This window comes from Arthrobacter sp. NPDC089319 (genome assembly GCF_040684925.1).
Lineage (GTDB): Bacteria > Actinomycetota > Actinomycetes > Actinomycetales > Micrococcaceae > Crystallibacter.
The window spans coordinates 1-56767 of the sequence record NZ_JBFBGZ010000009.1; the positions used below are offsets into that span (position 1 = coordinate 1).

At 66.9% G+C, this 56767-nt stretch carries 49 protein-coding genes, 1 tRNA gene and 1 riboswitch (1 of these 51 cut by a window edge); of the genes, 12 read left to right on the forward strand and 38 right to left on the reverse strand.

Features of this window, described 5'->3' with window-relative positions:
- Positions 1–190: 190 nt before the first annotated feature.
- The 10 genes from AB0N75_RS13750 to AB0N75_RS13795 form a co-directional block, all read right to left on the reverse strand.
- Positions 191–263, reverse strand: a tRNA-Asn gene (locus AB0N75_RS13750).
- Between the two features lie 144 nt (positions 264–407).
- Entirely contained in the window at positions 408–2519 is a 2112-nt protein-coding gene (gene dnaG, locus AB0N75_RS13755; protein ID WP_364650793.1) for a DNA primase, read from the reverse strand.
- A gap of 107 nt (positions 2520–2626) precedes the next feature.
- Positions 2627–3922: a deoxyguanosinetriphosphate triphosphohydrolase gene (locus AB0N75_RS13760; protein ID WP_364650796.1), complete on the reverse strand. Its 1296-nt coding sequence runs from the start codon at positions 3920–3922 to the stop codon at positions 2627–2629.
- Positions 3915–5096, reverse strand: a complete 1182-nt coding sequence (gene dusB / locus AB0N75_RS13765) for a tRNA dihydrouridine synthase DusB (protein ID WP_364650799.1) — start codon at positions 5094–5096, stop codon at positions 3915–3917. Before dusB ends, AB0N75_RS13760 begins: the two co-directional genes overlap by 8 nt.
- Positions 5097–5245: 149 nt before the next feature.
- Positions 5246–6643, reverse strand: coding sequence for an FAD-linked oxidase C-terminal domain-containing protein (locus AB0N75_RS13770; protein ID WP_364650802.1), 1398 nt, complete (start codon positions 6641–6643; stop codon positions 5246–5248).
- Positions 6644–6737: 94 nt separating this feature from the next.
- Entirely contained in the window at positions 6738–7958 is a 1221-nt protein-coding gene (locus tag AB0N75_RS13775) for an alpha-hydroxy acid oxidase (RefSeq protein ID WP_364650805.1), read from the reverse strand.
- 91 nt (positions 7959–8049) lie between these two features.
- The gene (locus tag AB0N75_RS13780; protein ID WP_364650808.1) at positions 8050–8790 is read right to left on the reverse strand and encodes an IclR family transcriptional regulator; all 741 of its coding nucleotides are present in this window, start codon (positions 8788–8790) and stop codon (positions 8050–8052) included.
- A 22-nt stretch (positions 8791–8812) separates the two neighbouring features.
- A complete protein-coding gene (locus AB0N75_RS13785) occupies positions 8813–9580 on the reverse strand; it encodes an amino acid ABC transporter ATP-binding protein (RefSeq protein ID WP_364650810.1) in 768 nt (255 codons plus the stop codon).
- Positions 9577–10497 (reverse strand): amino acid ABC transporter permease, encoded by a 921-nt coding sequence (locus AB0N75_RS13790; RefSeq protein ID WP_364651268.1) that lies wholly within the window; start codon positions 10495–10497, stop codon positions 9577–9579. Before AB0N75_RS13790 ends, AB0N75_RS13785 begins: the two co-directional genes overlap by 4 nt.
- A gap of 49 nt (positions 10498–10546) precedes the next feature.
- Positions 10547–11491, reverse strand: a complete 945-nt coding sequence (locus AB0N75_RS13795) for an ABC transporter substrate-binding protein (protein WP_364650813.1) — start codon at positions 11489–11491, stop codon at positions 10547–10549.
- Between the two features lie 309 nt (positions 11492–11800).
- Between AB0N75_RS13795 and AB0N75_RS13800 the strand changes: the two genes are divergently transcribed.
- The 3 genes from AB0N75_RS13800 to AB0N75_RS13810 are packed head-to-tail and all read left to right on the forward strand — an operon-like array spanning position 11801 to position 14404.
- A complete protein-coding gene (locus tag AB0N75_RS13800; protein ID WP_364650816.1) occupies positions 11801–12883 on the forward strand; it encodes a histidinol-phosphate transaminase in 1083 nt (360 codons plus the stop codon).
- Between the two features lie 10 nt (positions 12884–12893).
- A complete protein-coding gene (locus AB0N75_RS13805; protein ID WP_364650819.1) occupies positions 12894–13922 on the forward strand; it encodes an aromatic ring-hydroxylating dioxygenase subunit alpha in 1029 nt (342 codons plus the stop codon).
- Positions 13919–14404, forward strand: coding sequence for a hypothetical protein (locus AB0N75_RS13810; protein ID WP_364650822.1), 486 nt, complete (start codon positions 13919–13921; stop codon positions 14402–14404). The genes AB0N75_RS13805 and AB0N75_RS13810 overlap by 4 nt, the downstream gene beginning before the upstream one ends.
- 50 nt (positions 14405–14454) lie before the next feature.
- Here the strand turns inward: AB0N75_RS13810 and AB0N75_RS13815 are convergent, their stop codons facing one another.
- The 5 genes from AB0N75_RS13815 to AB0N75_RS13835 all read right to left on the reverse strand — a co-directional run bounded on the left by AB0N75_RS13815 (position 14455) and on the right by AB0N75_RS13835 (position 19723).
- Complete coding sequence (locus AB0N75_RS13815; protein ID WP_364650824.1) at positions 14455–15123, reverse strand: HAD family hydrolase; 669 nt, start codon at positions 15121–15123, stop codon at positions 14455–14457.
- A gap of 22 nt (positions 15124–15145) precedes the next feature.
- Positions 15146–16054 carry a GNAT family N-acetyltransferase gene (locus tag AB0N75_RS13820; protein WP_364650826.1) on the reverse strand — a complete coding sequence of 303 codons (909 nt, stop codon included), beginning with the start codon at positions 16052–16054 and terminating at the stop codon, positions 15146–15148.
- Positions 16055–16132: 78 nt separating this feature from the next.
- On the reverse strand, positions 16133–17521 hold the full coding sequence (locus AB0N75_RS13825) for a glycine--tRNA ligase (RefSeq protein WP_364650829.1): 1389 nt from the start codon (positions 17519–17521) through the stop codon (positions 16133–16135).
- Positions 17522–17694: 173 nt separating this feature from the next.
- Entirely contained in the window at positions 17695–18663 is a 969-nt protein-coding gene (locus tag AB0N75_RS13830; RefSeq protein WP_364650832.1) for a DMT family transporter, read from the reverse strand.
- A gap of 25 nt (positions 18664–18688) precedes the next feature.
- Complete coding sequence (locus AB0N75_RS13835; RefSeq protein ID WP_364650835.1) at positions 18689–19723, reverse strand: DMT family transporter; 1035 nt, start codon at positions 19721–19723, stop codon at positions 18689–18691.
- A 42-nt stretch (positions 19724–19765) separates the two neighbouring features.
- Between AB0N75_RS13835 and AB0N75_RS13840 the strand changes: the two genes are divergently transcribed.
- The gene (locus tag AB0N75_RS13840; protein ID WP_364650838.1) at positions 19766–19993 is read left to right on the forward strand and encodes an RNA-binding S4 domain-containing protein; all 228 of its coding nucleotides are present in this window, start codon (positions 19766–19768) and stop codon (positions 19991–19993) included.
- 492 nt (positions 19994–20485) lie between these two features.
- Here the strand turns inward: AB0N75_RS13840 and AB0N75_RS13845 are convergent, their stop codons facing one another.
- Both AB0N75_RS13845 and AB0N75_RS13850 read right to left on the reverse strand, forming a co-directional pair.
- Positions 20486–21136, reverse strand: coding sequence for a dienelactone hydrolase family protein (locus tag AB0N75_RS13845; protein WP_364650841.1), 651 nt, complete (start codon positions 21134–21136; stop codon positions 20486–20488).
- Positions 21137–21226: 90 nt separating this feature from the next.
- Complete coding sequence (locus AB0N75_RS13850) at positions 21227–22288, reverse strand: alpha/beta hydrolase (RefSeq protein ID WP_364650844.1); 1062 nt, start codon at positions 22286–22288, stop codon at positions 21227–21229.
- 153 nt (positions 22289–22441) lie between these two features.
- Here AB0N75_RS13850 and AB0N75_RS13855 point away from each other — a divergent pair, with 153 nt between their 5' ends.
- Positions 22442–23284 (forward strand): SGNH/GDSL hydrolase family protein, encoded by an 843-nt coding sequence (locus AB0N75_RS13855; protein WP_364650847.1) that lies wholly within the window; start codon positions 22442–22444, stop codon positions 23282–23284.
- A gap of 10 nt (positions 23285–23294) precedes the next feature.
- Positions 23295–24458, forward strand: a complete 1164-nt coding sequence (locus AB0N75_RS13860; RefSeq protein ID WP_364650850.1) for a winged helix DNA-binding domain-containing protein — start codon at positions 23295–23297, stop codon at positions 24456–24458.
- A gap of 10 nt (positions 24459–24468) precedes the next feature.
- On the opposite strand, the gene AB0N75_RS13865 is transcribed toward AB0N75_RS13860, so the two are convergent.
- The 6 genes from AB0N75_RS13865 to AB0N75_RS13890 form a co-directional block, all read right to left on the reverse strand.
- Positions 24469–27552 carry a glycoside hydrolase family 38 C-terminal domain-containing protein gene (locus tag AB0N75_RS13865; RefSeq protein ID WP_364650853.1) on the reverse strand — a complete coding sequence of 1028 codons (3084 nt, stop codon included), beginning with the start codon at positions 27550–27552 and terminating at the stop codon, positions 24469–24471.
- 31 nt (positions 27553–27583) lie between these two features.
- Positions 27584–28438: a carbohydrate ABC transporter permease gene (locus AB0N75_RS13870; RefSeq protein WP_364650856.1), complete on the reverse strand. Its 855-nt coding sequence runs from the start codon at positions 28436–28438 to the stop codon at positions 27584–27586.
- Positions 28439–28442: 4 nt separating this feature from the next.
- On the reverse strand, positions 28443–29297 hold the full coding sequence (locus AB0N75_RS13875; protein WP_364651271.1) for a sugar ABC transporter permease: 855 nt from the start codon (positions 29295–29297) through the stop codon (positions 28443–28445).
- Positions 29298–29389: 92 nt separating this feature from the next.
- Complete coding sequence (locus AB0N75_RS13880) at positions 29390–30757, reverse strand: extracellular solute-binding protein (protein ID WP_364650859.1); 1368 nt, start codon at positions 30755–30757, stop codon at positions 29390–29392.
- A 130-nt stretch (positions 30758–30887) separates the two neighbouring features.
- Complete coding sequence (locus tag AB0N75_RS13885; RefSeq protein WP_364651274.1) at positions 30888–31958, reverse strand: homoserine O-acetyltransferase; 1071 nt, start codon at positions 31956–31958, stop codon at positions 30888–30890.
- An 80-nt stretch (positions 31959–32038) separates the two neighbouring features.
- Positions 32039–33364 (reverse strand): bifunctional o-acetylhomoserine/o-acetylserine sulfhydrylase, encoded by a 1326-nt coding sequence (locus tag AB0N75_RS13890; protein WP_364650862.1) that lies wholly within the window; start codon positions 33362–33364, stop codon positions 32039–32041.
- A gap of 67 nt (positions 33365–33431) precedes the next feature.
- A riboswitch (SAM riboswitch) is annotated at positions 33432–33546 on the reverse strand.
- Positions 33547–33745: 199 nt separating this feature from the next.
- On the opposite strand from AB0N75_RS13890, the gene AB0N75_RS13895 reads away from it, so the two are divergent.
- Positions 33746–34387 (forward strand): VOC family protein, encoded by a 642-nt coding sequence (locus AB0N75_RS13895; RefSeq protein WP_364650865.1) that lies wholly within the window; start codon positions 33746–33748, stop codon positions 34385–34387.
- 159 nt (positions 34388–34546) lie between these two features.
- On the opposite strand, the gene AB0N75_RS13900 is transcribed toward AB0N75_RS13895, so the two are convergent.
- From AB0N75_RS13900 to AB0N75_RS13930, 7 genes are all read right to left on the reverse strand, one after another.
- Positions 34547–35326 carry a CPBP family intramembrane glutamic endopeptidase gene (locus tag AB0N75_RS13900; RefSeq protein ID WP_364650868.1) on the reverse strand — a complete coding sequence of 260 codons (780 nt, stop codon included), beginning with the start codon at positions 35324–35326 and terminating at the stop codon, positions 34547–34549.
- 109 nt (positions 35327–35435) lie between these two features.
- Positions 35436–36392: a PDR/VanB family oxidoreductase gene (locus AB0N75_RS13905; protein WP_364650871.1), complete on the reverse strand. Its 957-nt coding sequence runs from the start codon at positions 36390–36392 to the stop codon at positions 35436–35438.
- 20 nt (positions 36393–36412) lie between these two features.
- The gene (locus AB0N75_RS13910; protein WP_364650874.1) at positions 36413–37210 is read right to left on the reverse strand and encodes an amino acid ABC transporter ATP-binding protein; all 798 of its coding nucleotides are present in this window, start codon (positions 37208–37210) and stop codon (positions 36413–36415) included.
- Entirely contained in the window at positions 37207–38145 is a 939-nt protein-coding gene (locus AB0N75_RS13915; RefSeq protein WP_364650877.1) for an amino acid ABC transporter permease, read from the reverse strand. The genes AB0N75_RS13910 and AB0N75_RS13915 overlap by 4 nt, the downstream gene beginning before the upstream one ends.
- A gap of 19 nt (positions 38146–38164) precedes the next feature.
- Positions 38165–39112: an ABC transporter substrate-binding protein gene (locus AB0N75_RS13920; protein WP_364650880.1), complete on the reverse strand. Its 948-nt coding sequence runs from the start codon at positions 39110–39112 to the stop codon at positions 38165–38167.
- A gap of 148 nt (positions 39113–39260) precedes the next feature.
- Positions 39261–39710: a hypothetical protein gene (locus AB0N75_RS13925; protein ID WP_364650883.1), complete on the reverse strand. Its 450-nt coding sequence runs from the start codon at positions 39708–39710 to the stop codon at positions 39261–39263.
- A gap of 8 nt (positions 39711–39718) precedes the next feature.
- Complete coding sequence (locus AB0N75_RS13930; protein ID WP_364650886.1) at positions 39719–40780, reverse strand: aromatic ring-hydroxylating dioxygenase subunit alpha; 1062 nt, start codon at positions 40778–40780, stop codon at positions 39719–39721.
- A 177-nt stretch (positions 40781–40957) separates the two neighbouring features.
- Between AB0N75_RS13930 and AB0N75_RS13935 the strand changes: the two genes are divergently transcribed.
- A complete protein-coding gene (locus tag AB0N75_RS13935) occupies positions 40958–41614 on the forward strand; it encodes a GntR family transcriptional regulator (protein WP_364650889.1) in 657 nt (218 codons plus the stop codon).
- Positions 41615–41639: 25 nt separating this feature from the next.
- Here the strand turns inward: AB0N75_RS13935 and hutI are convergent, their stop codons facing one another.
- The 5 genes from hutI to AB0N75_RS13960 all read right to left on the reverse strand — a co-directional run bounded on the left by hutI (position 41640) and on the right by AB0N75_RS13960 (position 48062).
- Entirely contained in the window at positions 41640–42869 is a 1230-nt protein-coding gene (hutI, locus tag AB0N75_RS13940; RefSeq protein WP_364650892.1) for an imidazolonepropionase, read from the reverse strand.
- A complete protein-coding gene (locus AB0N75_RS13945; protein ID WP_364650894.1) occupies positions 42866–44257 on the reverse strand; it encodes a formimidoylglutamate deiminase in 1392 nt (463 codons plus the stop codon). Before AB0N75_RS13945 ends, hutI begins: the two co-directional genes overlap by 4 nt.
- Positions 44254–45453, reverse strand: coding sequence for an allantoate amidohydrolase (locus AB0N75_RS13950; protein ID WP_364650897.1), 1200 nt, complete (start codon positions 45451–45453; stop codon positions 44254–44256). The genes AB0N75_RS13945 and AB0N75_RS13950 overlap by 4 nt, the downstream gene beginning before the upstream one ends.
- Before the next feature lie 182 nt (positions 45454–45635).
- Positions 45636–47333 carry a urocanate hydratase gene (gene hutU / locus AB0N75_RS13955; protein ID WP_364650900.1) on the reverse strand — a complete coding sequence of 566 codons (1698 nt, stop codon included), beginning with the start codon at positions 47331–47333 and terminating at the stop codon, positions 45636–45638.
- 60 nt (positions 47334–47393) lie between these two features.
- Positions 47394–48062: a helix-turn-helix domain-containing protein gene (locus AB0N75_RS13960; protein ID WP_364650903.1), complete on the reverse strand. Its 669-nt coding sequence runs from the start codon at positions 48060–48062 to the stop codon at positions 47394–47396.
- A 181-nt stretch (positions 48063–48243) separates the two neighbouring features.
- Here AB0N75_RS13960 and AB0N75_RS13965 point away from each other — a divergent pair, with 181 nt between their 5' ends.
- The 3 genes from AB0N75_RS13965 (at position 48244) to AB0N75_RS13975 (ending at position 52041) form a co-directional block, all read left to right on the forward strand.
- Entirely contained in the window at positions 48244–49269 is a 1026-nt protein-coding gene (locus AB0N75_RS13965; RefSeq protein ID WP_364650906.1) for an ABC transporter substrate-binding protein, read from the forward strand.
- 46 nt (positions 49270–49315) lie between these two features.
- A complete protein-coding gene (hutH, locus tag AB0N75_RS13970) occupies positions 49316–50896 on the forward strand; it encodes a histidine ammonia-lyase (RefSeq protein ID WP_364650909.1) in 1581 nt (526 codons plus the stop codon).
- 107 nt (positions 50897–51003) lie between these two features.
- A complete protein-coding gene (locus tag AB0N75_RS13975; protein ID WP_364650912.1) occupies positions 51004–52041 on the forward strand; it encodes a sialate O-acetylesterase in 1038 nt (345 codons plus the stop codon).
- 15 nt (positions 52042–52056) lie between these two features.
- On the opposite strand, the gene AB0N75_RS13980 is transcribed toward AB0N75_RS13975, so the two are convergent.
- From AB0N75_RS13980 to tdh, 3 genes are read right to left on the reverse strand one after another with little or no spacing between them, the layout of a single operon-like run.
- Positions 52057–53148, reverse strand: coding sequence for an FAD-dependent oxidoreductase (locus AB0N75_RS13980; RefSeq protein WP_364650915.1), 1092 nt, complete (start codon positions 53146–53148; stop codon positions 52057–52059).
- Complete coding sequence (locus AB0N75_RS13985; protein ID WP_364650918.1) at positions 53145–54362, reverse strand: glycine C-acetyltransferase; 1218 nt, start codon at positions 54360–54362, stop codon at positions 53145–53147. The genes AB0N75_RS13980 and AB0N75_RS13985 overlap by 4 nt, the downstream gene beginning before the upstream one ends.
- Positions 54363–54373: 11 nt before the next feature.
- The gene (gene tdh / locus AB0N75_RS13990; RefSeq protein ID WP_364650921.1) at positions 54374–55420 is read right to left on the reverse strand and encodes an L-threonine 3-dehydrogenase; all 1047 of its coding nucleotides are present in this window, start codon (positions 55418–55420) and stop codon (positions 54374–54376) included.
- Positions 55421–55609: 189 nt separating this feature from the next.
- Between tdh and AB0N75_RS13995 the strand changes: the two genes are divergently transcribed.
- A protein-coding gene (locus AB0N75_RS13995) for a cytochrome P450 (RefSeq protein ID WP_364650924.1) crosses the window boundary here: on the forward strand, positions 55610–56767 show its 5' portion. Its footprint extends 48 nt past the window's final position; the window shows 1158 of its 1206 coding nt (coding positions 1–1158); its start codon is at positions 55610–55612; the stop codon falls past the right edge of the window.

Sequence of the window (56767 nt, forward strand, 5' to 3'; positions counted from 1 at the left end):
ACATGGCTAGACTTTTACAACCACCACCGGGCACACAGTGCCATCGGAGGCCGCCCACCCATCAGCCGGTGTAAACAACCTGCTGTCTAAGTACAACTAGGACGCGGTGAAGATTCCCCCGCCGCGCCAGTCAGGGCCCGAAGACAACGAATCCCCGCCTTCGGTTGAAGGCGGGGATTCGTTGTATCCGCTCCCCCGACTGGACTCGAACCAGTAACCCTTCGATTAACAGTCGAATGCTCTGCCAATTGAGCTACGGGGGAAAGCAGTCATCCGCGTGCCATCCGCGGTTTGACTTCAAACAGCATACTCAATGCAGTCCGGAACTTGCCAATCGAGGGCCCGCCGGGAAGCCGGCTTGTGGCGCCTAACACGGCTGGCTCGACTGCCGGCCTTCCGCCTCGTTTCTATTCCGAGCGGAGGGCGCGGCGCTGCATCTCCAATTCCATGAGTTCACGGTTGATCCGCTGGAAGTCCTCGGGGTCTGCTGATGGATCCATCCGCTGCAATTGGCCCAGCTTTTCGGCCTTCAGGTGGGTGATCTGCAGGTCCTGCAGCCGATTGAGGATCCCCCGGCAATACAGCCGCAGCCCGTCGTCGTTCTGTGCCGGCAGCGGCGTCACCGCCAATTCGGAGACGAAGCTGCGCAGTTCCTGCGGCACCTCTTGGCGGATGGTCTCCACCCACTGCGACGGAGTGGCACCGGACACGCCTGCCGCCCGCACGGCACCGTGAACTGCCACGTGCATCGGCGCCAGGAAGCGGGCCTGCATGAATTGTTCCCACTGGTTCGCATCGAGGAGGCCGGGTTGTTGGATCGCCACTTCCAGGGCTTGATGCTCCAGCCGGACGACGGGGTCCCGCAGGTCAGGTCTCGGGTAGGCCGGCCCAGGTGCAGCAGGCTGGCCGGATTCCGGCCCGTAGGACGGATCACCGTCGTAATAACCGCCGTCTCCATAGGAGTGTTGCCCAGCCTGGCCGTACGGTGTCCCGGCACGGCCGTTGGGCTGCTGCCGGGAAGGAGCTCCCGAGCCCCAGCCGCCCTCCCGGTCTGACGGACGGTTGCTGCCCTGCCGGTCCCGTCCCGGAGATTGCTGCACGCTGCGGTTCGATTCCTGACCGCGGCCGTGTTGGTCCCGCTCGCGGCCCGTCTTCCCGGCGGCCCCGGACTGTCCACGTTTGACGGCACCGGCCACCGCTCGGGCGACGTCATCTACGTCCATGCCCAGCCAGCCGGCAAGCTCACGCGAGTAGCCCGGCCGCATCGCCGGGTCCTTGATCTCGGCGACCACCGGCGCTGCGGCCCGCAGCGCCGAAACCCGTCCTTCGACGGTATCCAAGTTGAACTTCTTCAGCGTGGCCTTGATGGCGAACTCGAACAACGGGCGGCGGGAACTGATCAGTTCGCGCACCGCGCCTTCGCCGTGGCTGAGGCGCAGGTCGCACGGGTCCGCGCCGTTGGGCTCCACCGCGACATAGGTCTGGGCTACAAAGCGCTGGTCTTCCTCGAAGGCCCGCAGCGCGGCCTTCTGGCCGGCCTCGTCACCGTCGAAGGTGAAGATCACTTCGCCGCCGGTTCCATCATCGGAGAGCAGGCGCCGGGCGATCTTGATGTGGTCAGTTCCGAAGGAGGTACCGCACGTCGCCACGGCCGTTTGGATTCCGGAGAGGTGGCAAGCCATCACGTCCGTGTACCCCTCCACGACCACCAGCTGGCGACTGCGGGCGATGTCCCGCTTGGCCAGGTCAATCCCGTAGAGAACCTGCGACTTCTTGTAGAGCGCCGTCTCCGGAGTGTTCAGGTACTTCGGTCCCTGATCGTCCTCGTACAGCTTGCGGGCGCCGAAGCCAATGGTCGCACCGGTCAGATCGCGGATGGGCCAGATGAGCCGGCCGCGGAAACGGTCGTAGATCCGGCTGTTCCTGCCATCGGATCCATCCCCGCCGGAGAACAAGCCGGTCAGGCGCAGTTCGTCCTGGGTGAAGCCGCGGCCGGTCAGGTGCTTGAGCAGGCCGTCCCAGCCCTGCGGGGCGTAGCCCACGGCAAAATGCTCCGCGGCTGCCTGGTCGAAGCCGCGCCCGGAGAGGAACTCCCGCGCCGCGGCGGCGCCCGGGGTCTGCAGCTGCTCGCGGAAGAACTCAGCGGCGACTTTATGCGCATCCAGCAGGCGCTGCCGCTTGCCGACGTCCTCCCGGCGCGGGCCGGTACCCCCGTCTTCGTACCGCAGCGTGTAGTTGATCCGGTGTGCGAGCTTCTCCACCGTCTCGGAGAACGTGGTGTGGTCCATCTTCTGCAGGAACGAAATGACGTCCCCGCCTTCGCCGCAGCCGAAGCAATGGTAGGTCCCCACCTGCGGACGGACATGGAACGACGGCGAGCGCTCGTCGTGGAAGGGGCACAGGCCCTTGAAGGAGCCGATGCCTGCCGACTTCAGCGTGACGTAGCCGTCGACGACTTCCTTGATGTCGGTGCGCTGGCGGACTTCATCGATGTCTTCACGTTTTATCAGTCCGGCCATAGTCCTATGTTATGCAGCAGCGCCAAATCGGCGGCTCCTCCCCCGCAGGCTGGTGACGGCGGAGCGAGGGCGGGCGCCTGTGGAGGAGGGCTCGGGAGCGCGCGGCATCAGAGCAGCGTGCGGTGGGCCCCCATCAGGCGTTCGTGCAGCGCCAGTGCGGACACATCCGTGAGCGAAGCGATCTGGTCGATCACCACGCGCAGGCGGGCACCGTCGTCGTCGGCATCCCGCCAATCGGAGGCAAAGGTCTCCTCCAGATGCTTCTCCCCGGTGGCGTGGAGCTCGCTGACCAGGTCGTGCAGGATTTCCTGCTGGTGCTCGTAGACCGGTTGGCGCAGCTCCGTGGTCATCACGAACGTGGTGGCCAGCCCCTTCATCACGGCGATCTCGGTGGCGGTCCCCTGCGGCACCACCAGCTCAGCCTCGTAGCGGGTCAGCTGCTGCGGGCCGTAGATGGAGCGGGTGGCCTCCATCGCGCTGGAGCAGAAGCGGCCGATCAGCTGGCTGGTCATGTCCTTCAGCGCGGCCATCGCCTTGCGGCTGCCGTCCGCCTCGCGCACCCAGACACCGGATTGCTCCAACCGGGTGAGGGCGTCGTCCACTTCCTGGGCGTCGCTGGTGGGGAGATACCACTGCTGGGTGTAGCCGATCACCCTGCTGCGGGTGTCGGCGCTGTCCAGCCACTTGAGCTGGAGGCGCCCGGCCACAATGGCGTCTTCGACGTCGTGCACCGAGTAGGAGATGTCGTCGGCCAGGTCCATCACCTGGGCCTCCAGGCAGGAGCGGCGCTCGGCGGCTCCTTGGCGCAGCCAGTTGAAGACGGGAAGGTCGTCCTCGTAGGCGCCGAACTTACTGGTCCGTTTGCCGTGGATGATCGGCGCGTCGTCCGCAGACCACGGGTACTTGCAGGCGGCATCGAGGCTGGCCCGGGTCAGGTTCAGGCCGGCCGGAGAACCGTCCGGGCGCAGGATCTTCGGCTCCAGCCGGGTGAGCAGCCGAAGCGTCTGGGCGTTGCCTTCGAACCCTCCGATGGCATGCGCGGCGGCGTTGAGCGCGGCCTCCCCGTTGTGGCCGAACGGAGGATGGCCCAGATCGTGGGAGAGGCAGGCCGCGTCCACCACGTCAGGGTCGCAGCCCAGCGTCCGGCCCAGTTCGCGGCCCACCTGCGCCACCTCCAGGCTGTGGGTCAGCCGGGTCCGGACAAAATCGTCCGTGTCCGGGGACACCACTTGCGTCTTGGCGCCCAGCCGGCGCAGCGCCGACGAATGCAGCACCCGGGCACGGTCCCGTTCGAACTGCGTGCGGTAGGTACTCTTCGGTTCCTCCGCGTACCAGCGTTCCTGATCGAAGTCCGTGTATCCCGGCGTGGGTGGCGCCGGATGGCCGGTACGCGCCTCAGCCACCGGAGACGTCCAGTTCGGCTGCGGCAATCATCGCCTTGTGGTCCGCGTTCAGTTCCCGGCTGGTGAGCCAGCCGTCCGGCAGCGCCGGACGCTTCGGTGAACCGGCGCGGCCCCGCGGGCCCTCGGCATCTGCTCCAGGGTAGGGCGCATCGGCGTCCAGCTCGGCCAGCAGCTCGCGGAGCACCTCGAGTGTGGGCACCTGGGCCAGCGCGGCCCGCAGTTCGCCGCCCACCGAGTACCCCTTGAAGTACCAGGCCACATGCTTGCGGATATCCCGCAGCGCCTTTCCTTCGTCCTCGAAATAATCCACCAGCAGTTCGGCGTGCCGGTAAAAACTGTCCGCAACGTCCTTCAGCCCGGGGCGGAAACGCTTGTCCGTTCCCTCGAAGGCGGCCTGCAGGTCACCGAACAGCCAGGGGCGGCCCTGGCAGCCTCGGCCAACGACGACGCCGTCAACCCCGGTCTGCTGCACCATCCGCACCGCGTCCTCGGCGCTCCAGATATCGCCGTTGCCCAGCACCGGGACGTCCGGCAGCGCCGCGCGCAGTTCGGCAATGGCGTTCCAGTCCGCCTGGCCCGAATAGAACTGGCTGGCCGTGCGGCCGTGCAGGGCGACGGCGGCAACGCCGGCGTCGCGGGCGATCTTCCCGGCCTCGATAAAGGTGAGGTGGTCGTCGTCGATTCCCTTGCGCATCTTGATGGTCAGCGGGACGTTGCCCTTGCCGGCCTCGCGCGTAGCGGCCTGGACAATGGCGGTGAACAGCTCGGTTTTCCACGGGAGCGCGGAACCGCCGCCGCGGCGGGTGACTTTGGGCACCGGGCAGCCAAAGTTCAAATCGATGTGGTCGGCGCGGTCTTCCTGCACCAGCAGCCGGACGGCGGCACCCACCGTCTTGGGGTCCACGCCGTACAGCTGGACGGAGCGCACGTCCTCATCCTCGTCATGCGAGATGATCCGCATCGACTCGCGGTTGCGCTCCACGAGCGCCCGGGAAGTGACCATCTCCGCCACGTAGAGGCCGCCGCCGTACTCGCGGCAGAGCCGGCGGAACGCCTTGTTGGTGATGCCGGCCATCGGAGCCAAGACTACGGGGGTGTCAACGGTGATCGGCCCGAGTTTGAGCGGCGGAAGCTCAAGCTTGGTGGCCGATTCGGATGCAGCGGTAAGTGTCACCCGTCCATTGTCTCAAAACCGGGCAAATCCCGCGTTTGGCAAGAGTCCGGTTGTGCATATAACCGGGCCGGTGTGTGCTGAGTCTCTGCGCCCCGGCCGCGCTTCGGTGGTGCCGACGTCCGTGCTGCGTCCGTATCCAAGAGGCGGCTTCAGCTGTGGCCGGACGCGGACGGGGCCGCCAGCATGGGAACCGGTGCGAAGACCTTTCCGGGATTCAGCAGATTCCGCGGGTCGAAGACCGCCTTGATCTGCCGCTGCAGCTCCAGTTGCTCGGTGCCCAGCTCATCGCCCAGCCAGCGGCGCTTAAGGACCCCGATGCCATGCTCCCCGGAGAGCGTTCCGCCCAGCGTGAGCGCGTAGCTGAACAGCTCGTCGGCAGCGGCCCAAACCGCATCGGGCACGGTGTCGCCGCTGAAGACGAAGCTTGGATGTAGGTTCCCGTCTCCCGCATGACAGGTTGTGGGAATCATGACTTGGTACTTGGCTTCCAGCTCCGCGACCTTGGCAAAGACGGCCGTCATCGCATCCCGCGGAACCGCAACGTCCTCGACCAACAGGGTTCCCATTGCTTCGAGTGAGGGGAAGCCCTGCCGACGCACGTCCACCAGCAGGGCAGCCTCTTCCGGGTCTGTGGTGATCTCGGCTCGGCCGCCTTCCTGTCCGATAATGGCCGCCATCGCCGCCGCATCGGCCTCGGCCGCCGGGCCGTCGCACTGAATGAGGAAGTAGGAGTTTCCGCGCGATATCAGGTCCACCCCGGTGTAGCGGCTCACACATTCAAGCGTCCGGGCATCCAGGAGCTCCATCATTGCCGGCTGCAGGCCGGCAGCCGTGATCCGCGCGGCGGCAGCGGCGCCCTGGTCGACGGAGTCAAAGAAGGCCGCGATCGTCGCAACGGTCCCCGCGACGACTGGGCGCAGTTTGAGCGTGGCCTCCACGATCACCCCCAAGGTGCCTTCCGACCCGATCATCAGTGCGCACAGGTCGTAGCCCGTCACGCCCTTGACCGTACGGTGCCCCACGGAGATCAGCCGCCCGTCGGCGAGGACCACTTTCAGCGCCAACACGGCCTCCCGCGTCACGCCGTATTTGGCACAGAGCAGCCCGCCGGCGTTCATGGCGATGTTCCCGCCCACGGTGGAAATATCCTTGCTGGCCGGATCCGGCGGCCACCACATGCCCTGCTTAGCCAGTTCCCGGTTCAAGTCACCGTTGAGGATGCCGGGTTCGACGACGGCGAGCTGGTTGGCCGTCGACACCTCCAGGATCCGGTTCATGAAAGCGGTGGAGAGGACGATTTCGCCGGCGCCAGCAATGCCGCCGCCGGCCAGTCCGGTTCCGGCGCCGCGGGTGACCACCGGCACATCGTGTTGGTGCGTGATTCGGCATACCGTCTGCACGTCCTCTATGGAACGGGCCTGGACCAGCGCCAGCGGGCTCCCGTCCGCGACGTGCCCGGACCGGTCGGTGCGGCATGCCTCCAGCAGCCCCGGATCGGTCTGCACCTGCCCGGGAAGCGCAGCCGCAAGTTGTTCAACGACGTCCATCTGGTCCCTTTCACCGTCCGGTCCCGCCGTGGGATCGGCTCCATTGACAATGTGCTTTGTGAGGTTCGCGGCCGGTAGAAACCCGACCGGCGCGTTACGCGGTCGGCGGCAGCAAAATGCCGGGGCCGGCCTCGCGGAGCTCATCCACGCTGGTCATGCCCAGGAGCTGAAGAGTCCTTCGAAATTGGCTCAGGAGCAGTTCAGCAACATGTTCGACACCGTCCTGGCCGCCGGCTACGAGTCCCCAAAGGTACGGACGCCCCACGAAGCAGGCGTCTGCACCGAGAGCGAGGGCTGTGGCAATGTCCGAGCCGTGGCGGACGCCGGAATCTACCAGAACGCCGAAACCGTCCCCTACCGCGGCCCGGACGGACCGGACGAGGTCGACCGGCGCGACGCAGCGGTCGAGTTGCCTGCCGCCATGGTTGGACAGGTGAACGCCGTCGATGCCCAGAGCCTGCGCCCGCTTGGCGTCCACATCCCCTATCGGCCCCTTGATGACGAGCTTGCCAGGCCAGGCATCCCGCAGCCGTTCCAGATCGTCCCAGTTCACCGCCGGGTCAAATTGCCTGCTGATGTTCTCAATGGTGTAGCCACCGCCTGCACCGTCCGAGACGTTGGCGAATTCCAGTACCGGACTGGCCAGCATGCTTGCCCAATAGTTGGGCTTCCGGCCAATGTCCAGAATGCTGCCCAGCGTCAAGGCAGGCGGAATCGTCAATCCGTTGCGGGCGTCCCGTACCCGGTTGCCCGAGACCGCTGTGTCCACGGCGACTTCCAGAACGCGGTAGCCGCTCTGCTCGGCGCGCCGGACCAAATCCATGGTCAGGGCACGGTCCTTCCATACGTAGAGCTGGAACCACAAGTCCTCGGTGCTGACCCCGGGGCTGGAGGCCAGGTTCTCAAGGGACGTGCTGGCCATGGTGGAGAGCGTGTACGGGATGCCGGCGGCTGCGGCGGCCCGCGCGACGGCCGGCTCCCCGAGCGGACTGATCATCCTGGTGTAGCCGGTCGGAGCAAAGCCGAGCGGCGCAGCCGTCTTCCGGCCCAGGACCGTACCGGAGATGTCGGGCGACCTGACATCCGACAGCGCTTTGGGCAGATACCGGTACCGGCCGAAGGCCTCCACGTTGTTCCGCAGCGACTGTTCCTCGTCCGCGCCGCCGTCGACGTAGTCGAAGATCGACCGGGGCAGGCGCCGCTTCGCGGCCTGGCGCACATCCTCGATGGTCCGGCAGCGGCCGAGCCTGCGGTCAGTCCGGGTGCCGGAGGGCAGCTTCAGCGAAACCAGCTGCGCGGCTTCCGAAAGCTTCATGCCGGCGTCCCGGCGCTTCTTGGGCGGCGCCAACATTGGCCCGTGGTCTCAGAGATCTTCACGCCGTGCCCTTCTAGAATTGTAGACAGTTTCATCTGCTGGTCCGCTTGCCCAGCTGCGCCGTCGAACGCTCGGCAGCCTGGACAACCTGCGCGGCGGCTGCGTCCAGTTCCAGCGGGGATCCGAGCAGGTAGCTGACCCCGATGGCTCCGGGGGGACCTGCCGGGTTGAACACCGGCGCGGCAATGCACCGCACTCCGGCCGCCGTGTCGCCGTCGTCCACGCTGAAGCCCTGTTGACGCACCTTCGCCAGTTGCTCGGCAAACCCGTCGAGGAGCTGGCTGCCCGGGCCCGTGCCGACGTCTGCCGGCAGGTGGCCTGCGATCTCGTCTTCGGGCAGCCAAGCCAAGGAGGCTTTTCCGACGGCGGTGACATGCGCCGGCAGTCTGGCCCCGACCGAGCTGGCGAGTTTGATGCCCAGTCCCGGCGGGTCTTCCTTGACGAGGTACACGGCATCGGTGGCATCCAGGATGGCATAGTGCGAGGTGACGCCCAGGGCATGCGTGAGTTCCACCAATTGCGGGGTAACGATGTCGAGGGCGCTAACGGACCGCAAATGCGCCGCACCTATTTCGAAGGCCTTCAGCCCGATGGAGTAGGATGCGTGCTCGCTGACCACCAAGAACTCCCTGCTGACCAGCGCGCGCAGGATCGTATGCGCGGTACTCTTCGGGATGCCCAGCTGCTCGGCGATCGGTGTCAGGGCCATCGGCCTGTCCGCCTTGGACAATAGTTCCAGGATTTCCAACGCGCGCAGAACCGAGTTGCTCATTGTGCTTCTTCTAGTCCTTTCATCACAGGACCGCGCTCAGGAACGCCCTGGTGCGTTCCTCTTTCGGGTTTGCCAGAACCTCACGCGGATCGCCCTGCTCCACGACGCGGCCCTTGTCAATGAACACTATTCCGTCCCCGACCTCACGGGCAAAGCCCATCTCATGGGTGACGACCACCATGGTCATGCCCGACCTGGCCAGGTCCTTCATCACGTCGAGCACCTCTCCCACCAGCTCGGGGTCCAGCGCGGAGGTCGGCTCGTCAAAGAGCATCAGCTGAGGTTCCATGGCCAGCGCACGGGCGATGGCAACCCGCTGCTTCTGGCCGCCGGAGAGGGCATGCGGATAGACGTTGGCATGGTTCCCGAGCCCCACCCGCTCCAACAGGAGCCGGGCCTTGCCGATGGCCTCCTTCTTGCTCATTCCCTTGACTTGGACCGGGCCCTCGATGACGTTTTCGAGGGCGGTCATGTGGCCGAAGAGGTTGAAATGCTGGAACACCATGCCGATGTTGGCGCGTTCCGTACACACGTCCTTGTCCCGCATTTCGTAGAGCTTGTCCCCCTTTTGCCGGTAACCCACCAGCGAGCCGTTGACCGACAGCCGGCCACCGTCGATTTTCTCCAGGTGGTTAATGCAGCGCAGGAAGGTGGACTTTCCCGAACCGGACGGACCGATGATGCACAGGACCTCTCCCTGGGTCACCTCCAGGTCAATGCCCTTGAGGATCTGCAGTTCTCCGAACGACTTCGTCACCTGCTCGGCCTTGACCATGACGCTCTTGTTCATGCGGTCCTCCTCAATGCCAGGTTCTGCCGTAGTCTGCGCCAGAAACTGGGTCTGGTTCCCGGGACGCCCCGGTTGAGCCGGTCTTCCAAAAACTGCTGCAGGATACTGAACACCGTGGTCAGCGCGATGTACCAGATGGCGACGGTGAAGAGCAGTTCGATCACTTTGAAGTTCGCGGTGTAGATCTTGTTGGCCGAGTGCAGCAGCTCGCTATAGGAGATGGTGTACGCCAGGGACGTGAACTTCAGGCAGGCGATGAACTCATTGCCGAGCGGCGGAATGATCACCCTCAGCGCCTGCGGCAAGACGATCCGGCGCATGGTCTTGGCCCGTGACATCCCAATCGCCGAGGCGGCCTCGCGCTGGCCGTGATCCACCGAGAGGATCCCGCCCCGGACGATTTCGGAGATGTAGGCCCCTTCGTTGATTCCCAGGCCGAGCAGCGCCGCGACGAACGGCGTCATCAGCGTGTTCATCGGGATGGAAAACAGCCCCGGGATGGCGAAGGTTTCGAAGATGATAGACAGGTTGAACCATATGAGCAGCTGCACCAGCAGCGGCGTACCCCGGAACAACCAGACATATCCCCCGCCGACCGAACGCAGAACCGGGTTTGGCGACTGCCGCATGACCGCTGTCAATACGCCGAGCACCAGGCCCAGCGCCATGGACAGCAGCAGGAGCACCAGAGTGTTGCGCACCCCTTCGAGGATTCCGCCAACGGTCAGATACTTGATGACCACGCCGTAATCAATGTCCGCGGCGAGAAACGCCCGGCCAACCAGCGCCAGCAGCACCAGGATCAGCCCCGCCATCACCCATCTCCCGGGATGCCGCAGCGGAACCACGGTGAGCTGCTTCACCGAGGCCGGCGCGGACGGTGTATTCGGCCCCGCCTCAACCTTGTTATCGATCATCACCACGTGCTCCTGTTTTCTGCCTCGGTAGCCTGCGCTGGTCGCTTCACTAGCTGGGGTTCACACCCGAGCTGACCGGGTTTACCGTGGCCTCTTCGATCCCGATGCTGGCGAGATGCCACTTTTCGAGCACGGCCGTGTAGGAACCGTCGTCGATGATTGCCTGCCATGCCTTGGCCAGGGCGTCACGCAGTTCGGGATCCTTCTTACTGAAGACCATCCCGAAAAACCGTTTCTCGACCTGCAGTCCTTCCACAACCTCCAGTTCCCCTTCGGATTCGGCGGCGAAGTGGGCCGCGGTGGGATAGTTCTCCAGCATGGCGGCCGCCTTGCCCTGTTTTACCGCAAGCTGCTCGGCCGCATTGCCGTCGAAGGTGAGGACTTCGATCGCCTTCTTGCCGGCGTCGACGCAGACCTTTGATTGGGCCTCCAGGTATTGCGGCTGCACACCTCCGCGCACCGCCGCAATCGGCTTTCCACACAGGTCTTCAACCTTGGAGATGCCCGTGGGGTTGCCGGTCTGCACCACGAAGCCCTGCGAAGACTGCAGGTAGGAAACCATGTCGAAGCTTTCTTCACGCTCCGCCGTGTCATTGACGGCGCCAAAAATAATGTCGTATCGCTTGGTGGTCAGCGCCGGGAGCAACGTGTCGAAGCTGGCATTGTTCCAAGTGAAGGTCACACCCAACTGCTTTTCCAGCTCCTGGGAAAGCTCCACTTCGAAGCCGGCGAGCTTATTGCCTTCTTCGTAGTACTCAAAGGGCGGGTAATCGACAGAGGAACCGACTTGGATGGTCCCCGCCTGCTTGACGTCATCGGGCAGTTGATCGAAAAGAGGGGCACTGTTCGCGGTGTCAGCGGCGCTGTCGGCGGCAGCGGCGTCTTTGCCGCTCTCCGAGGACGATCCGCATCCGCTGAGTAGGAGTCCGGTGAGAAGCGGCGCGGTGAGCAGAACGGCCGCGCGGCGGATAGGGCGTGTGGCGGTGGAAGTCATGCGGGTCCTCCCGAGTAAGTGGCGAGTGGAACACGGAAAGTTCATATATCTGAACGCCATTCGGCATTAGGGAAATACTAGGAGTGAGACACGTCACTGTCAACGCCCAATTTTTATCCGCAGGAAAGGCATGCGAACCATTGACATCCCTCAAGCGCCTCATTAGCGTGTCCGCATATAAAGACGACAATCACATATAGAGAAATGTAGTGAACGACGTCATCCGAACCATACCTGGCGGGAAACTCTTTGATTCGGCGGAAGACACTCCGCCGCCACCCAAGTCCTCATAGCTGGAAGGCCCGCACCATGCCCATCGCTGAACGTCCATGGCTCGACCGGATTCAGGCCTACCGGCCGGGCAAGCACGCCACGAGCCCCGAGGGTTCGATGGCCTCCAACGAGTCTCCGCTGGGAGCCAGTCCTGCCGTCGCAGCCGCCATCGCCAGGACTGTCGACCAGGTGCACCACTATCCGGATCCGCTGGCGGACGAGCTCAGGGCCGAACTGGCCGGCTTGCACGGCGTCGACGCGGACCAGATCCTGATTGGCAATGGCTCGGATGAGCTGATTTTCCTCTTGGCGTCGGCATACCTGGCCCACGGAGGGCACGCGGTCTGCGCCGATCCGGCTTACCAGATCGACCGGATCAGCACCTACACCGTGAACGCGCGGCTCACCCAGGTACCGCTGCGCCACTGGGCGCACGACCTCGAGTCGATGGCAGATGTCGACGCCGATATCGCCTATGTCGTGAACCCGCACAACCCCACCGGCACCGTCCGGTCGCTGACGGATATCAGCCGGTTTGTGGCCCAGAGCCCGGCGCAACTAGTGGTGGTCGACGAGGCCTACATCGATTTCGCGGCGAACCCCGCCGAGCAGAGCGCATTGCCGCTGGTGGACGGGGGGCGGGTGGCAGTGCTGCGCACCTTTTCCAAGATTCACGGTCTCGCCGGTCTGCGGGTCGGCTATTTGGTGGCCGACCGCAGCATCATCGCAACGTTGCAGAAGATCCGGGCCCCGTTCTCGGTGGGCTCGCTGGGCCAGGCCGCTGCGCTGGCCGCCCTGCGGGATCCAGCGCACAAGCGGGCTGTCCGTGACCACACCCTGCGCCTGCGGACCGAACTAGTCCGGATCCTGGAGCAGGCCGGCTACACGGCCATTGCCTCGCAAGCCAATTTTGTGCTCGTCGAGACCCCGAACGAGGAGGATTTCGTGGCCCGCCTGTTCGACCACGGTGTGTCCGTCCGACCCGGAACGGCATTGGGCGTACCCGGAACCGTTCGAATCAGTGTGCCCTCGGAGCGAGGGCTGGAATTGCTCAAGCACGCTCTTGAGGCCGAAAAAACCAAAACTATGTCGAATGCCGCGGCCAGCGGCCTTGCCTAAAGGAGAATCCATGTTCGTCCGAAATGCCTGGTATGTGATCGCGCTGTCCGAGGAAGTCACGCGCGAACCGATGAAACGCACCGTCCTCGGTGAGGACGTGGTGCTTTACCGCAAGCTCGACGGCAGCATCGCCGCCTTGGACGACCGTTGCGCCCATCGCGCCTACCCGTTGTCCGAGGGCCGGCTGATCGGCGACAACATTCAGTGCGGATATCACGGATTCGAATACAACTGTGCGGGGGTCTGCGTCAGGGTTCCCGCCCAGGAGCGCATCCCCGAGCGGGCGGTCGTACAGGCGTTCCCCGTGGTCGAATCCCACCGATGGGTGTGGATCTGGATGGGCGATCCCGACAAGGGCGCCAACACGCCGGTGCCGGACACCCACTGGATGACCGATCCGGCCTGGGATCGGGTCACGCACCTGTTCCTCTTCCGCAGCAGCGCCGATCTGATCCACGACAATCTGCTGGACCTGACGCATGAGAGCTTCCTGCACCAGTCCACCATCGGGGACGAGGCAGTCTATGAGAACGGAATCACCGTCGAGGTAGACGGCAACGTGGTGAGCGTTGACCGGTGGATGCCGCAATGCCATCCGTCGCCGCTCTTCGAAAAGGCCACCGGCATGACGCTGGTAGACCGCTGGCACACCACTGAATTCCAACTGCCCAGCCTGCATGTCATCCACGCCGGCGTCGTGGAGCCGGGCGGCAGGCGCGAGGACGGGCACCTGCTTGAGGTCCTCAACGCCATCACCCCGGAAACGGAGAGCACCGCCTGGTACTTCTACGCCTTCTGCCGCAACTTCGCGGTCGGCGACGAGGGCATCAACGCCCTGCTCAAGGAGAGCCTCGGGGACGTTCTCCGCGAAGACGAGGAGGCCTTGGCTCTGCAGCAGAAGAAGATGGAACGACGCCCGGCCCATCTGCCGGATGTGCTAATTGCCCAGGACGCCGGCGTGGCCAAGGCCCGCAGGCTGATGTCCCGTATGTTAGCCGCCGAGGCCAAGGAACTGGCGAACACCGGGCAGCTGGCATGAGGCTGCTGCTGAGGTCCAATTCGCACCGTGATGTCGACGACGGCTGTCTCGAACTGGCCGCCTCACCGGACACGCCTCGACGCGAGCTGTGGCAATGGGATCTCCGGCTGCTCCCGGCGGATCGTCCTCAGACCAATAATCCGAAACCTGTTCGGCGGGTCAGCGCGGGCCTGACCCGCGGCGACGGATCCGTCTCCCGACTGGAAGTGTGCGCGGATCCGACCGCGGCCTTACCCTCGATCGAGGTGCTCCAACTGGACGGCCTGCAGCGGATCGGCCGCGGGACGCAGGAGGTGGTGGCTGTCGTCGTGGGCCGTGGCCTGACGCTGGCCGAGGGCCGCCACCGGCTCGGCGAGCTGGACGTGATGATCCTGGAGGGTGACGATCCGTACGACCTCTCGCTCGAACCGCAAGACGGCGCGGCCGCCTCCGTTGCCGTCGTGCGGCTGGAGGGCGTCGGCGCCATCGGCTGGGTTCCTTAAGAATCCACCTCCGAGCGCCTGATCGGAGCCGGCCTGCTGACGCCAAGAATTCAGGAGCGCAGCAGCCGGCCGAGGGCGCTTTCGGAAAAGTGCTCCAGCAGATCCTGAGGGTTTCGGTACACCTCGGCGGCGCCTGCCTGGGTCAGGACGTCCGCCGGGGTTCCGCCGCTCTCGAGGCCGATGCAGGGAATCCCCAGCTCTCCGGCGGCGTGGATATCCCAGACCGCGTCGCCAACAAAGACCGCATCTTCGGCCCGCAGCCCGGCCGAGTCCAACGCCGCCTGCAGGATGTCCGGCGCAGGCTTGCTGTTATCGGCATCCGCCGAGCTGGTGGCGGCGGTGATCGAGCCGTCGGCGTCGATCACCCGGCGCAGCACCGCCAGTTCGGTTTCCTCGGCAGAGGATGCCAGCACGACGGCGAGGCCCTCCGCTGCCGTGTGGTCCACCAATTCCCGGGCTCCGTCAAAGCGGCGCAGCGCCGGCCAGTAGGTGGAGAAGACGGCGCCGTGGGCCGCCTTGATCTGCTCGTCCCCGGACCGGTCGCGGCCGTCGTCGAGCAATTCCTCGATGAGCCGGCCTCCGCCCATCCCGACACAGCGGTGGATGGCAGCCATCGGAACGTCGAGACCTGCCTGCCGGAACGCTTGCCACCACGCCAGTACATGCACGTAGTTCGAGTCCACCAGGGTCCCGTCGACGTCGAACAGCACACCCTTCATGACGGCTCCTTTGGTTGGGCGGTCAGTCGCTGACGATGGAGGTTGCCGGGCCCAGCTGGCTGGCCAGGCCGGAGTCCAGCAGCGGCTGCAGCACGGCCAGCACGGCGGTCATCGAATCGTCCACCTCCAGCTGCACGGGATACTGGGCCACCAGCATCGCCAGCAGCGCACGCACCGCGGCCTCGGCTCCCTCGGCCGGCAGCGCGGTGTCGTAGCCCAGCAGCACGTCCGCCGGCGCGTCGGTGCGCTCATGCGTGTAGCTCACGGCGAAAGCCTGGATGGTGCCGCCCTCGGCCTTGGGCGAGCTGCGCAGCACCACCGCGCCGCCGGCCCCCGCGGACTCGCTGAGCAGCATTTGCTGCGCCCGTCCCACGGTCATGTCCGCCCGATCCCACACGTGGACCGAGTTGTAAAAGTCAGCCACCGCACGGGTCAGCTCCACCGACCCGGTGGCCGCCTCCTCCAACTGCGGGCCGGTCTCGCCCAGGGCCGGCAGCGGCAGCGCCCCGGGCGAAACCTGCACCACGCGGGAGCTCTGGATCTGGGTCAGGCCGGCGGCCCGGGCGAACGCGGCACCGGACGTCTCCGGCTCCACCTTGGCCCGCAGCTTCCGCACGCCCGACGGCGCCTGCTCGGCTTCGGCGCGGAGCCTCGCCAGCAGGTCGCTGGCGACGCCCGCGCCGCGGTGCCCGCGGGCAACTTCGACGTAGACCCAGAGACGGTCCGGGTGCAGGCTGGTCTCGTAGACCGCGCCCGCGGCGACCGCTATCCCCTGATCCTCCGCCACGATGCAGCGCGACCAGGGCTGGTCGGCGGACGGCCGGAGCATGGCCCGGAAATGGCCGGCCTGACCGGTCTCCGGATCGCCCCAGATTTCCAGCAGGGCCAGGTCATCGTCCTCGCGCCAGTCGCGGTAGGTCAGCTGGGCCATGGTTCTCCTTCAGCGGGTGCGTTCAGCGGGTGCGCTGCCCTGAAACGGGCGGTTCCTGAGACGGTACGGTCGTCTGGGTTAGGCGCCGATCAAACGGGCCGCCAGATAGCCTTCCACCTTGTCCAGCGAGACGCGCTCCTGGGACATCGAGTCGCGTTCACGGATGGTCACCGCCTGGTCCTCGAGGGTGTCGAAGTCCACGGTGATGCAGAACGGGGTGCCGATCTCGTCCTGGCGACGGTAACGGCGGCCGATGGCGCCTGCGTCGTCGAAGTCGATGTTCCAGTTCTTGCGCAACGCGGCACCGAGTTCCTTGGCCTTGGGCGAGAGGTCCTCGTTGCGGGACAGCGGCAGCACCGCTGCCTTGACCGGGGCCAGGCGCGGATCCAGCCGCAGCACCGTGCGCTTGTCCACACCGCCCTTGGCGTTCGGCGCCTCGTCCTCGGTGTAGGCGTCCACCAGGAACGCCATGAAGGACCGGGTCAGGCCCGCGGCCGGCTCGATCACGTACGGGGTGTAGCGCTCGTTGGTGGCCTGGTTGAAGTAGCTCAAGTCGGTGCCGGAGTGCTTGGTGTGCGTGGACAGGTCGAAGTCCGTCCGGTTGGCGACGCCTTCCAGCTCGCCCCATTCCGAGCCCTGGAAGCCGAAGCGGTATTCGACGTCGGTGGTGCCCTTCGAGTAGTGGCTCAGCTTTTCCAGCGGGTGCTCGAAGAGGCGCAGATTGTCCGGGTTAATGCCCAAGTCCACGTACCACTGCAGCCGGGCGTCGATCCAGTACTGATGCCATTCTTCGTCAGTACCCGGCTCCACGAAGAACTCCATCTCCATCTGCTCGAATTCGCGGGTGCGGAAGATGAAGTTGCCCGGCGTGATCTCGTTCCGGAAGCTTTTGCCTATCTGGCCGATGCCGAACGGCGGCTTCTTCCGGGAGGTGGTCAGCACGTTGTTGAAGTTCACGAAGATGCCCTGCGCGGTCTCGGGGCGCAGGTAGTGCATGCCTTCCTCGTGGGCCACCGGCCCCAGGAAGGTCTTGAGCAGGCCGGAGAATTCCTGCGGTTCGGTCCATTCGCCCTTAGTGCCGCAGTTGACGCAGGCGATGTCCTTAAGGCCGTTTTCCGGCGCCCGGCCCTTCTTCTCCTCGTATTCTTCCTCGAGGTGGTCGGCACGGTAGCGCTTGTGGCACTTGAGGCATTCCACCAGCGGGTCGGAAAAGACGTCCACGTGGCCCGAGGCTTCCCAGACCTGGCGCGGCAGGATCACCGAGGAATCCAGCCCGACCACATCATCGCGGCCGCGCACCATGGTCTGCCACCACTGGCGCTTGATGTTTTCCTTCAGCTCGACGCCGAGCGGCCCGTAGTCCCATGCGGAGCGGGATCCACCGTAAATCTCACCAGCCTGGAAAACGAAGCCGCGGCGCTTGGCCAGCGAGATGATCGAATCGAGGACTGATTTGGCTGCTGCCATGAGGTGGTTCTCCGTATCTCTCCAGGGCCGCTGGGTGCGGTCTGAGGCTTGTCATGGCACAGATCCGTCCGGCGGTTCCGGGTACGGATCGGCGCATAGCGAAGCTACAACGTTAGCCTACCGAAAACGCTGCCCCGAACCCGAATGAGGCAGCCCCGGCGGCGATGGTGCCCTCAGCGGTTCCTGAACGGATGCCGTTGCCACGGCAGGGTGCCGAGCACAGCGGCCAGCAGGGTGAGCAGCGTCCCCAGCACCGTCGCCGTCGTAATCACGGTGCCCGGCGCCGGCACCGCCAGATCCAGCAACAGCGAGCCGAGGATCTGGCCGGAAATCATGCCCAGGCCGGTCTGGAGCACGCCCAGCGCACGGACCAGCACCGCAGCCACCGCGATGAAAGCACAGCCGATGGGTCCGCCCAGGTAGTACCACCACTCGGCGGGCAGCGGATTGCCCACGCCGGCAACCGCCACTTTGATGCCCCAAGCCGCCCACAGCAGCGCACCGCCCACCACGAAGTTGATCAACGTGGCCGGCCACGGAGATCCATAGTGCATGGTCTGCACCCCGTTCAGGGCTTGCTGGAAGCTTTGCAGGAAGCCCGCGGCCAGCGGCAGCAATACCGGCAGCAGCCAGGCGCCGGCCGGGCCGCCGAGGGTGAGCTTGGGCGATACCGCCCAGGCCACCGCCAGCACGGTGAGCACCGCGCTGATGACGCGGATGCCGGTGACCGGGCTCCGTCCGCCCGGCCCCCAGCCCAGCCGGTCCACCAGCAAGCCCGAGACGGTCTGCCCGGTCACGGCTGCGACGGTGAACAGCGCGATGCCGATCAGCGCAACGGTTTCGGCCTGGCTCAGGACCAGGAAGGCGCCGCTGCAGCCTGCCAGCAGGTACCAGCGCGGGAACTTCCGGTCCCGCAGCGCCGGAACCACGCGGCGCAGTCCGCGGCGGGCCTTCGGCAGCAGCAGACAGAGCACTGCCAGCAGCACCAGACCGGTGCTGAAACTGACGACGGCTGCGGCCAGGCCGTCGTCGAGCCGCGCACCGAGGGCACCGTTGATCCTGCCCTGGATCGGCATGCAGATGCCTGCCGCGACCGCCAATGGCAGGCCAACGGCCAGCGGCAGACGATGGTGGAGGGGCACACCATCTACCTTAGGGCCGGCGCCCTCAGTTCCGGGGCGCCGCCCCCGTGCCGGAAGGCTCCGCCGCACGGTTCCGCAGCCCCGCCCTCCGGCCCTCCCGCAGGCCCGCCCTCCGGCGCGGCGCCGGCACGGTGGCCAGCAGCAGCGCGGCCATGGCCAGCAATGTGCCCAGCACGGTGGCGGGAGCCAGCAGGGTTCCGTGGACGGGGAACCACGCATCCAGGGCAAGCGATCCGAGCAGTTGTCCGGCGATCATCCCGATTCCGGCCAGCAGCACGCCCAGCGAGCGCACCAGGATGTTGGCAAAGATGACGAACATGCAGCCCATCGGACCGGCCAGGTAGTACCACCACTGAGACGGCAGCGGACTGCCGGCGCCCGCCACCGCGAACTTCACCAGCCACGCCATCCACAGCGCGAGACTGCCCGCGGCGAAATTGATCAGCGTCGCCGTCAGCGGGGTGCCGTAGTGCACGCTGGCCGTTCCGTTCATCGCCTGTTGGAAGCTGCGCAGGAAGCCGGCAGCCAGGGGCAGCAGCACCAGCAACAGCCAGAGGCCGCCGGCCTCGACCGAGAACTTCGGCGACGCCGCCCAGACAACTGCCACCAAGGTGAGCGCCGCACTGGCGATGCGCCGTGCGGTGATCGCCTTCCGTCCCGCCGGTCCCAGCCCCATCCGGTCCACCAGCAGGCCGCTGAGCGAGGTGCCGGCGACCGTGGCCACGATGAACAGGGCGATGCCGATCTGTGGGACGGTCAGGCCCTGGGACAACACCATGAAGGCGCCCAGGCACCCTGCCAGCAGGTACCAGCGCGGAAAGCGCCGTTCACGCAGGGCCGGGGCAATACGGCGGACTCCGGCACGGCCGCCCGGCAGCACCAGGGTCACCACCATCATCACCGCCAGACCCAAGCTGAAACTGACGACGGCGGCGGCCAGTCCGTCGTCGAGCTCCGCGCCGAGCGCACCGGTGATCCGACCCTGCACCGGGATGGCCAGGCCGGTGCCGACAGCCAGCGGCAGGCTCAGGATCAGCGGAAGCGGCGAGGTGCTGGACACACTGGACACCTTATGCCCGGCGGGGTCAGGCATGATGGAGGCATGGCTTCCGACGAAATGTATGACGTGCCGATCCGCGACGAAATGATCCGGCTGGGCCAGCTGCTCAAGCTGGCCAATCTGGCCGAGGACGGGATCCAAGCCAAGGAATTCGTCGAGAACGGGCTGGTGAAGGTGAACGGCGAGATCGAGACCCGCCGGGGACGCCAGCTGCACGCCGGGGACACGGTCAGCTGCAACGGCGAAACGGTGCGCGTCAGCCGCGGCTGACGCGCACCGTACATCGCGCTTTAGGTCTCTACTCGGCGCTGGCGCGCCTCCATCGACCCCCGGTCGACGGCGGCTCGGTGCTCGGCAGGTCTCTACTCGGCGCGGGCGCGCCCCCATCGACCCAGGACGAGGGACACCACGTCGCTGCAGAACGAGCCATGCATCGCGGAGATCCAGGCCACCTGCCGGGCCCGGTAAGGGCGTGGCTCCAGCAAAGGTCCGGAGGCTGGACGCCGGTCACCATCCCTTCGCTCCCACGTCTTAGCGGCGGCCCACAACGTTTCCCCTAGTCAGCGGCGTTTAAACGTTCTAAAACAAGGGAAGTTAGCCCGATACGTGGGAGCGAACCATGCGGATCGATCAGGCCGACCTGCCCAGCACATCGTCAACACCTCAGCGACAACGCGTCCCGGCGAGAGAACCACGTCCTCGTAAGCATGTCTGAGGGTAGGCAACCCGCTGAGCATGCCGGCATTGAGCCAGCGCTCGGTGCTACTGGGCGTTCAGCACCTTGTAGGTCAGAAATTCCTTCACGTGTGAGAGTTCCTGGGCGTTGATGCCGTGCCCGATGCCGGAATAGAGAACCTTGGTCAGGTCGACGTGCTCGTTCGCCCACTCATGGGTGAACTCGATCTTGTCGGCGGTGATGACCGGGTCCTCCTGGTCGCGGCCCCAGAAAACCGGCGGCTTGATGGCCTTGACGGCATCGTCGCGGAAGAAGTCGTTGCCTTCGGCGGGCACGGCGAATCCGGACAGTCCGACGACGGCGGCGATCTCCTCCGGCCGGTGGCGCAGCACCGACGTGGCCACTGCCATGCCCATCGAGAAGCCCAGCACCGAAACGCTGCTGTGCTGGCCCTTGACGCTGTCCAGCCAGGCCACCACGTCACCGACGGCCTGAGTCACCTTGTCCACGGAAAAGTCCGGTTCGTGCATCAGCGGGAACCAGGTGAAGCCCGGCCCCATCGCCACCGGCGCGCGGACGGCCGCGACGGTGAATTCCTCCGGGAGCCCGGGCACCAGGCCCATGAGGTCCTGCTCGTGGGATCCGTAGCCGTGGAAGAGCACCAGCAGCGGCGTGCCCGTCCGTTCCTGCTCAGGCTTGGACCAGGCAACCACGGGCTGATAAGTAGTTTCAGTCATGCCGTCCATGATCGCACAGAACGGTCATTACTTGAAAGTTTGAGTTTCTTCGGGTCAGTGGCTCTCTTCGTTCCCTCCGCGGTGCGCCGCCTACCCTGCGGTGCCGCTTCGCGCGATGTGCGCCGTCAATTCGGCAACGAACCGGTCGGGGTACTCCAGATGCGGCGAATGCCCGCAGTTCTCCAGCAGGACCTCGGTGAAGCGGCCGCCGTTGGCCGCATACTTTTCCAGCACCGCCCGGGTCTGCGAGACCATCGGCTGCAGCGGGGCTGTCTCCTCCCCCGGCCAGCCCGGGAGCACGCCGGCCTTGCCCAGGCAGTTCAGGTCGAAGAACGAAGCATCGGAGACGATGGCGTCGCTGTCGCCGTGGATCCACAGAATGTCCGGCTTCTCCGGCAGATCCACCAGGGCGCTGGTGTTGAAGACTCCCGGCGCCATCGTGTTGAGCACGCCCCGGCGTCCGGGGGCGAAGCCTGGCCAGTTCTGCGACGGAACGGAGTCCCCGGGGTAGTTGTCGGGACCGGTCTTGGTGCTGAGCATCGACTCGACCCAGACGTGCTCGTGCGGGGACTCGAAACCGGCATGCACGTAGGTGGAGCGGTAAACAGAGAGCGGTGAGGCGGGTGCGTCGTCGCTCGTGTCGGCCGCCTCCAGCCGCGCCACGAAGTCCGGGTTGGCACCACCGCCGCCGGTTCCGGCGTCGTCCTCGGTCAGCCGCCGCCCCTCCGGACCTGCCGTTCCGCCGAAGCCGTACGGCGAGACCGGCGCCTGGAGCGCCAGGCTCAGGACCGGGTGCTCCAGTGTGTACTGCATCGCCACTCCGCCGCCCATGCTCCAGCCGACCACGTGCGCGGGGGCCAATTGCAGGGTCTCGAGCAGCCCGTGGAGGTCATCGGCGAAGTCGCGCAGCCCGCGGCCGGCGTCCACCGGGGCGGTGTCGGTCTGGCCGAACCCCCGCAGGTCCGGCGCCAGCACGCGGTATTCCGGCGGCAGCGCCTGCATGGTCTCCTGCCAGAACAGCGACGAGGAGACATTCCCGTGCAGCAGGATGACCGGAACACCGTCCGGCCGGTCGCCGGCGCGCTCCAAAACATTCACGGTCAGCCGCTTGGTCGGCACCCGCCGCGCAGTGATTCCCGCCAGCAATTCCATCTCAGCTCCTCGAGATCGTGTCAGCCGGGATGGCCGCTCCAGCTCACACATTAGCCAAAGAATCCGCCGCAGGCCATGCTTTCCTGAAAGATGATTCAGGTATTGATTCGGCCAAATCTGTGCATCCGCAGCGGTTCTTGGGAGAATGTACCTGTGAGTAACTTGTCCCGTACCGAAGCACCGTCGGCAACTGCCGGCGCCGGCCACCCCTGGAGCCGCTTCGTAGCCATTGGCGATTCCTTCACCGAAGGAATCGGAGACCCCAACCCGGACAGCCCGGGCGGCTACCGCGGCTGGGCCGATCGGGTCGCCGAGGAGCTGGCCCGCGGCCATGAGGACTTTGCCTACGCCAACCTCGCCATCCGCGGCCGCCTGCTCCAGCAGATCATCGATGAACAGATCGAACCGGCCCTGGCGTTGAAGCCCGACCTCATCTCGCTCTGCGCCGGCGGCAATGACGTGCTCCGGCCCCGCGCCGACCCGGATGCCCTGGCCGAGAAAATGGACCAGGCCGTCGCCCGGCTGGCCGCCTCCGGTGCGACCATCGTGCTGTTCACCGCGCCCGACGTCGGCGACACGCCGCTGCTCGGCAGTGTCCGGGCCAGGGCGGCCATCTACAACGAGAACCTGCGCACGGTCGCCGCCCGCCACGACGCCATCGTCGCCGACATGTGGGCGCTGCGGCAGCTGAAGGCGCCGCAGATGTGGGCGCCGGACCGGCTGCATTTCTCTCCGCTTGGGCACCACACCATCGCCGCCATGGTTCTGGACGCACTCAACGTGGAGCATTCGCTGCAGCCGGAGGTCCTCAAACCGCTGCCTCCCAAGCGCTGGCGGACCGCCCGCACCGAGGACTTGGTCTGGGCCCGCCAGCATTTCGTGCCGTGGGTGCTGCGCAGGCTGCGGCACCAGTCCTCCGGCGACGGGATCCTGCCCAAGCGTCCGGCGGCCGACCCCTTCTTCGGCCCGGGCATGCCTCCCGGCACCGCTGCCTAACGGACCTGCCGTGCAGCAACCCGGTCCCCAGGACATCCGCCGCCACCGTCTGCGGGCGCAGCGGCTCTGGGACCATCCCGCGGACGACGCCGAGGCAGCCTTGCGCTGGCTCCTGGCCTTCCAGTCGCAGGAGTATGCCTACGCCCGCTGGTCGCTGGCGCAGCGGACCGGCGGCCAGGCCCGGGACTACGCCGCGGACGTCGATGCTGCGATCGCCGCCGGAACCATTCTGCGCACGCACATCCTGCGGCCCACCTGGCACTTCGTGCACCGCGGCGATCTGCGCTGGCTGATGCTGCTCTGCGCACCCCGGCTCAAGGCCGGCAACAAGGGCCGGGACCGGCAACTCGGGCTGGATACGGCGACGGTCGCGCGCAGCAACGACGTGCTGGCCGCGGCGGTGGCCGACGGCCGGCACCGCAGCCGGGACGAACTCGCGTCCAAACTCACCGAAGCGGGGTTGCTGGAGGACGACGGGGTAAAGCTGAACGGTGCCCCGCTGCGCGGCCAGCGGCTGGGACATCTGGTGTTCCACGCCGAGATGGACCGGATCCTGGTCAGCGGAACGCCGCGGTCCGCTGACTCCGGCGCCGTGCAGCAAACCTATGCGGCCTTCGACGAACGCGTGCCGCCGCTGAGTGCGGATTTTGGGCGGGACGCGGCACTGGCGCGGCTGACCGCGCGGTACTTCGCCAGCCGCGGCCCGGCCTCGGTGAAGGACTGCTCCGACTGGTCCAAGCTGCCGCAGGCCGACATCAGGCGCGGACTGGAAGCCGGAGGGCAGGAAGGACTGGAACTGGCCCAGGCCGATGGCGTGGATCTCTGGTTCTCCCCCGCGGCCGGGTCCAACGGCGGCACGGCCACGGCAGAGGACGAATCGCCCCGCGCCGACCTGATCCAGTGCTACGACGAATACGTGATGGGCTACAGCAAGACGCGCGGCTATCTGGGCGGGCCCGCGCCTGCGGCGCTGAGCAGCACGGTGCCGCAGCATGTCCTGCTGCTGGACGGGAAAATGGCCGGCAACTGGAAACACGTGCTCAAGCCCGGCTCCGCCGAGCTGCGGCTCAAGCCGCTGCGCGCGTTCAGCGCCGCGGAGCGGCAGTCCGTAGACGGTGCCGTGGAACGGTACGCGGCGTTCCTTCGCCGGCCCGTCACGCTGGAACTGGCCTGAACCGCCGTTCTCAGGTGCCGTTGGTGGTGCGGAAGCGGAGGGTCAGCAACTGGAACGGCCGCAGTTCGATGCCGACCGAGCGCTCCGCCGGCAGTTCCAGCCGGACATCCTCCACGTCGCGCTCCAACAGGTCCGTGGCCGAGACGCCCGCGAAGCCGAAGCCGGCGTTGATGGTGGCCCTCGCCCGCCCGCCAAAGGCCTCGTAGCAGCGCAGGATCAGGTCTCCGGAGCGGTCCTCCGCCAGTTTGACAGCCTCGACGACCACCGCCGGATGGTCCACCCGGAACAGCGGGGCCACCGGGCCGGGCCCCACCCCGTGGACAAAGCGCGGAGGCAGATTGAGCCGGTAGCCTGCCCGCACCGCGTCCGGAATGCCGGCGCCGATCACCAACGACGTCCGGAACGTGTGCTCGCCTTGGTCGGCCTGCGGATCAGGGAACAGCGGCGCCCGCAGCAGCGATTGCCGCACCACTGTGGCGGGCATGGCGGCCGGATCGGTCCGGCGGATGTCGTGCCCGTAGGTGCTGTCATTGGCGACGGCGACCCCGAAGCCGGGCTCGCCCACCTGCACCCAGCGGTGCGCGCAGGTTTCAAACCGCGCTGCGTCCCAGGACGTATTGCTGTGCGTGGGCCGGAAGACGTGGCCGAACTGGATTTCCGATGCCGCCCGGTCCGTGTGGAGGTCCAGCGGAAAGGCCAGCTTCAGCAGCTTCTGCCGCTCGTGCCAGTCGACGGTCGTCTCGACCTCCAGCGATCGGGAGTCGGCGGCCAACCAGACCGTCTGAACAACGCGGGAGGCGCCGAAGCTGCGGTTGACGCGGAGCCCGGCGCATCGGGGCCGGGCCGGCAGGACCGTCGCGGCGTCCCCAGTGCCGGAAAAGGCCTCGATGGCTTCGGCCGCGCGCAGCTCCTGGCCAACTAATTTGTAGTGCTCGTCCAGATCCCAGGCGTCCCATCTGGCCGGGGTGTCGCGGAAGAGCTGCAGCAGGTTGGCTTGCGTGCCGGCGGGAATGACCTCTCGTCCGGTGTCCAGGTCCACCAGCGAGGAGATCAGGCCCTCGGAATCGATCACGACCCGGAGCAGGTCATTGGCCAGCAGCCAGCCGTCGCCGCTGGGTTCAACGCCGACGCTTGACGCCTCGCCCGGGTCGGGTGGGTCCGCGGCCCTCGCGGCGCTCAACGCGGGCACGCCGTCCACCGGATACGGGCCGGCATTGGCCACGGCGCTGCCTGCTCCCCGGCCCAACAGTGCACGCAGCGAGCCGTCGATCATACCCGCCAGCTCCACCGCCAGCCGCGCGTAGTTGGCCTCAGCCTCGCGGTGCACCCAGGCGATCGAGGAGCCGGGCAGGATGTCGTGGAACTGCTGCAACAGCACGGTCTGCCACGCCTGTTCCAGCGCATCGTACGGGTAGGGCGCGGCACCTCGCACCGCCGCCGTCGCCGCCCAGAGCTCGGCCTCGCGCAGCAGATGCTCGCTGCGGCGGTTGCCCCGTTTGGTGCGCGCCTGCGAGGTGTAAGTGCCCCGGTGGTATTCCAGATACAGTTCACCCGACCACACCGGCGGCCGGTCGTATTCTTCCTCCGCGGCGCGGAAGAACCGTTCCGGGCTGGAGAGCCGTACCCGCGGCGAGCCTTCCAGGTCGGCGGTGCGGTGTGCGGCGGCGAGCATCTCGCGCGTCGGTCCGCCGCCGCCGTCGCCGTATCCGAAGGGAAGCAGCGAGGTGTTGGCAGATCCCTTCTCCGCGAAGCGCCGTTCGGCCCGGGCGAGCTCGGCCGCGGTCAGCTCCGCGTTGTAGGTATCCGCCGGCGGGAAGTGGGTGAAAATCCCGCTGCCATCGATTCCCTCCCAGCAGAAGGTGTGGTGCGGAAAGGTGTTGGTCTCGTTCCAGGAAAGTTTCTGGGTCAGGAACCAGCGGGATCCGGCGGCGCGGGCAATCTGCGGCATGGCGGCGGTGTAGCCGAAGGAGTCCGGGAGCCAGACCTCCTCCGGATCCACGTCGAACTCGGTCCGGAAGAACTTCTTCCCGGCGATGAACTGGCGGGCCAGCGCCTCCCCGCCGGGCATGTTTGTGTCTGCCTCGACCCACATCCCGCCGGCCGGGACAAAACGGCCGGCCCTGACCTGGTCCGCCACTCGTGCGAACAGGTCCGGATATCCCTCTTTAAGCCAGGCGTACTGCTGCGCGGAGGACGCGGCGAAGACGAACTCCGGGTCCGATTCCAGCAAGGACAGGACGTTCGCGAAGGTCCGGGCAATCTTGCGCTTGGTCTCGCGGACGGGCCAGAGCCAGGCGCTGTCGATGTGCGCGTGGCCGACCGCATGGATCCGGTGCGCGCTGCCGGCTGCCGGGGCGGCGAGCGCGGGCTCCAGCACGGCGCGGCCGGCAGCGGCGGTGCCGGCGATGTCCGCGGGATCCAGCGCGTTGAGTGCGTGCTCCAGCGTCCGCAGGATCTGGGCGCGGCGCGGCTGCCCCGGATCGAGCTGGAGCATGAGTTGCTCCAGCACCGTGAAGTCCTGCAGCAGTTCCCAGGCCGCGACGTCTCGCAGCGCAATGTCGGCCCGGCGGAAGGTGTAGCACGGGTTCCGTCCGATGGTGGCGGGGTCTCCCAACGGGGTGGGCTGGAAGCTGAAGTTCTCGAGCAGGTCCGGGTTGGCCGCCGCTTCCAGGTAAAGCTCGACGGCGGCGCCCGGCCGTGCGTCCAGCGGCACGTAGGCGTTGCGCGGTTCGATGGCCTTGATGATCCCGCCCAGCGGGGTGTAGACGAGCCCCTCCGCCTGGAAGCCCGGGATGCCGGGGGTGAACCCCGGGTCCAGCAGCAGCTCCGGCCGATGCCCGGCGTCCACTGTCCATTCCGCCGGGATCTGCCCGCTGAGCCGAAACCAGCTGGTGGACCAGGCCGGCCCCCAGGTGCTGCCCGCCGCGAACTCGGTGAAGCCGGCCGCCATCGCTTCCCGGAACGCGACCGGTTCGCCCGGTACCTGCCAGGCCGCCAGCCGTACCGGGACCGCCGCCAGGTAGACCGCCGGGTGCAGCCGTTCGAGAATGAACCGGCGGATCCGCGCCTCGACCTGGGCCGCGTCGTCGTGCATGGCACCGTCCTTTTCTGCCAGAGCGGCTGGATCAGCCCTTGACCGCGCCGGCCATCGCGAAGGAACCGCCGATCCCGCGTGAGACCAGAATGTAGAGCAGCACAACGGGGACCGAGTACAGGACCGAGTATGCCGCCAACTGCCCGTAGGCGATGGCACCATGTTGGCCGAAGAAGCTGAAAATGCTTACCGCCGCGGGCTGCTTGGCGGATGAGAGCAGCAAGATGAAGGGAACAAAGAAGTTCCCCCACGCCTGGATGAAGACAAAGATGAAGACCACCGCGAGTCCCGGACGCATCAGCGGCACCACGATCCTGGCCAACGCGTTCATCGCCGAGGCCCCGTCCACCCAGGCCGCCTCTTCCAGGCTGACCGGGACGGAATCCATGAAATTCTTGGTCATCCAGATGGCCATCGGCAGCGAAGACGCCGCCATGAACAGCGTGGTGGCCGCCAGCGAATCGAGGAAGTTCAGCTGCACGAACAGGCTGTAGACCGGGACCATGATCGCCGTGATGGGCAGGCACGTTCCGAACAACACGACGTACAGGAACGGCTTGTTGAAACGCATCTGGTACCTCGAGAGCGGATAAGCCGCCAATACCGCCGCCAGCACGGTGACCACCGCGGTCCCGCCGGACAACAGGAAGCTGTTAAGGAGCGGCACGAACGTCAATTCCGGAGTGAGCACCGCCGCGTAGTTGGCCGCGGACACCTCGGCCGGGAACTGTGTTTGATAGCTGGCCTCCGCATCCAGCGAGGCCAGGATCAGCCAGCTCAACGGCAGCAAGAAGCACGCCGCAATGGCCAGCAGGGAGACGTTCGCCAGCACCGCAACGCTACTGCGCCGGCCGGAAGCCACGGACAGCTGACCGGGACGGTTCATCAGCTCAGCCCTTCCTTTCGCGCAGCGCACGGATGTAGATGACGGAGAAGACCGCCCCGATCAACAGCATCACGACGGCGATGGCGGTGCCGTAGCCCACGTCGCTGTAGCGGAAGGCCTCTTCGTAGGCCATGAGCGGCAGCGTGGTGCTGGCTCCTGCCGGGCCGCCGGCCGTCATCACATAGATCAGCGTGAAAACCGAAAGCGTCTGCAGGGTGATGAGCATCAGGTTGGTGGCAATGCTGCGCCGGATCATCGGCAGCGTGATGTACCACAACCGCTTTGATCCGCCGGCGCCGTCGATCATCGCTGCTTCCGTGATCTCCTCCGGCACATCGTTCAGCGCCGCCTGGTACACCATCATGGAAAACGCCGTTCCCCGCCAGATGTTGGCCAGGATCACCGCCAGCATTGGGACCGTAAACAGCCAGTCGGTCCCGTCGATGCCGAAGAGCGCGGTGAGCTGGTTCAGGGTTCCGTCCCGGTTGAAGAAGGCATAGGCCACGAAGCCGGCCACGATTTCCGGCAACACCCAAGCCGCCACCACGCATACCCCCACGGCCGCGGAAACCGCCTTGCTTGCCTTCGTCATCAGCAGCGCGATGCCCAGGCCCAGCAGGTTTTGGCCGAGCACGGCGGAGACAAGGACGAAGATGACGGTCAGCCAGAGCGACTGCAGGAAATCCGGGTCGCTGAGCAGCTCGGTATAGTTTTCCAGCCCGACCCACTGCGGGTCCTTGGCGGCGACGCCGGTCAGGGCAGCGTTGGTCAAGGACCCGTAGAAAGCCCACAGGATCGGGCCAGCCAGGAACACGCCCAGCAGCACCACGGCAGGGCCGAGCGGCAGCAGCCGCAGCACTGTCCTCCCCGGCGGGCGACGCCGGCCGCGCCGCTCAGTGCCGCCACGCGTTTCGGCGTCGCGGGCCACCACCTCGGCGGCTGTCACTGCTGCTACTTCTGCACTGTGTTTTCTGCGCCAACAAGGTCGGTGACGGCGGCGTCGAACTCGGCCGCGGCCTCCTCGGGTGACTTCTTCCCCATCATCACCGCTTCGGTGGCTTCCTGAACGGCGGTCGAAATCTGCGGGTAGTCGGCTGTGGCAGGCCGGTAATTAGTCACCGAGACCAGTTCGGAAACCTCGCCCACGAACGGATTGGCTTCCAAGTAGGCGGGGTCCTTGGCCACATCGGTACGGACTGCGATCTGCGAATTGGCCACGGTGTACTGCAGCGAGTTCTCTTGGTTCATCACCTCTGTGAGGAACTCGAACGCGAGATCGGGATTCGCTGAATTGGCTCCTACCGCCAGTGTCCAACCGCCGGACATGCTGACTGCTCCCGGCTCCTGTCCGCTCTGGGTGGGGAACGGTGCCACGCCCATCACGTCGCCATATTCGAGCCAGTCCACCAACCCTCCCTCCTGCCAGAACGACGGCGAGTAGGAACCTTCCACGGTTCCGCCCAGTTTGTCCTCGGGAAACAGTTGGCCGAAGACCATCTGCCATACGTTCGGGTCCAAGGCCTCGGCCGGTGTGACCGCCAGGTCCTCTTGATAAAGCGTCTGCAGGAAGGCCAGCGAGTCAATGAAGCCTTGCGAGCCGACCACCCACTTGCCTTCAGCGTCGTCGTAGAGCGTGTCGCCGGTGCCATAGAGCAACTGGTAGAAACTCTGCATGACGGTGCCTTCGCCGGTGCCCGTGCCGGCGTAGAGGTTGAACGGGACCACGTCCGGCTGCGAGGACTTGATGGCCCGGGCGGCCTCCAGGATGGCGTTCCAGTCCTTCGGAGCCCAGGGGACGTCCACGCCGGCCTTTTGCAGGACGTTCTTGTTGTACCAAATGGCCCGAGTATCAGTACCCAGCGGGACAGCATAGATACTGCCGTCGTCCGCGCGGCCGGCTTCCTTGGCTCCCTCGTTGAAGTTCGCCCAGTCGTCCCACTCGGCCAGATACTGATCCAGGTTCAGGAGGTAGCCGGCATCCACGTCCGAACGAATCTTGAAGGTGTCCTCGTAGAACACGTCCGGGGCGGTGTCCGGCGACCGCTGGGATAAGGCGAGCTTGGTCGCATAGTCTTCGTCGCTGCCGGTGATGGGCTCCAAATTGACCGTCACGCCGTCGTGCGCAGCCTCAAAATCGGCCTTCGCCTTCTTCATCACCTCATCCATCGTGGCATTGGCCTCGGTGGTCTGGTACACGATCCGTAGTGAGGAGCTTTGCGGGGTATCGCCCTCCCCGCCCCCGCCTCCACCGCCACAGCCGGCCAGCGCCAGCGCTCCAACGGCCAGCAATGAAACTTTGATTCGGTAATCACGCAGCATGGTTCCCCCCTCGTTTGGAGGCTTCCGGGCCAAACGCCGTCGGCGTGGGTCAGGGGCCTACCGGCATGCTACCGAGGGGCTCCATCGAATGGATTTATTCGTCCCAACCGTGATCAAACTGCAATGTGCGTCAGACCCGCGGGAAAAACGCCTGCGTGAGCTCTTCGTGCAGCTGGTGGACGTCGGTCAGGAAACCGTCGTGACCTAGCGGCGTTTCGATGGTGTGCACCTTGACCGATCCGGGCAGCGCCTCGGCCAACTGGCGCGATTGTTCCGGAAAGTAGAGACGGTCCGAATCCACCGCCGCAATGAAGAATTCCGTCTCCGCGAGACCGCCCAGGGACTGCTCCAGCGAGCCGCGGCCGCGGGACACGTCGTGGCTGACCAGGGCCTCTGTGAGCAGGATGTAGCTGTTGGCGTCGAAGCGGGAAACCAACTTCTCCGCCTGGTAGTCCAGATAGCTTTCCACCGCATAGCGGCCGCGGGCGGAGGGCGTGATGCCGCCAAACGGCTGTTCCTCCGCCTGCGCCGAGCGGCCGAACCGATACTCCAGTTCAGGCTCCGAACGGTAGTTGATGTGGGCGATCCGCCGGGCAATACCCAGTCCGGCTTCGGGGGCGGGACCGCCGTAGTAGTCGCCGCCGGCAAAGTGCGGATCCAGCCGGATGGCTGCGACCTGCGCCTGGGCAAACGCGATCTGTTCGGCGGTGCTGGCCGCCCCGCACGCCATCACGGCGCACCGCGCCGTGCGCTCGGGGAACGTCGCAGCCCACTCGAGCGCGCGGGCCCCGCCCATCGACCCGCCGAGCACGGCGTGCCAGCGGCGGATGCCCAGCGCATCGGCGAGCCTCGCCTCGGCCCGGACCGAATCCCGGATGGTGACGAACGGAAACCGCGACCCCCACGGCTTACCATCTGGTGCCGGCGTCGCCGGGCCGGTGGAGCCGTAGCAGCCGCCAACCATGTTGGCGGCCACTACGAAATAGCGCTCCGTGTCGATGGTGGCCCCGGGACCGACCAGGTCGTCCCACCAGCCCTCCTCGTTGGAGGCACCGCGGGCCACATGCGTGCTGCCGGTCAGGGCGTGCTCGATTAGGACGGCGTTGGAGGCATCCGCGTTCAGGGTGCCCCAGGTTTCATATCCCAGAACAACCTCGGGCAGATAGCCGCCGGCTTCCAGCTCCAGCGCACCTACTGGCATCCTGCGCAGGACGCCATCCGTCGCCTGATCCACCAGTTCCTGCGGTTGCACGATCGTCACGCTGCGTTCTACCTGCTTGCCTAGTCGTCCGAGCCCTTGGCGGCGCGGAAACCGGCCTCCAAGTCGGCGATGATGTCGTTGACGTTCTCGATGCCCACGGAGAGCCGGACCAGACCGTCGGTCACGCCGGCGGTCAGCCGCTCCTCGGCCGAAAGCTGGGCGTGGGTGGTCGACGCCGGGTGGATCACTAGCGAGCGCACGTCGCCGAGGTTGGCCACATGCGAATGCAGTTCAAGGCCGTCCACAAAACGCTTGCCGGCCTCGATCCCGCCCTTGATCTCGAACGACACGATGGCGCCGGTGCCCTTCGGACCGTACTTGCGGCCGCGGTCGTACCAGGGGCTCGACGGCAGGCCGAGGTACGCGACGGACGCAACGTCGTCGTGCGCCTCGAGGAATTCCGCGACCTTCTGCGCATTGGCCACGTGGCGCTCCACCCGCAGGCTCAGCGTCTCCAGCCCCTGGGCGATCAGGAAGGCGTTGAACGGGGAGACCGCGGACCCCAGGTCGCGCAGCAGCTGGACGCGGGCCTTGAGGATGTAGGCGAGATTGGCGCCGAGCGCACTTCCGACGCCCAAGTCGCGGGCGAAGACCAGCCCGTTGTAGGTCTCGTCGGGGGTGTTAAAGCCCGGGAACTTTTCCGGATTGGCAGCGAAGTCGAAGGTACCGGCGTCCACGATCACGCCGCCGATGGCCGTCCCGTGGCCGCCCAAGTACTTGGTGGCCGAGTGCAGCACGATGTCTGCGCCCCACTCGATCGGGCGGATCAAGTACGGGGTGGCCAGCGTGTTGTCCACTATCAGCGGCACGCCATTCTCATGGGCGATGCTGCTGACCGCTTCCAGGTCCAAAACATCTTGGCGCGGGTTGGAGACCACCTCGCCGAAGAACGCCTTCGTGTTCGGCTGCACTGCGTCGCGCCACTGCTGCAGGTTGTCCGGATCCTCGACGAACGTCACCTCGATGCCGAACTTGGGCAGCGTGGTGCGCAGCAGGTTGTACGTGCCCCCGTACAGGCTGGGGCTGGCCACAATATGGTCGCCGGCCTCGGCCAAGTTCAGGATGGAGAACGTGGATGCGGCCTGGCCCGAGGCCAACAGCAGCGCGCCGACACCGCCTTCCAGACTGGCGACCCGGGCCTCAACGGCCTCGCTGGTCGGGTTGCCGATCCGCGTGTAAATGGGCGCCAACTCGGACAGGGCAAAGCGGTCCGCGGCGCTCTGGGCGCTGGGGAACACGAACGAAGTGGTCTGATAGATCGGCAGTGCACGGGCGCCGGTGGCGGCATCCGGCTCCTGGCCGGCGTGGATCTGACGGGTTTCAAAGGACCAGTCTGCATTGGACATGGTGCAACTCCTTCATGGGAAGGGGTCATCCGGGATCCGGCCGTGCCGGCATGTCTATCCCGGGTGTGACCCGCGCTTGCGCACCGCCTGATGGCGGCTGCCTGGTCTTCACCCGGGGCACCCCACCGCGGTTGGAGGGTTGCCGGCCAGCAAACCGGGGTTTCACGCTGGCACTCATGACCTGCGTCCAGTCTCAGCGGAGAGCCCGCCCGGCCGCAACAATGTGACACCTTATGACCGCCCGCAGCGGCGCTTTTTCCGCCCCAATCTGGTGGTGTGAGCACCTGCCAGACATGGATCTTCGAGCCACATCCGGCCGGATACTGGTGACTTAGGTCACCCTAAGTCGAGAGAGGGTTCACAAAGTGCCAAGATATGGCTATGCGCTTCGACCACGTTTCATATGCTGTTGAGCCCGACGGTCTGGCTGCCACCTCAGAGCGGATCTCCAAAGCTCTGGGTATTGACGCAGTCAAGGGCGGGGTGCACCCCCGCTTCGGCACCCGCAATATGATCTTCCCGCTGACCGACCACCATTACCTGGAAGTGGTGGAGGTCCTGGCCCACCCCGCGTCCGACAAAGCCCCCTTCGGGCAGGCCGTGCGTGCCCGCTCCGAAGCCGGCGGCGGCTGGATGGGCTGGTGCGTGGAAGTGGACGATCTGACCCCGTTCGAAGAGCGGTTGGGCCGCCATGCGGTTCCCGGAAACCGCAAGTTCCCGGACGGCCAGGAATTGACCTGGCAGCAGATCGGCATCAAGGGCCTGATCGCCGACCCGCAGGTTCCCTACATGCTTCGCTGGGATGACGGCACCGAGGCGCTTCACCCGTCCAACGCCCGCCCGGCATCCGTCAAGCTGATCGGCCTGACCATTGCCGGTTCCTCGGATCGCGTGGCGGACTGGCTGGGCACCCCGGTGGATGACCTGCTCGACGACGTCAAGGTTGCGTGGACCGCGCCGAACGGCACGCCGGGCATCATGTCGGTCCGCTTCGAAACCGCGAACGGCATCGTCGAACTCTAAGGTTCCGGTCTCGTCCGGCCCGGTGCACGGCTCGCTTTTTTACGCAGGGCTCCCGTTCCGGCCTCTTGCTCCCACCCACGGTGGCGCAAGAGGCCGGAACGGGAGCCTTTTGCCTGTCCCCGGCAAGCATCCTCTCGGCCGACCGTTAGGTACGCCGTCTTAGGTACCGATGCCGATGGCCGGGCCCACCAGCGCGTAGCCGACGAAACCGGCGATATCCAAAAGCGCGTGCGCGACCACCAGGGGCATCACCCGCTTGACCTTCGAATAGACGTAGCCGAACACCAGGCCCATCAGGAAGTTTCCGATGCCCGGCCCGATCCCCTGGTACAGGTGGTAGGTCCCGCGCAGGGCGGCGCTGACGAAGATCGTGGTCCAGATCCCCCAGCCGAACTTGGCGAACCGGTTGAACAGGTAGCCCACCATGACCACCTCTTCGAGAATGGCGTGGCGCAGCGCCGACAGCACCAGCACCGGCACGGTCCACCAGTATTCGTCCAACGCCGCGGGGACGATCGCGGTGGTGATCCCCAGCGCCCGGCCGGCGGCATAGACGGCCAGCGTGCCGGCACCCATCGCCAGCGCCAGCAGGAAGCCCAGGCCGAAGTCCACCCGGGGCCGGGAGAAGGTGAACCCGATCGAGCGGAAGGCCGACTGGCCCGCCGAGGTCAGCAGGAACAGCACCAGGGCCACCGGTACCAGCGCAAAGAGGATGCCGAGCATCTGGTACACGAAATCGAAGACTTCCCGCTGGTTCAGCACCGGGTTCAACGTGGTCGTCTGCGAGGCCAGCGGAGCGCGGGTCATCTTCTCCAGCAGGTTCACCACGGCGTAGACCGCCGACTGCCCCAGCGAGAGCCCGAGCACAATGAGAACTTCCGCCCGGTAGTAGCCCAGCGTGCGCGGTGTGCTCGCGGTCACGACCTTCTGCTTGTCCATGACCACCATCTTGCCAAGTGAACCGGGGGCCGGCGACATCCGGGCAGGGTCCAGGTTGAACGCTCCCCCGGCCTTGCATCGGCTTCCGTTCCGCCGGCGGCTTCCCCCGCTATAGGTCCAGGAGCAGCCGCCTGCCCTTGCACCGGGATACGCAGATCATCATGGTGTCCCCGGCGGCACGCTCGGCATCCGACAACAGCGAGTCGCGGTGGTCAATCTCGCCGTCCAGCACCGGCGTTTCGCAGGTTCCGCAGATTCCCTCGCGGCAGGAGTTCAGCGGGCTGAGTCCGGCCGCCTCAAGCGCCTGCAGGATGGACTCGTCCGCGCCCACCGGGACCTCCGTACCGTCGGCCAGTTCGACGACGAAGGCCGATGACCCGCCGTCGGGAATCGCCGGGGCATCGCCGGTGGCCGCGAAACGCTCGCAGTGGAAACGTCCGGGGTCCTCCCAGCCGTCGGCAATCGACTGAATCACATTGAGCAGCGGCCCGGGACCGCAGGCGTAGACGTGGGTTGCCGCGTCCTGTTCAGCCAGCAGTTCGGCCAGCGGGTAGAAACCGCTCTCATCGTCGGCGTGGATGTGGATGTCACCGCCGAGTGCCTCGATCTCGTCGAGGAACGCCATCGAGGAGCGGCTGCGTCCCAGGTAGACCAGCCGCCAGGGTATGCCGCGTTCGGCAGCCTCGCGGATCATCGGCAGCACGGGGGTGATGCCGATGCCGCCGGCGATGAAGACATAGCTGTCCGCCGGTGCCAGGACGAAGTTATTGCGCGGGCCCCGCACCTGGATCTTGGTCCCGGGCCGCAACAGGTCGTGCACGTAGGCCGAGCCGCCGCGCCCCTCCGGCTCGCGCAATATGCCCAACCGCCAAACGGACCGGTCCGTCCGCACGGAGCAGAGCGAGTACTGGCGCAGGAGGCCGTTGGGCAGAAGCACGTCGATGTGCGATCCGGCATCCCACTCCGGCAGGTCGTCACCGAGCGGATGTTCCAACTGCAGGGACAGGACGCAGTTGGACTCGCGGCTGATCGACCGGACTTCGACGTCGAAAAAGTCTTCGTTCATGATTGCATTCACCCCGGTAATCAGGCGGCGGCCGGTTCAGCGAGAACCGAAGCCAGGAACGCCTTGGTGCGTTCGTTTTGAGGGTTGGTGATGACGTCCCGGGCCGGTCCCTCTTCCACCACATAGCCGTCGTCCATGAAGACCACTCGGTCGGCGACGTCGCGGGCGAAGTTCATTTCATGCGTGACCACCACCATCGTCATGCCGGATGTGGCCAGGTCCTTCATCACCTTCAAGACCTCGCCGACGAGCTCGGGATCCAGTGCGGATGTCGGCTCATCGAACAGCATGAGTTTCGGTTCCATGCAGAGGGCGCGGGCGATTGCAACCCGCTGCTGCTGGCCGCCGGAGAGTTGGCGGGGATAAGCGTCCGCTTTTTCGCTCAGGCCGACCTTGTCCAGCAGCGACTTGGCCCGCGCCACGGCGGTTGCTTTCCGCTCCTTCCGGACCAGGCGCGGCGCCTCGATCAGGTTTTGCAGCACGGTCATGTGCGGGAATAGGTTGAACTGCTGGAAGACCATGCCCACATCCGAGCGGCTGTGGCAGATCTCGTTGTGGGACTGCTCGTAGAGCCTATTGCCCTTGAGCTCGTAGCCGACGATCTTCCCGTTGACCCACATCCTGCCGCCATCGATGGCCTCCAGATGGTTGATGCAGCGCAGGAACGTGCTCTTCCCGGAACCGGACGGGCCGATCAGGCAGACTACCTCGCCCTGCTGGACGTGCAGGTCAATGCCCTTCAGCACCTGATTGGAGCCGAAGTCCTTGCAGACCGCGTTCGCCTTGACCATCGGTTCGGCGTTGTTCATGGCCGTCATTTCTTGCCGCCTTTCAAGGAGAGTGCGTCGTGCGTCGCGAAGAACCGCTTCAACTGCTGCCAAGGCGTCGGCGGCAAGTTTCGCTGGTTGCCACGGGCAAATCGCCGCTCCAGGTAGTACTGGCCGATGGTGAGGACGGACGTGATCAGCAGGTACCAGAGGCTGGCCACCATGAGCAACGGGATCGTCTCGAACGTGCGTGCGTAAATGATCTGCGCGGAATACAGCAATTCCGGCACGGAGATCACGCTGACCAGGGCGGTGGTCTTGAGCATGCCGATGGTTTCGTTGCCGGTGGGCGGGATGATCACGCGCATCGCCTGCGGCAGCACGATGCGGCGCATGGTCTGCAGCTTGGTGATGCCAAGCGCCCCGGCGGCCTCGGTCTGACCGTGGTCAACGGAGAGGATGCCGGCCCGGACAATCTCGGACATGTAGGCGCCTTGGTTCAGACCGAGGCCCAGGATCGCCGCTGTCATCGGCGTGATGAATTGGTTCGCATCCAGCTGGACGCCCGGGATGCCCAGCGTGATGACCGGGTACAGTGCTGCCAGATTGAACCAGAACAGCAACTGGACCAGCACCGGCGTTCCCCGGAAGAAGTGCACATAGGCGAACGCAGCACCCCGCACCACCGGATTGACCGACAGCCGCATGACGGCCAAGACCACGCCCAGCACGATCCCAATGGCCATGCTGATGACCGTAAGTCCCAGCGTCACGAGGATGCCGTTGCCGATCGAGATATCGCGCAGGTACATGGCCACGACGTCCCAGCCGAAGTTGGGATTGGTGAAGATGGAGTTCAGCAGCAATCCGCCCACCACGAAGATCACCGCTGCGGCCAGCCAGCGGCCCGGGTGTTTCGCCTTGACGATGGTGTAGCCATCGACCGGTTGGGCCACCGGCTTGGTTTGCGTAGTCACGGCAGTCATGGGGTTGGTCCCTCTTTCGCTACTTGGCCTCGAGCGCGTCGGCCGTGATCAGCACGGACTCCGGGAAGTCCCACTTGTCGCCGAGTTCCTGGTAGTGGCCACCGGCGATAACGCCCTTCACTGCTTCGGCCACCGCTTCTGTCATCCCCGTGTCCTTGGCCAGGGCAATGCCGAACGGTACGGCGTCGTAGTCCTCGCCCTCGGCCAGTTCGAACTGTCCCTTGGCTTCCTTGCCCTGGTAGGCCAGCGGCACACTGTCGGCGATCACCCCGTCGACCCGGCCTGAAGCCAGCGCCAGGTTGGCGTCGGTCTGTCCGGGGAAGTTCTGGATTTTGATCGCTTCCTTTCCGTTGGCCGTGCATTCCTTGGAAAATTCGGGGAGGTATTCCATCGACTGGATCGACCCCTTTTGGCCGGCGATCTTCTTCCCGCACATGCTCATGGGGTCCATGGAGATGGCCAGCGGATTTCCCGGAGCGACGGCGATGCCCGTGCCGGTGTGGAGGTATTCGACGAAGTCGACGATCTTCTCGCGTTCCGGCGTGACGGAGAAGGCCGACAACGCCATGTCGTACTTGCCGGAGGCCAGGCCGGCAAGGATCGTGTCGAACGTTGCCGGAACGTGCTCCACTTTCAGCCCCAAGGCCGCGCCGACGGCGTCGGAGAAGTCCACGTCGAAGCCGATCATGGTTTTGTTGTCGGTGTCGTAGTACTCGAACGGAGCGTAGGTCGGATCGGAAGCGACTTTCAGCGTACCGGCGGCCAGAACGTCCTCCGGCAGCAGGTTCCGGGCTGCTTCGTTGACCTGGACGGCTTCCACCCCGGCGCCCGTAGCGGCCGGTGCAGCAGTGTCCGCAGGACCCGTGGCCGCGCCGGAGGCATTGGTGCATGCGGTCAGGGAAACGGCCAGCAGGACGGATCCTGCCAGGAGAGAGGAACGGATGGCACGGTGATGGGAATGACGCATGGACTTTCCTTTCATGGTCCGGACGGCGTTGTCCGGTTATGGATATCCGCACTGATCAGGAGACGACCAGTGCCTCGGTGCAAGAAATTTCGGGTTCGACGTGCAGCAGGGTCCGTCGGCGACTAGAAACGAAGGCGGCACGCCTCGGTCAGGGGACCCACCTCAGGACGTTGGCCTTCCGCGGGGCGAGGGTGATGACCTGGACGGCGGACTCTCCGGAGGCGAGCGAGAGCCGGATGGTCTCGGCGTCCTCGCCCTCGACGATGAACACGTCGCCGGGCCGCAACCAGCGTTCCCACGGGCCGTCCGCCGCCGCGACGAGGGCTTCGCCGCCGAGTCCGGTCACAATCAGCTGCTCGCCGGGCCCGCGCTGCAGCGTGCCCGAATAGCCGCCGGTGTAGCGGTGGCTTTCGGAGGCGATATAGCGTGCATCGGCCTCCAGTTCCACAGTGGGCTCGGGGCCGGTTTCATCCAGCTGGACCGTCCACCGCCACGGGTCGCCGCGCTCGGCCGAGTCCGGACATGCCGCCAGGATCTTGGCGCCCGTTTCGGTGGCAGTTTCGCCGCCGAGCGGGTTGGCTCTGATCAGCATCCACATGGCGGAACCTATGCCGTCCTGGGAGCAACCGGCTCCCGGCGGGCGGCCGGCTGGGCCGCGGCCTTCGCCTGCTGTTCCTGCTTCAGCAGCGCGCCCAGGATGCGCCGGGCCCGGGCCACGCCGCCGTCCTGGGCGATCAGCACGTCGAACTCGCCGTCCGGGCGGGTCTGCATGCCAATCTCCTGTGCCTCCAGGGCGGAGGCGTCCTCGTCCAGCACGGTGGCCAGGCCAACGCGCAGGTCTTCGGTCGCCTGCTCATTGTCGACGGCGAAGTTCCGGCTGAAGGCGTAGTAGTACCAGGAGTTGTGCGCGTCGATCGGCGTGATGCCGTTGAGTACCTTGATCAGGAAGCCCTCTTCGCGCGGCTTGCCCTCGCCGGTGATGCCCGAGTGGAGAACATGCAGGTTCGGCACAAAGAACTCCGTGCAGTGGAAGCGGTCGAACAGGCCGCGGGCGTCCATGGTTTCGGCGTAGAGCGGCGGCGCTTCAACGGAGGGCATGAGGCGGTCGACGCTGACCACGTTGCCGTCGACCTCCACGGTGATCCCGTGTTCGTAGATGTAGTCATCGCCCACCGTGGTCTGGTGCAGGAAAGACTCATGGGTCAGGTCCAACAGGTTGTCGTGGATCAGGTCGGCCCGGCACTTGAAGAGGTACGAGTGCGTGACGGTTGCCCACTCCGGTTCCACCATCCAGTGGGTGTCCGGGACGTCGGCCGGATCGGCCAGTTCCGGATCGCCGGTCCAGACCCAGATCCAGCCGTCCTGCTCCACCACCGGGTATTTGCGCACCTTTGCGCGTTCCGGGATCGATGTCTGGGCCGGCACCTTGGTGCACATGCCGTCCGGGCCGTAAGTGAAGCCGTGGTAGCCGCACTCCACCGAATCGCCGATGGTGCGGCCCTCGGAGAGCGGGAAGGCGCGGTGCGCACAGCGGTCCGCCAAGGCAATAGCTTCGTTGTCCTGCGTTCGGAACAGGACGATCGGCTGCTCGCAGATGACTCGGCGCACCGGCTTGCGGGTGACTTCAGTCGACCACGCCGCCACATACCAAGTGTTCAGCACATACATTTTTTCGGTTCTCCTCCATAGCGGGTGTATACACTGTATTCAGAGGTCGATTGTGACGTCAAGCACTTTCACCAAAAGGTTCCTCGGTTACCGTTTCACCCAAATTCCACGTCTCACCGAGTCCTGCTGCCGACGGGACGCTAGAGTGCACAAGGAACAACAGAAGGAGGCCCACCCATGGCTGCCATTCCGAATGACGTGAGACCGCTCGCGGTCCGCGTCCACGAGCAGCTGAGCGCCGACATCATCAGCGGGGCGATCAAGCCGGGCTCGGCTTTGGCGCAGGAGGGTGTCGCCTCGCAGTATGGCGTGTCCCGCACCCCTGTCCGCGATGCGCTCACGCAGCTGACGCTGGAAGGACTGACCACCCTTGTGCCGGGCAAGGGCTACATCGTCAACCAGCTCGACGAGCGCGAGATCGAGAACGTCTTCGAGGTCCGCTACGCCCTGGAATCCCTCGCGGTCCGGAACGCCATCGGCTCCTACACACCCCAGCAGCTGGTGCGGCTGGGCGGTCTCATCGATGAGACGGAGATCGTTGACCCGCAGGACAGCGACGAGCTGTTTCGGTTGGGCCGCGCGTTCCATCTGGCCCTGGTGGAGCCCGCTGCCAACGACTACCTGCGCGGCGTCATTTCCTCCATCTGGAACCACCCCATCCAGCACCGGATCACCTTGACCTACCGGCAGGGGCCGGATCACCAGGCCAAGGTCATCCACGATCACCGCAGCATTCTGCAGGCACTCAGAGACCAGGATCCGGACCGCGCCGTCGACGTTCTGGCGCATTGCCACGACGTCAAAGATCCCAACCGCTACGAACACATCGGTTGAGCTACCGCTCCCGCTCCGCCGCGGCTCAGCCCCTGGCGGCCGGGCTCACGCCGGCCCGCCACACGGCGGCGGTCAGCGGCATGCCGGGGCGGTAGGCCAGGTGGGTGGCCGAGGGCGCGTTCAGCAAGTGCAGGTCGGCGCGGTGCCCGACGGCGATTGACCCCACCGCCCGTTGCCCGTCCGCATCCCGGCCCACGTGGCGGCCCAAAGCCAGAGCGCCACCGTAGGTCGCCGCGCGGACCGCTTCCTGCACGCTCAATCCCATCTGCAGCACCGCCGTCGTCACGCAAAAGTTCATGGAACTGGTGAAGGAGGTGCCGGGGTTGCAGTTGGAGGCCAGGGCAATTTCCGCACCGGCATCCAGTAGTTGCCGTCCCGGCGCCAGCGGCTGCCGGGTGGATAGATCGCAGGCCGGCAGGCAGGTGGCCACGGTGCCGCGCTCCCCCGTGCCGCTGGACCGGTCCCATCCTGCCCAGGTACCGGCGAGCGCCGCGACGTCGTCGTCGGAGAGGTAGTTCACGTGGTCCACGCTGGCCGCGCCGAATTCCACCGCCAGCCGCACGCCGGGCCCCTCGCCCAGCTGGTTGCCGTGCACGCGCAGGCCCAGGCCGGCGTCGCGGCAGGCAGCGAGGACCCGGCGCGACTGCTCCTCGTTGAAGGCGCCGCGTTCGCAAAACACGTCCGCCCACTGCACGTACGGCCTGACCGCAGCCAGCATGTCGCCGCAGACCAAGTCGGTGTACTCGTCGGCGTCGATGCCGGCCGGCACCAGATGCGCGCCGAGGTACGTCACCTCGTCGGCCACCGTGGACGCGATCCGGGCGCTGCGGGCCTCCTGCTCCACGTCCAGGCCGTAGCCAGTCTTGGTCTCCAGGTAGGTGGTGCCGCCGGCCGCCGCCTCCGCGACGCGGGCCAGCAGCAGCCGGGTCAGCTCATAGTCGCTGGCCTCGCGGGTGGCGCCGGTGGTTACCGCAATCCCGCCGGCCTGGTAGGACTGGCCGGCCATCCGGGCTTCAAACTCGGCGGTGCGGTCGCCGGCGAAGACCAGATGGGTGTGCGAGTCCACCCAGCCGGGCAACAGAGCCCGTCCGCCGGCATCGAATTGTTCGTCGGCGTCGGGCGCCTGCGCCGAGGAACCGAGCCAGGCAATGCGCTCCCCCTCGATGATCACCGCGGCATCGCGGAGCACTGAATCAGCGCCACGGGCCGGGTCCTGCGTGTGCAGTTCGCCGATATTGGTGATGACGGTGCTCATGCGATCTCCTTCAGTGCCGCGGCCAGCAGGTCGGCGGGCTGGCCCAGCTGCGAGTGGATGCCGTTGACCGCCAGCAGTTCCCCGCCGACGACGACGGCCGTGACATCCGCCGACGTGGCCGTCAGCGGCAACTGGCCGGGTTCCGAGCCCACTGTGCGCATGGAGGCCGGGTTGACCGCGGCCAGATCGGCTGCCATGCCGACGGCGATCCCCGCGGTGGGGGTCGCCATCGCGGCCGCGGCTCCAGCCGACGCGGCGTGCAGGAGTTCGTCAGGCGTGAACCGTCCGCGCTGCCCGCTGGCCAGACGTTCGCCGTGCTCCAGCGCCCGCATCTCCAGCCACGGGTCCACGACGGCGTGCTGGTCGGTGCCCAGCGCGATCAGGGCGCCGGCATCGGTCAGGGCCCGGGCCGGGCCGATCCCATCGGCGAGGTCGGCTTCCGTGGTTGGGCACATCACCACGGTGGCTCCGGCGCTGCCCAGCAGCTCGATGTCCTCGGCGGTCAGGTGGGTGGCGTGGACGGCGCTCAGGCGCGCCGACAGCAGTCCGTGCCGCGCCAGCAGTCCGGCCGGAGTGACGCCATACTCGGCCAGGCAGGCCTCGTTTTCGGCCGGCTGCTCGGACAAATGGATGTGCAGTGGCAGCTCCGGCGGCAGCCGGTCGGCAATGACCGGCAGCGCGGATTCGGGCACGCCCCGCACCGAGTGCAGCGCCGCGCCCACGGTGATGTGGGCCGGGTCGAACCGGGCTGCAACCGTCTTCCGGAGCGAATCCAGCCGGTCCAACCAAGCGTGCACGTCGCCGTCGCCGAACCGCTGCTGTTCTGGGGCCAGCGGCTTGCCGATGCCGCCAGCCAGGTAACAGGTGTCCAGCAGGGTCAGGCGGATCCCGGCGGCGGCAGCAGCCCGGCACAGGGCCAGTTCCATCGCGTGCGCGCCGGCTAGGTCGTCGCCGTCGTGGTCATCGGCTCCGTCAGCACCCAAACCACCGCCGTACGCGGCGCCGTCCGGTCGGTGATGGACGTAGTGGAATTCGGCCACGCTGCTGAAACCGGCAGTCACCATCTCGGCGAACACGGCCGTGGCCAGCCGCTCATACTTTCCGGGGGTCAGCGCGCCGGCCGCCCGGTACATCTGCTCGCGCCAGGTCCAGAAATCGCCCCTGCCGGCATGCGTGCGGCCGCGCAGGGCACGGTGGAAGGCATGCGAATGCGCGTTGGCCGCTGCCGGGAAGACCACGCCGTCCAGCACCAGCACACCGGACCCGGGATCCGGCCGGGGTGCCGTGCCCACCTGGGTGATAGCACCGCCGTCGTCCGTTTCCAGCAGGATGTTATCCGCCACGCCCTCCGGCCCCAGCCAGGCGCGTTCGCACCAGATGCTGCTCACAGCAGGGCCTCCAGCACATCGGCGAGCGCGGTAGCGCCGGCGTCGGCGTCCCACGGTTCAACGTATTCCTCCGGCGAGTGAGAGATGCCGGAGGGGTTCTTCACGAACAGCATGCCCGAGGGCACCCGGGCGGCCAGCACGCCGGCGTCGTGTCCGGCACCGGTGGCGAGCACCGGAGCACCGGGCAGGGCATTCTCCAGCTGGCGCTGCAGGGCCGGATCGAAGTGCACCGTGCCGCTGTAGGACTCTTCCGTCAGGGACACCGAGCAGCCTTCGAAGGCTGCGATCTTCTGCGCCTTGCCGTGAATGGTCTCGACCAGCTGCGCGGTGACGGCGTCGTCCGGGTGCCGGGCGTCCAGCCACAGGTCCACCCGGGAGGCGATCACATTGGTGCCGCCGGGAACCGGCTGGATCCGGCCGACCGTGGCCCGCGCGTCAGCCTGCTTGGCTGCGATCTGCTGCACGGCCAGGATGATCTGCGCGGCGGCCACCATCGGGTCCGCGCGGTCAGCCATCAGCGTGGTGCCGGCGTGGTTGCCCTGGCCGGCGACGCTGATCCGCCACCGCCCGTGACCCAGGATGGAACTGCCGACGGCGATGGCCGGCCCGTCCTCACCGAGGCCGCGGCCCTGCTCCACGTGCAGCTCGATGAAGTCGCCGATCCGTGCCAGCGCCTCGTCGTCGCGACCGAGGTGCGCCGGGTCCAGCCCATTGGCCCGGGCGGCATCGGCGAAGGTGGTGCCGTGCTCATCGCGCAGGTTCCGGGCCTTGTCCGGGTCGATGGCCCCGGCCAGCAGCCGCGAGCCGAGGCACGCCACACCGAACCGCGAACCCTCCTCTTCCGGAAAGACCGTGACGGCCAGCGGCCTGTTCGGCTGCACGCCGCGCTGCTTGAGCACGTCAACGGCGGCGAGCGCCGAGGCGACACCCAGCGGACCGTCGAAAGCACCGCCCCCGGGCACCGAATCCAGATGGCTGCCGGTGACCAGCGCGCCGCGCTGCGGCTGACCCCACCACGCCCAGATGATGCCGTTGCGGTCCGTCTCCACCTCCAGACCGCGGCGCCCGGCCTGTTCGATGAACCAGCCGCGCAAATCCAGCTCCGCGGTGGAGAACACCGGGCGCGAATACCCCCCGCGCTGCCCATCCCGCCCAACATCGGCAATGGACTCCAGGAGTGACGTGACCGTTTCCATGATCAAACTTTCCTTCGTTAGCTGTAGTCGCCGGAACCCGGCTTTCCCATAGAGCACGCGTCCCGGCAGCCCAGTGCAGATGTGGGACGGCCGGAGGCCGGCTTTCGTGTAGGCGCGCCTCGCCGAGCGAGAAACGAGCGAGGTGTCGAAGCGCCGGCGAAAGCCGGCCCCAGGCCGCCTACCTAGTCGTTCATCGGGATCCGGACACCGCGCTCGGCCGCCACCTCGACCGCCCGGTCATAACCCGCGTCCACGTGCCGGATCACGCCCATGCCCGGGTCGTTGGTCAGCAACCGCTCCAGCTTCTGCGCCGCCAGTTCCGTACCGTCCGCCACCGAGACCTGGCCGGCGTGGATGGAACGTCCGATGCCGACGCCGCCGCCGTGGTGGATGGAGACCCAAGTGGCCCCGGAGCTCGCCGCCGTCAGCGCGTTGAGCAGCGGCCAGTCGGCGATCGCGTCGGAACCGTCGGCCATGGCCTCGGTCTCGCGGTAGGGCGAGGCGACGGAACCGGAGTCAAGGTGGTCGCGGCCGATCACGATCGGGGCCGAGACCTTGCCTTCCGCGACCAGCCGGTTGAACAGCAGGCCGGCCTGGTGCCGCTCGCCGTAGCCCAGCCAGCAGATGCGCGCCGGCAGCCCTTCGAACTCCACCCGTTCGGCGGCGGCGTCCAGCCAGCGGTGCAGGTGTTCGTTCTCCGGGAAGAGTTCCTTCAGCGCGGCGTCGGTGACCTCGATGTCCTTCGGGTCGCCGGACAGCGCCACCCAGCGGAACGGGCCCAGCCCCTCGCAGAACAGCGGACGGATGTAAGCCGGGACGAAACCGGGGAACTCGAAGGCCCGGTCATAGCCGCCCTTGCGTGCCTCGTCGCGGATCGAGTTTCCGTAGTCGAAAACTTCGGCGCCGGCATCCTGGAACTCCACCATCGCCTGCACGTGACGGGCCATCGAGGCCTGCGCCTTCTTGGTGAATCCCTCGGGATCGGCCTGGGCCTCCTGCTGCCAGTCCGCCACCGAGATACCTTCGGGCAGGTAGGACAGCGGATCGTGGGCGGAGGTCTGGTCGGTCACCACGTCCACGGTGAGCTCACCGGCCTGGTGCCTGCGCAGGATCTCCGGGAACACCTCGGCGGCATTGCCCACGTAGCCCACGGACCAGCCGCGGCCTTCTTCCTTGGCCTTCATGACCTTGGCGAGGGCCGTGTCCAGATCCGTCTCCACCTCGTCCAGGTAGCGCTTGCCCACGCGGCGGCGCAGCCTGGCCTCGTCCACGTCGACGATCAGGCAGGCACCGTCGTTGAGCGTCACGGCCAGCGGCTGCGCGCCGCCCATGCCGCCGCAGCCGCCGGTCAGGGTCAGCGTTCCGGCCAGCGTAGGCGACCCGGTCCTGCCTGCCTCATGCAGCTTGGCGCCGACGGCGGCGAACGTCTCGAAGGTGCCCTGCAGGATTCCCTGAGTGCCGATGTAGATCCAGGAACCGGCGGTCATCTGGCCGTACATCATCAGGCCCTCGGCTTCCAACCGGCGGAACTCCGGCCAGTTGGCCCAGTCCCCCACCAGGTTCGAGTTGGCCAGCAGCACCCGCGGCGCCCACGGGTTGGTCCGGAGTACGCCGACCGGTTTGCCCGACTGCACCAGCAGCGTCTCATCGTCTTCCAGGTCCGCCAGCGTCTTCACGATCGCGTCATAGGCCTCCCAGGACCGCGCGGCGCGGCCGGTTCCGCCGTAGACCACCAAATCCTCGGGGCGCTCGGCCACTTCGGGATCCAGGTTGTTCATGAGCATCCGAAGCGGCGCCTCGGCCTGCCAGCTCTTGGCGGTCAGCGTGGTGCCGCGGGGAGCGCGGATGCTGCGGGAGGGATCGTGCTGGGTGAACGTCATTGTTGTGCCCTTTCTGGCTGGGACGAATCTGGCTCGAGGTTTCTGGCTAGGAGGTTCTGGCTAGGACGTTGTTTCCGGCTCGGTGAAGAGTGTGCCGGCCTGTTCGGCCAAGAGCAGGCCGAATTTTTCTGCTGCCTCGGTGGTGGTGCGGTAGCTGGGAGCGACGACGCTCAGCGCCGCCACGACTTTGTCTCCGGCGAAGACGGGGGCCGCGACGGCGGTCACGTCGGCCTCCACGCTGTCCGCCATCACGGTGAAGGTGCCGCGGCCCAGCTGTCCGCTCAGCGCCGCTCCGGCCGCGCTGCCCGCGATCGGGAAGGTCCGGCCCACCCAGTTCACGTGCCGCACGGAGTGGGTGCCTTCTTCGATGGCCACGTAGAGCCCGTGCTCGTTGCCGGCGGTCACGCTCAGGTAAGCCGACTCGCCGGTCCGGTCCACCAGCGTGCGCAGCACGTCCCGGCCGGCGTCGACCAGCGACTCGTGGCTGAGCGCCTGCACGCCCAACTGCACCATCCGAAACCCCGGACGGTACAGGGCGTTTCCGCGTTTGGCGGCGAATCCGTTGGCTTCCAGCGTGCGCAGCAGGCGCAGTGCCGTCGAGGCGGACAGGTCGACGGCCTTGGCCGCGTCGGCGAGCTTGACGCCGTCGTTCTCGCAGACGATCCGCAGCAGTGCCAGCGCGCGGTCGGCGGCCCTGGTGGTGGGATCCGCACCCGTTTTTGGCACCATGCTGCTCCTCCGCTGAGACCGGCTTTATTGCAGCCAGTAAAACATCAATTTCATCCAGCGGCAAGAATTTTGACGAAAGTATTGACCCCCGACACATCCCCTAGGTAGTTTCGGGTAACAGCCGATTCGTTTTACTCCTCGAAACGAACATGCCATGCATCGGCAGACCAAGGAGACCTTCATGCGCCAACTGATGTCCGCGGCCCCCACCGCCCGCCGCCCCCTTCTGGCCACCGCTTCGGCAGCGGTGCTGGCCGGTGCCCTGCTGCTGACCGGCTGCGGCTCCGGCAGCCCCTCCTCGACCGGCGGGACGGACCCGGCGGCCCAGTCGGCAGACGCCCAGTTGGACCAGGTGAATCTGGGGCTGATCCCGATCACGGATGTGGCCCCGGTGTATCTGGGCATCCAGGAGGGCTACTTCGAGGACGAAGGCATCCAGCTCTCGGTCCAGCTGGCCCAGGGCGGTGCCGCAATCGTGCCGGCGGTGATGACCGGCGAATACCAGTTCGGCTACTCCAACGTCGTCTCGCTGCTGATCGCACGGGACAAGGGTTTGCCGATCACCGTGGTGTCCAATGGCTCCAGCTCCACCAACGAGCCGGGCAAGGATGTGACCGAGGTCGCCGCCCTGCCGGAAGCCGGGATCGAGAACGCGGCCAATCTGGTGGGCAAGACGGTGGCCGTCAACGCACTGAACAACTTTGCCGATGTCACCATCCGGAATGCCGTTGAGCAGGCCGGCGGCAACCCGGACGACGTCGACTTCGTGGAAATGCCCTACCCCAACATGCCGGCGGCGCTGGAGCGCGGTGACGTGGATGCCGCTTGGACCACCGAGCCGTTCCGCACCCAGATCCTGGAAGCCGGCGGCGAGATTGTGGCCAGCCCGATGACCGATCTCACCGAGGACTTCGACTCGGCCTTCTACTTCACCTCCGAGCAGACGATGCAGGAGAACCCCGAACTCGTGGAGCGGTTCCGTCGGGCGCTGGATAAGTCCTTCCAGTTCGCGGCGGAGAACGACGACGAGGTGCGCTCCGTCATCCAGGATTACGCCAAGATCACGCCCGAACTCGCAGAGACGGTAGTGATGTCCCGCTGGTACCCGGAGATCAATCAGGAGGGCCTGCAGAAGCTGGGGTCGGCCGCCGTCAAGTACGGCGTCCTGAAGAACGACCCCGACTATGACGCACTGATCGCCGACTAGCCCCCGCGCCCAAACCCGTCCAGCCCGTCACCGCTTGAAAGGCACCATGTCCCAGTCCCAGCTCCAGACCGTATCCGTCTCCGTCTCCGTCGGGCCGCTCTCCCCCGCCGACGTCGTTGCCGTCGCCCGTCACGGCGCCGCGGTGGAACTCAGCGAGGAGTCGCTCGCCGCGATGGCCACCTCGCGAGAGGTGATCGAGGCGCTGGTGAACGACGACGTGCCGCACTACGGGGTCAGCACCGGCTTCGGCGCCCTGGCCACCAAACAGATCCCGGTTCAGCTGCGCACGCAACTCCAGCGCAGCCTGATCCGCAGCCACGCCGCGTCCTCCGGCGCTGAAGTGGACCGGGAGGTGATCCGCGGGCTGATGCTCAACCGGCTGTCCACCATGGCCACCGGCCGCACCGGCGTCCGACCCCTGGTGGCCCAGGCCTATGCGGGGATCCTCAATGCCGGCATCACCCCGGTGGTCGGCGAATACGGCTCCCTGGGCTGCTCGGGCGATCTGGCTCCGCTGGCCCACTGCGCGCTCGCCCTGATGGGCGAAGGCCAGGTCCGCAACAACCAAGGCGAACTGGTGCCCGCGGCCGATGCGCTGGCCGCCGCCGGGCTGGAACCGGTGGAACTGCGGGAAAAGGAGGGCCTGGCACTGATCAACGGCACCGACGGCATGCTGGGCATGCTGATCATGGCCTCGGCGGACCTGCACCGGCTGCTCAAGACTGCCGACCTCGCCGCCGCCATGAGCATCGAGGGCTTGCTGGGCACTGACGCCGTGCTGGCCGAAGACCTGCACGCGCTCCGGCCGCATCCCGGCCAGATTGCCGCCGCTGCCAACATGCGTGCCGTGCTCGCCGGCTCCGCCCTGATCGAGGAGCAAAAGCACGGCCAGCACCGGTTCACCCGAGTCCAGGATGCGTACTCGCTGCGCTGCGCCCCGCAGGTGCACGGCGCGGCGCGCGCCACGCTGGCCCATGTGGAATCGGTGGCCGGCTACGAGCTGTCCTCCGCCGTCGATAATCCGGTGGTCACCGTGGACGGCAGGGTAGAGTCCAACGGCAACTTCCACGGCGCGCCCGTTGGCTATGCACTGGATTTCCTGGCCATTGCCGTGGCCGACCTGGCCTCGATGAGCGAACGGCGCACCGACCGGTTCCTCGACAGCGCCCGCAGCCACGGGCTCAACGCCTTCCTGGCTGACGATCCGGGCGTGGATTCCGGGCACATGATCGCCCAGTACACCCAGGCCGGGATCGTCAGCGAGCTCAAGCGGCTGGCCAATCCCGCGTCGGTGGACTCGATCCCGTCCTCGGCCATGCAGGAGGACCATGTCTCGATGGGCTGGTCGGCCGGGCTGAAGCTGCGCCGGGCGCTGGACGGCCTGACCCGGGTGCTGGCCATCGAACTGCTCACAAGCTCCCGCGCCCTGGATATGCGCGACGGCGGCGTGGACAGTTCCCGGAGCGCCCCCGCGGTAACCGCCGTGCGCCGGGAAATTCGCACGGTGGTGGAAGGACCGGGCACCGACCGCTATCTCTCCCCCGAGATCGAGGCCGTCCGTGTGCTGGTGGACAGCGGTGTACTGCTGGACGCCGTCGAGCAGGCCTCGGGCAGCGCACTGAACTGACCCGAACGGCACTACACTGGTGCCCGGAAACACCGTTGGTTCCGGATCGCCGGACCGGAACCAACGCCGGGAAGACCGGGGGCCGGCACCGGAGAAGGACCTGCCGCATGGGCGCCGACACACCCGAGTCCCGGCCGAGCCGCCGCAAGCTGCTGCAACGGACCGTCCCCGTCCTTGCCGCCGGAATCGGCGCCGGGATCCTCGGCACGGCAGGTGCCGCAGCGGCGGTGCGCCCGGATGCCGTGCCCGGCGACGAGCAGCTCGCGCGGCTGGTCGCCGATCCGACGTCGGCCACCCATCGAGCGCTGGTCCAGCTCCTGGCCCCTTCCGCCACCGCCGCGGCGCGGACCGCCCCGAACGGACGGGTGGACCCCCGGCAGGCCGGCTACGACGTGGTCCTGCTGCTGGGCCAGTCCAACATGCAGGGCTGCGGGCTGCCGTTTGACCCCGCCATCGATGTGGAGCTGGACGGCATCGACCAGTTGGCCGCGTCCGGCCCCCTCACCGGCCAGGTGATCACGGCCAGCGAACCGCTCTGCCACGTCGCCAGCGTGCGGGTGGAGGGCCGACCCGCCGTCGGCCCCGGGTTCGAATTCGCCCGCCAGCTGTGGCTGGCCCAACCGGCCGGCCGCAAGGTGCTGCTAGTGCCCGCGGCCATGGGCGGCACGTCCATCATCGGCAACGCCGACTACGCCTGGGATCCGGACAACACGGGCGCGCATACCAATCTGTTCCATCGCGCGCTGGAGGCCGGCGGCCGCGCGCTGGCGCTGAATCCGCACAACCGGCTGGCCGCAGTCCTCTGGCACCAGGGCGAAGCGGACGCCGTGTTGGGCTCCTCCCAGACGTGGTACCAGGCCAAACTGTTGCAGATCATCGACCTGGTCCGAGAGGCCCTGGGGCCGGCGCCGTTCCTGATCGGGGGCATGGTGCCGGAGTGGCTCCCCGGCGATCCGGGACGCCGCGGCATCGATGCCGCCCACCGCGCCATCCCGTCGCTCCGGCCGCGGACGGCGTTCGTCGAAGGCCCCTCCGGCACCGGCCAAGATGAAGGGCAGATCCACTACAACGCCGCCGGCGCCCGGGAACTGGGACTGCGCTTCTACAGCGCTTTCGAGGCGGAGGCCGCCGGACAGCCCGTCTAGCCGTGCCCCGTCCCGCTACAGCGGAAAGCTACGACGGCGGGGGCTGAGAGCGGCGGGAACGTCGCCGGCGCCGTCGTGCTCGCCCAGAATCAGTCCCGCCGCAAGCTCGGCGATCCCGGCCGAGGTCTGGAATCCGTAACCGCCCTGCCCGGCCAGCCAGAAGAAGCCTTCGGCCTCGGGATCGAAACCCACCACCGGATGCCCGTCGGCCGGCTCCGTCCGCAGCCCGGTCCAGGCCTTGGCCACCCCCGTGATGGTCAGCGTGGTGCTCCTGCCGATGTGGGCGATGGCCCGCTGCACGTCGGCCTCCCGCGGACGGGCGTCTTCTGGTTCGCTCCGCTCGGTTTCGGATGGGGAAATCAGCACCTGGCCGTTCTCCGGCCGGTAGTAGAAGCTGTCATCCGCCGCGGCCACCATGGGATGCCCCGGCGCCAGCGGCCGGGCCACGTCCACCACCGCCGCGGTCCGCCGGTACGGCACCAGCCCCCGCGGCTTGGCCCCGAACAGCGCCGCAACCTGGTCCGCCCACGCGCCGGCAGCGTCCACCACTATGGGGGCCTCGATGGTCTCCCGGCCCGCGGCCAGTTGCCAGCCGCTGGCGTGCCGCCGGGCTGCGTGGACACGGGATTCCGTCAGGAACACTGCCCCTGCGGCCTGCGCCGTGCTCTGGTGGTGCTCGAGCAGGATGTCGGTGCGGCAGCCGAACGACGTCCGGTCCAGCCCGGCGGCTTCAAACGCTCCGGGCCGCAGTTCCGGGCTCAGACCATGCGCGCTGCCCGGGTCAATGAACTCCATCTGGCCGCTCGCGTGTTTCTTCACCGCAGCTTCGGATCCGATCAGCAGGAACGACCGGTGGCTGAGGATCTGCAGGCCGGCCGCGCTTTCGAGGTGGTGCAGCAGGTCCAGGGTCCGGACCGTGAGCTGCTGGATGGCCGGCGGGCCGTAGCTGGGCACCAGCTGCCGGGCCGACCGGCTGGAAGTGTGGTAGCCCAGCGTGGGCTCGGCCTCCGCCAGCACCACGCGCACCCGGCCGGCGAGTTCGGCGGCCAGCGACAGCCCGGCAATGCCGCCGCCGATGATCAGGACGTCGCAGCTGATCGCGCTCATGCCGGCTGGACCGCCCGCCGGGAGGCGACAAACGCGGCGACGCAGGCTTCGATGTCCTCCGCCGTGTGGGCCGCCGACAACTGGACGCGGATCCGCGCCGCGTCCTTGGGTACCACCGGGTAGCTGAAGGCGGTGACGAACACGCCGTTCTCCAGCATGGCCTCGGCCGTCCGGCCGGCGAGGACCGCGTCGTGGAACATCACCGGGACAATCGGGTGGACGCCTTCCAGCAGGTCGAAGCCTTCCTCGGCCATCCGGCGCCGGAACAGCGCGGTGTTGTCCTGCAGCCGGGACCGCAGCTCGGCCGAAGCACCGACCAATTCCAGCGCCTTCAGCGTGGCGGCGACGATGGCCGGGGCCACCGAATTGGAGAACAGATACGGCCGGGCCTTCTGCCGGAGCATGGCCACGATTTCGCGGCGCCCGGAGACGTAACCGCCGGAGGCGCCGCCCAGGGCTTTGCCGAAGGTACCGGTGAAGATGTCCACCTTGTCCGAGACGCCTGCATGTTCCGGAGTGCCCGCCCCGCTGGCTCCCATGAAGCCGACGGCGTGCGAGTCGTCCACCATGACCAAGGCTCCGTAGGTGCCGGCCAGCTCGCAGATGTGTTCCAGCGGGGCCAGGTAGCCGTCCATGGAGAAGACGCCGTCGGTGACGACGACCGTGCGCCTGGCGCCCGCGCCGTCGTTCAGTTGCGCGGCCTCCTGCAGCCTGGCTTCGAGTTCGGACATGTCCCGGTTCGCGTAGCGGAAGCGGACCGCCTTGGAGAGCCGGATGCCGTCGATGATCGAGGCGTGGTTCAGCGCGTCCGAGATGATGGCGTCATCGGGGCCAAACAGGGACTCGAAGACCCCGCCGTTGGCGTCGAAACAGGACGAAAAAAGAATGGTGTCCTCGGTTCCGAGGAAGCGGGAGACCTGCTGTTCCAGCCGCAGGTGCAGATCCTGCGTGCCGCAGATGAACCGCACGCTGGCCATGCCGAACCCGCGCTCGTCCATCGCGGCCTTCGCGGCGGCGATGATCTCCGGATGGTCCGCCAGCCCCAGGTAGTTGTTCGCGCAGAAGTTCAGTACCTCGCGGGCGGACCCATCCGGCGCGCTGGCTGCAATGTGGCTGGACTGCGGCGTGGTGATGCGGCGCTCCGCCTTGAACAGTCCGGCGTTGCGGATCTCCGCCAACTCGGCAGTCAGCTGGTCCTTCAGCGTTCCGTACATGCGTGCCTCCCCTAGATCCGGGTCCAGTCGAGGACCACTTTGCCGCCTTCGCCGTGCCGGGCGGTCTCGAAACCGCGCTCCCACTCGGCGGCCGGCAGCACGTCCGTGATCACCGAGGATATCGCCGCGTGCAGTGCGGGGCTGGACGAGAGCATGGCGCTCATCGCGTACCAGGTTTCGAACATCTCGCGGCCATAGATGCCCTTCAGCGTGAGCATGTGCGTGACCACCTTGGCCCAGTCGATGCTGATCTCTTCGGCCGGCAGCCCCAGCAGCGCAATCCGCCCGCCGTGGGTCATGTTGTCGATCATCGCCTGCAGCGCCGAGCCGCGGCCGGACATCTCCAGTCCGATGTCGAAGCCTTCGGCCAAATCCAGCTGCCGCTGTGCCTCCGCCACCCCGGTCTGGCTGACGTCCACGCACATGTCCGCGCCCATCTGTTTGGCCAACTCCAGCCGGGACGCAGACACATCGGTGACGGCGATCTTGCGTGCGCCGGCGTGGCGGACCACGGCAATCGCCATCAGCCCGATGGGCCCGGCTCCGGTGATCAGCACGTCTTCGCCGACCAGGGGAAAGCTCAGGGCGGTGTGCACGGCGTTGCCGAACGGATCGAAGATGGCGCCCAGTTCCGGTGTGACGGCGGGATCGGTGTGCACCCAGACGTTGGTTTCCGGTATCACCATGTACTCGGCGAAGGCACCGTCGCGCTGCACTCCCACGCTGATCGTGCGGATGCACATCTGCCGCCGGCCCGCCCTGCAGTTGCGGCACGTGCCGCAGACTATGTGTCCCTCGCCGGAGACGCGGTCCCCGATCCGCACATCCCGTACTCCGATGCCGGTGGCCACGACTTCGCCATAGAACTCGTGACCGGGGATCAGCGGACTGGTCACCGCGCCCGCGGCCCAGTCGTCCCACGCCTGGATGTGCAGGTCCGTGCCACAGATGCCGGTGGTCATCACTTTGATCTTGACCTCGCCGAAGCCGGGTTCCGGTTCCGGCCGGTCCACCAGCTCAAAGCCGGCCTGTGGGCCGGGCTTGAAGAGCGCCTTCACGCGTTGTCCTTATCTCTTGGTCCGGCCGGGCTCGCGCGGCCGCCCGGACGGTGGTCCGGGTCACTAGGCCAACTCTACGTAAGTGCCCCGTCAAAGTGGAGCGCGTCACAGTACGCGTCCGGCGCGCGGCGCTGTAGTTTGGCTGGCAAGCACTTCTTCCTTCCCTTTCGACGTGAGCGAGACCTGCCCGTGGCAACCAGGACCCATCAAACGATTCCGGCGATCACCGACGACCCGTACGCGGATGACGTGCTGGCCGACCCGTACAACCTCTTCGGCCGGATGCGAGCGGCCGGCCCAGCGGTCTGGCTGGAGAAGTACCAAGTGCCGGCCTTCGCGCGCTACGCCGAGTGCCGCGACATTCTGGCCGACCACGGGACCTTCATTTCCGCCGCCGGCGTGGGGCCCAAGGATCTGCTGAAGGAACCAAACTGGCGACCGCAGGGCATCCTCGAATCCGACCCGCCGCGGCACACCTTGATGCGGGACGCCATGGCCGGAGTAATCTCGCCCAAGGGGACGCGCGCGCTGCGGGCCGGCTTCGAAGCCTACGCCGGCCAACTGCTGCCTGAACTGCTGGCGCGAGGCTCGGTCGACGGCGTCAAGGACCTGGCCGAGGTGTTCCCGCTCCGGGCGTTCGGCGACGCCGTGGGCATTCCACGGGAGGGTCGCGAGGAGAACCTGCTGACCCATGGGGCGATGAACTTCAGCCACTTCGGCCCGGAAAACGAACGCCACCGCTACTACTTCGAACAAGGTGCCGGAACGCCGGAGTGGGTGATGGACCGGACCCGCCGGGAAAACCTCAGCCCCGGCGGAATGGGGGAACAACTCTGGCAGTACGTCGACCGCTCCGAACTGCCCGCGGACATGGCCCCGCTGGTGGTCAGGGCCCTGCTGTCCGCGGGCCTGGACACCACCGTGATCGGCATCGGCAACGCGCTCAAGCTCTTTGCCGAGCATCCGGAACAGTGGCGCATCCTGCGGGAGAACCCGCAGATGGTCCCGCTGGCCATCAACGAGGTGCTGCGCTTCGAGTCCCCGTTCCAGTCCTTCTACCGGACCACGTCGGCCGAGACGGAGATCGCCGGGGTCAGCCTGGCGGCCGGCAGCAAGCTGGCGCTGTTCCTGGGCTCAGCCAACCGGGACGAGCTCCAGTTCGGGCCGGATGCGGGCGCCTTCCGGATTGAACGCGACGCCGCCAGCATGATCGCCTTCGGCAACGGCATCCACCGCTGCGTCGGCCAGCCCATCACCCGGCTGGAGATGCAGGTTGTCCTGACCTGGCTGGCCCATCATGTGGAGCGGATCGAACTCACCGGCGAACCCGTCCCCTATCTGCACAAC

What these genes read in the sequence shown, in the direction of transcription:
- dnaG (WP_364650793.1), bottom strand. Translation starts at nt 2,519, where the DNA reads ATGGCCGGACTGATAAAACGTGAAGACATCGATGAAGTCCGCCAGCGC.
- AB0N75_RS13770 (WP_364650802.1), bottom strand. Translation starts at nt 6,643, where the DNA reads ATGGACGTCGTTGAACAACTTGCGGCTGCGCTTCCCGGGCAGGTGCAG.
- AB0N75_RS13775 (WP_364650805.1), bottom strand. Translation starts at nt 7,958, where the DNA reads ATGAAGCTTTCGGAAGCCGCGCAGCTGGTTTCGCTGAAGCTGCCCTCC.
- AB0N75_RS13780 (WP_364650808.1), bottom strand. Translation starts at nt 8,790, where the DNA reads ATGAGCAACTCGGTTCTGCGCGCGTTGGAAATCCTGGAACTATTGTCC.
- AB0N75_RS13785 (WP_364650810.1), bottom strand. Translation starts at nt 9,580, where the DNA reads ATGAACAAGAGCGTCATGGTCAAGGCCGAGCAGGTGACGAAGTCGTTC.
- AB0N75_RS13790 (WP_364651268.1), bottom strand. Translation starts at nt 10,497, where the DNA reads ATGATCGATAACAAGGTTGAGGCGGGGCCGAATACACCGTCCGCGCCG.
- AB0N75_RS13795 (WP_364650813.1), bottom strand. Translation starts at nt 11,491, where the DNA reads ATGACTTCCACCGCCACACGCCCTATCCGCCGCGCGGCCGTTCTGCTC.
- AB0N75_RS13800 (WP_364650816.1), top strand. Translation starts at nt 11,801, where the DNA reads ATGCCCATCGCTGAACGTCCATGGCTCGACCGGATTCAGGCCTACCGG.
- AB0N75_RS13805 (WP_364650819.1), top strand. Translation starts at nt 12,894, where the DNA reads ATGTTCGTCCGAAATGCCTGGTATGTGATCGCGCTGTCCGAGGAAGTC.
- AB0N75_RS13810 (WP_364650822.1), top strand. Translation starts at nt 13,919, where the DNA reads ATGAGGCTGCTGCTGAGGTCCAATTCGCACCGTGATGTCGACGACGGC.
- AB0N75_RS13815 (WP_364650824.1), bottom strand. Translation starts at nt 15,123, where the DNA reads ATGAAGGGTGTGCTGTTCGACGTCGACGGGACCCTGGTGGACTCGAAC.
- AB0N75_RS13820 (WP_364650826.1), bottom strand. Translation starts at nt 16,054, where the DNA reads ATGGCCCAGCTGACCTACCGCGACTGGCGCGAGGACGATGACCTGGCC.
- AB0N75_RS13825 (WP_364650829.1), bottom strand. Translation starts at nt 17,521, where the DNA reads ATGGCAGCAGCCAAATCAGTCCTCGATTCGATCATCTCGCTGGCCAAG.
- AB0N75_RS13840 (WP_364650838.1), top strand. Translation starts at nt 19,766, where the DNA reads ATGGCTTCCGACGAAATGTATGACGTGCCGATCCGCGACGAAATGATC.
- AB0N75_RS13845 (WP_364650841.1), bottom strand. Translation starts at nt 21,136, where the DNA reads ATGACTGAAACTACTTATCAGCCCGTGGTTGCCTGGTCCAAGCCTGAG.
- AB0N75_RS13850 (WP_364650844.1), bottom strand. Translation starts at nt 22,288, where the DNA reads ATGGAATTGCTGGCGGGAATCACTGCGCGGCGGGTGCCGACCAAGCGG.
- AB0N75_RS13865 (WP_364650853.1), bottom strand. Translation starts at nt 27,552, where the DNA reads ATGCACGACGACGCGGCCCAGGTCGAGGCGCGGATCCGCCGGTTCATT.
- AB0N75_RS13870 (WP_364650856.1), bottom strand. Translation starts at nt 28,438, where the DNA reads ATGAACCGTCCCGGTCAGCTGTCCGTGGCTTCCGGCCGGCGCAGTAGC.
- AB0N75_RS13880 (WP_364650859.1), bottom strand. Translation starts at nt 30,757, where the DNA reads ATGCTGCGTGATTACCGAATCAAAGTTTCATTGCTGGCCGTTGGAGCG.
- AB0N75_RS13885 (WP_364651274.1), bottom strand. Translation starts at nt 31,958, where the DNA reads ATGCCAGTAGGTGCGCTGGAGCTGGAAGCCGGCGGCTATCTGCCCGAG.
- AB0N75_RS13890 (WP_364650862.1), bottom strand. Translation starts at nt 33,364, where the DNA reads ATGTCCAATGCAGACTGGTCCTTTGAAACCCGTCAGATCCACGCCGGC.
- AB0N75_RS13895 (WP_364650865.1), top strand. Translation starts at nt 33,746, where the DNA reads ATGCGCTTCGACCACGTTTCATATGCTGTTGAGCCCGACGGTCTGGCT.
- AB0N75_RS13900 (WP_364650868.1), bottom strand. Translation starts at nt 35,326, where the DNA reads ATGGACAAGCAGAAGGTCGTGACCGCGAGCACACCGCGCACGCTGGGC.
- AB0N75_RS13905 (WP_364650871.1), bottom strand. Translation starts at nt 36,392, where the DNA reads ATGAACGAAGACTTTTTCGACGTCGAAGTCCGGTCGATCAGCCGCGAG.
- AB0N75_RS13910 (WP_364650874.1), bottom strand. Translation starts at nt 37,210, where the DNA reads ATGACGGCCATGAACAACGCCGAACCGATGGTCAAGGCGAACGCGGTC.
- AB0N75_RS13915 (WP_364650877.1), bottom strand. Translation starts at nt 38,145, where the DNA reads ATGACTGCCGTGACTACGCAAACCAAGCCGGTGGCCCAACCGGTCGAT.
- AB0N75_RS13920 (WP_364650880.1), bottom strand. Translation starts at nt 39,112, where the DNA reads ATGCGTCATTCCCATCACCGTGCCATCCGTTCCTCTCTCCTGGCAGGA.
- AB0N75_RS13925 (WP_364650883.1), bottom strand. Translation starts at nt 39,710, where the DNA reads ATGTGGATGCTGATCAGAGCCAACCCGCTCGGCGGCGAAACTGCCACC.
- AB0N75_RS13930 (WP_364650886.1), bottom strand. Translation starts at nt 40,780, where the DNA reads ATGTATGTGCTGAACACTTGGTATGTGGCGGCGTGGTCGACTGAAGTC.
- AB0N75_RS13935 (WP_364650889.1), top strand. Translation starts at nt 40,958, where the DNA reads ATGGCTGCCATTCCGAATGACGTGAGACCGCTCGCGGTCCGCGTCCAC.
- hutI (WP_364650892.1), bottom strand. Translation starts at nt 42,869, where the DNA reads ATGAGCACCGTCATCACCAATATCGGCGAACTGCACACGCAGGACCCG.
- AB0N75_RS13950 (WP_364650897.1), bottom strand. Translation starts at nt 45,453, where the DNA reads ATGGAAACGGTCACGTCACTCCTGGAGTCCATTGCCGATGTTGGGCGG.
- hutU (WP_364650900.1), bottom strand. Translation starts at nt 47,333, where the DNA reads ATGACGTTCACCCAGCACGATCCCTCCCGCAGCATCCGCGCTCCCCGC.
- AB0N75_RS13960 (WP_364650903.1), bottom strand. Translation starts at nt 48,062, where the DNA reads ATGGTGCCAAAAACGGGTGCGGATCCCACCACCAGGGCCGCCGACCGC.
- AB0N75_RS13965 (WP_364650906.1), top strand. Translation starts at nt 48,244, where the DNA reads ATGCGCCAACTGATGTCCGCGGCCCCCACCGCCCGCCGCCCCCTTCTG.
- hutH (WP_364650909.1), top strand. Translation starts at nt 49,316, where the DNA reads ATGTCCCAGTCCCAGCTCCAGACCGTATCCGTCTCCGTCTCCGTCGGG.
- AB0N75_RS13975 (WP_364650912.1), top strand. Translation starts at nt 51,004, where the DNA reads ATGGGCGCCGACACACCCGAGTCCCGGCCGAGCCGCCGCAAGCTGCTG.
- AB0N75_RS13980 (WP_364650915.1), bottom strand. Translation starts at nt 53,148, where the DNA reads ATGAGCGCGATCAGCTGCGACGTCCTGATCATCGGCGGCGGCATTGCC.
- AB0N75_RS13985 (WP_364650918.1), bottom strand. Translation starts at nt 54,362, where the DNA reads ATGTACGGAACGCTGAAGGACCAGCTGACTGCCGAGTTGGCGGAGATC.